The organism is Sphaerochaeta sp. (assembly GCA_022482495.1).
In the GTDB taxonomy this organism is placed as follows: Bacteria; Spirochaetota; Spirochaetia; order Sphaerochaetales; family Sphaerochaetaceae; genus RUG023.
The window spans coordinates 1-57,126 of record JAKVPA010000007.1; the positions used below are offsets into that span (position 1 = coordinate 1).

Consider the following 57,126-nt stretch of genomic DNA (forward strand, 5'->3'; position numbering starts at 1 on the left):
CAGGCTTTCCCGTCCAAGGTGTTTCCTTTCGTGATTTCGAGCGTATGTTTTCTTGCATTGGTGGTAGTCCGCATTGGAAAAGGGAGGGGCAGCCGGGGGACTACCACATCGCACCGCCCTGCCCATCCGATTTGCAATTGCTCTTTGATTCTACGTCAATCTGAAGTACTCGGCAATCTCATTTTTAGCAACACAGTGCAGAATCGGTTTTATAACTAAAAGAATATGCAAGAATAATGATTTGTACCATCAGATTGAAGGACACTTTTTTCAAGTGGAAGATCATCCAGCAACCAAAACCATTTCTTCAAAAGAGGTTTTCTTGTGATCCCGGTAAGGGGGGGAGAATGGTCAATGACGCATGCAGAAGAAACAAAAACAACACAATCAATGATGATTCTTACTTTCCCCTTCCAACAACCACTTCCACACCGGCAGCACTTCTATATGGATATCTCCGATGACCAAGGTCCCGTTCTTCTTCGTAGGTCAGGAGTACGAGCCGTTTCAGGTCTCCCAGGGATTTTGCCAATGCCACGAGATTGCGGATTTCCCGGTCATCTGTTGATCCATCAAGCGTATACGTCACTCCAATGGCCGTATGCTCGTTGGGAAGATAAAAATCCACATCAATCCCGGTCTTCTCCGACTTGAAGAAAAACAGGTCATGTGGGTATCGTCTGGACAAGGCAACAGCCACCAGATTCTCCAACAACAACGGATCCTTCTGAACCAGGAACAACGAGAGCAGGCCATTGTCTGAAAAATACCACTTGGGATTTCCCTCACGATCAGCAAAAGATGAAATATAATTCCGTAGAGGGAAAAGAAGATACGAATCTTCGGCGTAGCCGGTGTATTCGATCAAGGAATCCTTGCTGACTTCCACCCCGATCTCCCCAAGGAGATGATGGAGACGGGAAAACGAGACCACATCCTTCACCGACTCCGCACGTTTTTTCATCATCAGCTCCAACGCCTTTGGATTACGGATTCCGTTGCGTGCAAGGATGTCCCCAAGAAGAATCTTCTGGTACACACTGGAAAGATAGGCCCGTTTGTCCTGATAGGACAGAACCTCTGGAAGGCCACCCACATGAAGATAGGATGCAAACGCTTTTCTGATGGCGGCACTTCCCTTGGTTTGCAGTATCATTTGCTCTCCGAAAGGGACACCAACCGCCGTAAGGTACTCTCGGAAGGAGAACGGATACACATGCATCGAAAGAAACCTCCCTCCAAGAACGGTTTCCATTTCAGAACTCAGCATCTTGGCATTGCTTCCCGTAATGAACGTTCGTTCCTTGGAATCAGCCAATCTACGGGCAAATTTCTCCCATCCTTTGATGTTTTGGATTTCATCAAAAAAGAAATATCCCTTCTTGTCACTGAGTTCCGCTTGGACGCCCAGGATGTCATTCAAGTCAGCGGCCGTACATTCCGCGAGACGCTCATCTTCAAAATTGATACAGATGATCTGCTCCCACGAAACACCCTGGGAGACCAATGTACGAATTTGATCGTACAAGAGTGTGGACTTTCCTGCCCTTCGGAGTCCGGTGAGCACATAATTCCCCTGTGGTTCAAACGTATATTCACGAGGAATGATCTTCACCCGTTTGATCACTTCATGTTGGTCAAAGATAACCTGTTTCCAGAGCGTATGCTGCATCCTTCACCTCTTCTGAAACAAGTATACGAGTTACTCATTCATTTGTCGAGTATATTCGATAAAACATCTAATTTCTGTCGAACGTAATCGACAACATATGAACGAACAGATCATCTTTCTCCCTGTTGATGGAGTGTCCCCTTCATCTTCGGTACCGCATTTCCCCATCGATCTCCGCATAATGGGGATCACGTTTTTCAAAGCCGGAGCCTGAGATGAACCCGATCCTCACCGGCCTGAACCCAGGAATCTGTTGGATTTTCATAGCCGCTTCCGTCACAGCGGTTTCTGACATAGGATCTTTGAGATACTTCACCTCATATACCACGTATGAACCCTCTTTGGTTTTCAGCACGCAATCAAATTCGCCGTTTTCCCGCCTCTCTTTGTCATCATACCAATAGGTTCCGATATCGATGACTCCTGGCAGATTCCCTGCCTGTACCTGCCGCTTGAGATAGGAACGCGCGATGGCTTCAAACCGTTTGGAAATGAAGGTCCCCAGGGAATCCTTGATGAACGCATCAAAGAAGGCGGGAGCTGCAAGCATCTGGAGGTTGCTCTTCCATGGAAACACGTAGGTAGAATAAAACCGCAGAAGATTGTCAGAGAGCTCATGGAAACTTTTCCTCCTGTCATCACTATGGTTCAGCGGAAAGCTCTTGGTGACGATTTCCATGGAAAGAAGCCGTTTGATCTCCCGATCCAACATTCCCCGTGCATCAAAACTCAGGGACACTTCTATCTCACGAAACTTCATCCCTGAGTTTCCAATCCTCGCGATAATTTCCCAGGAAACCCCGGTAAGAAAGGTCTGTTCGATGACCTCACGAACCGGACTGTATGGCTCGAGCAGCAGATCATCGATATTCCCTTCCAGGTCTTTGTGGACATCAAGCCGTTCCAAGACAAACGGGGATCCCCAAAAACAGAGTACATCGCGATCTTCTCCCTGACGGGAAGATCCAGATAAAACAACGAAGCATCCAGATAGTCAAACGGAAGGACCTGCATGACGCCGTCAAAACGTCCGAACAGCGGATTGTCCCGTTCCAGCAATTCCGTCATCACCGTGATGGAACTTCCACAGAGGACCAACGACAGACCGACGTATCGTTTATCGATGATTCGCTGGAAACAGGAATCCACCACACCACCATCTTTGGTTTCTTTGAGGTAGGGATACTCATCCAATACCACCACGACCGGTTTCCGAGATCATCTGGAAAAGATCAAACAGGTCCCGGACGCGGGAGAGGTAGGGTTTCCCCAATGCGACAGACGCACTCTTCGCACACAACTCAATATTGTAGTCCAAACTTCCTTTGATACATTCATACCAGATGACGGTGCCAGGAAAATCCTTCAGCACTTCCCCGAGCAACGTTGTCTTCCCCACTCTCCGTGACCCATACACCAGGAGATTCCCGCTGTGGTTCCGTTGGGCAAGCGTCGATGTGATCTGTGCGATTTCTTTCTCACGTCCCTTGAACAGGATCCCTCCAACCCCGGATAAATCACCATTCTTTGATACAATCAACGGTGATTGCATCAAAGGTGATGGTAATCTATTCCATCTTCCTCAAACCGTTATTGCAAAGAATATCCTTCTGACCATCATATGGCCTGCCAACGTGCCTTATTCCAAACACACAATTGCACGAAGAAACGCATGCCTGCCCATGAAGGAAAATGGGACTATGCCCATACAATGAGGAAAGAAATAACAGCGGAAAAACCTCGTGGGAGATGGCAAGCAACGTTCATTCGTTTCAACGAAGCATCCGCACCCGTCACCACGTCTCTTCCGTCGTCTGATTCTTCAGCACGCCGGCGAAATCATCAGCCATCGACATCCAGGTGTTCCGGATGGTTGTAATGGTCCGCATATCCGTCACGTCTCCGGTCCGCACGCTGATCACCGGCGGCGTGCTGTTCGCCACGGCGAAATTCGGTCCGAAGAACGGGGGACGCTGAGGTCCCGGCCCGAACTGGGCGGAAACGGAAAGCACCGGGCCGGTAACGGTCCGCTCCTCAAAGCTTGGTTGGTCGAAGACGATCCTGGCGCGGCCTTCGCGCACCTCGACGGTCACCCAGGTGTACACCACCTTTCTCCGGTCCCCGCGGGTGATCATCTGTGCGTACTGCCCGATGATCCTCAGGTTGTCCCCATCGACCGTAGTGGTATCAGGGATCAGATTGCGCGCCGCCCACAGGCGTGACGTTGCGAACAGCGCGGACGCCGACGCTCCGTCAACGTTCACCACCTGTTCCAACGAACGGAGCTCCTGGGGAGCCGGTCCGTTGTCCGTCGTACTGCAGGAGGCAAGCAGCAGTACCACCCCCATGGTCAGAATCATCAAAGTCTGTTTCATAGCGCAACCCTCCTGCCTCATTGTACGTATATCGCACTGTCCTGTCACGCCACGGTTCATGCACACCTTCCAATCCTTCAAGATTAACAGGAGACTCCCAATTTCTTTATTTCCCAGTAGTTGATCGTTTATAAACCTTTGAATGAGATTTCTTATTTCTCCACCTTGTAGTTGGATTAGGAACAAAATAAATGTCCACGTATGATATACTATTGCTCATGAAACAACGGCTTGAAACCCAGACAACTGAATTCAAAGCAGTTCTCAATGACAAATTCGAACGAGAGGTTGTTGCATTTCTCAATTCACCGTTAGGTGGAGAAATATATATAGGGATAGAAGACAATGGATCTGTCATAGGAGTCAAAGAACCCGATAAGATTCAACGTTCAATTGCGGAGAAACTGAAAGATTCTATCGCACCTTCGACATTAGGGTTAGCTACTATTACCTGTGAAGAAATTGAAGGAAAAACAGTCATTCGTGTTGGTATCGCAAGCGGTACGGAAAAGCCCTACCACCTGACCAGGTATGGTTTAACTTCACGAGGGTGTTTCCTTCGTGTCGGCAGTACAGTCCAACCAATTCCTGAAAACAAGATTTCCGCTTTGTATGCACGACATGCACAAAGATCCATTGTAGATATCCCATCCAGAGAACAAGAACTTACGTTTACACAGCTCAAGATTTATTACGAAGGCAAACATCTTGATTTGAAAGAATCATTTCAAAAAACTTTGGGATTATTCACGAAAGAGGGAACATATAATCTGCTTGCATATCTTCTTTCTGATGACAATACCATTTCTGTAAGTGTGGCCAAATACGGAGGAAAGGACAAGTCTGACCTCATCGAACGGCAGGAATGTGGTATTTGTTCCCTTGTTAAATCCGTACACATGGTGCTTGATAAGATGCAAATTGAGAATACTATTCGGACAAGAATCACTCCAATGACACGAATTGAGGTGCCTCTTGTAGATCCCACCTGTTTACGAGAAGCCGTAATCAATGCTTTTGTCCATACAGATTGGCAATACGAGAACGCTCCCGTTTTCGAAATTTTCTCAGACAGAATATCTATAACTTCTACAGGGACACTCCCAGAAAACTTATCAAAAGACGATTTCTTTGACTGTGTCTCTGTCCCGCGAAACAGAGAGTTGATGCGTATTTTCAAGGACCTTGATATGGTGGAACAACTCGGCTCTGGACTTAGTCGAATCAAGGCTAAATATGACCTCCATATCTATACATTCATGGATGGCTTCATTCGTGTAAATTTCCCATTTTATCAAAAAGATATGGGCACCAATCAGACTGGTTCTGGCACCAATCAGACTGGTTCTGGCACCAATCAGACTGGTTCTGGCACCAATCAGACTGGTTCTGGCACCAATCAGACTGGTTCTGGCACCAATCAGGCTGGTTCTGGCACCAATCAGGCTGGTTCTGGCACTAATCGAAATGAGAAATATAAGCAGAATTTGTGTCTCATTCTTGATGTTTTAAAAAAGAACCCAGGATACTCTGTGCCACAGATATTACAGGAAACAGGAATTGCAGAACGTTCTGTGAAAAGATATCTTGCTATTTTGCGTAAACAAGGCAAAATTGGACGTACAGGAACAACCAGAAAATCTTTCTGGATTGTCTACGAAGATGAGAATCATCAGGGCTAAATGCTTTCATTGAAAAGAAAACTGATTATCCAAGTTCCCCGATAAAGCAACCGGAATTACGGGATATCATAACAGAAAAGCGGAAGACTCCATGTTCGGAATCTTCCGCTTTGACGAGAGAGACGGGACTCGAACCCGTGACCTCCGGCGTGACAGGCCAGCGCGATAAACCAGCTTCGCTACTCCCCCAGACACAAATTGCAGAAATGAAGGTATCCTATAATCGAAGACTTGTCAACAACCCTCAGGAAAAAACCTGTTTGCGCATCGTCAAAACTTTGTATCAATGAACCATGGGTCCTTATTTCCAGACCATGGTTTCGACAACCGCTGAGGTACAGTTATCCGCATGGATCGAAAAGAGAAGTACCGAGGACAGAGAGAGGATGGGAGGTGGCGCCAACGCAATCCAGGCCAGATGATACCATGGCATGTCCCGAACGCTCGATGGGCCAAAGAACGTGAAATTCGCCTTGACCCGTTTCAGAATCTTTTCCGTAGTCAAGACCAAATCCAACGTCTTGCCATGCCGATTGGTATACTCCTCGACATCCCAGATATTGTCACCTGCAAGGTACAGGTTGTATGAATCAATATCAGAAAGAGCATCCAGCATCCAATTTCCATTCCTGACCGACCCCTTGGGCGTTACCGTATAGACAAGCGTGTGTTCCAGTTTGCCATCCTTGAGGAATACATAGAAACTGTGGAACAGGAAGAGATTCTTGGCGGTTTCCGGCGAGTAAGCCCTTCGATTATAGGCCCTGACTTCCCTCCCTTCAGGATTCTCCAGCACTTCATTGAGGTACTTGATGGCCCTGGAGGTATTCTCAGGATCACCCCGCATCAGATTGTCAGGATTCGTGTTGATTTCATTTACTGCTCGCATCGAGGCACACCCAGAAAAGGATATCACCAGAAATATGATCAGCAACAAGATGGATAATGTATGACTCCACACACGATGAAAAGTTACTTTCATTCGTAAATCTTACGAAGTACGGTTTTCCGTATCAAGAGTTTTTCGATCCTTTTCAGAGCCAAATATTGAAATTTTCGCACATACAAGCGCATACACACCTTTTTACCATTCATTCCAAGCTCACTGATTGAGCAATCGGCCATGAGGCATACTCCCATTCTCCCCTGCTTTCCATTGAAACGTGGATGCAAAACTCAAAAGAATTTGGGATACCACGATCTCCTGGTCATCCCAACACTTCCTGCGAGATCACCTGATCTTGTCCTCACGGATCTCCCGTAAGGCACAACAGCCCGCAGTTCTCCCTTGGAAAACTGCACAAGAAGCTGCAGGAAAAGCAGGGAAGAAAGAAAAATGCCGTACACGGTATCGTCCGATCATCCATGGGGTACGCTCCTCAGTACAACAGGATGAACTGTTATCAAATCGAACTGCTGTCAACAGGATTTTACCAACCATTTAGCGGGCTAGGAAAGCCCGTTTCTACAGCTTCAAAAAAAACAATATCGCAGGGATACCCACGAAAGGCACCGGTTCTTTTCATCCGGATTGTATGTTCAAGCATTCTGGACGCCACCCAATCCCATAATGACGCTCCAAACGGCATCCTCCACCGGGATTCCGTGGGCCAGATTGTCCTTGCGTACGGCAAGGACCTGCTCCCCTGGATAGCGCACCGCATGCCTGGGGTCGACCAGATGGGAAAGCTTCAGATCGGAGACGATACGGTCGATGACCTCGTCATTGCCCTGCGTCGTGGAGAAACAGGTCGGCTTGATGGCGATGAACACCTGGGATATCCCATACTCGTCCGTCCCCTGTTTTCCCACATCACTGACCGTGTTGCCCCCGGAGAGCATCGCCGCCATGGCATCCAACGCGATGGACATCGCCGATCCCTTCCAGTATCCCATGGGGAGGATCCGCTGGCTTTCCTCGATGGCGGCAGGATCATCGGTGAGGTTCCCGTCTTTGTCGTACCCACCGGGAAACGGAAGCTTTTTCCCTTGCAACGCCGTCAGTTCCAGTTTTCCATAGGCGTACTGGCTCATCGCCCCATCCTCCACGATGTGTCGTCCATCCGAACGGGGGATTGCCAAGACGAACGGGTTGTTCCCGATGCGGGGATCGGTTCCGCCCCAAGCGGGCATATTGGGAAACGTGTTGGTCCAGCAGATGCCGATGCACCCGGCATCCGCCGCCTGCCAGCCATACGTGCCACCGCGCATCCAGTGGTTGGTGTTCCGCACCGCCACGCACCCGATGCCCAGCTTTCCGGCCAGCTCGATGGCACGGGCCATGGCCTTCTTCGCGACAAGATTTCCCATCCCAAGCTTCCCGTTCCACCGCTCCATCGCCCCGAAGCTTCCCTCCACGTCAGGGACCGCACCGGGGATGATCAAGCCCTTCTCCAGGTAGGAGATGACCCGGGGAAACCGGTTGACGCCATGGGAATACACGCCATCGACGCTGTTCTGCACGAAGATCGCCGCGCTCTCCTCGGCGTCAGCCGGAGAAAATCCATGCTGTATCAGAATCGTGGTGAAAACCCGCTGCATTGCATCCGCTTGAATACGTACCATCGCCATCCTCCGTCCCCATCGTAGCACAGATGCGCTTGCAAATCACCGGCAAGTCAGTGATACTGTCGCCATGAACGCACAAGTATCCATTCTGCTCTTCTTCCAAAAGATCGCCAACCCTGTTCTGGACAAGCTGGCCGTGTTCTTCACCCTGTTCGGGGAAGGGACCATCTCCATCTGTGTCATGCTCGCCATTCTGTGGTGCATCGACAAACGCAAAGGATTCGCCATCGCCGGGACGGTCTTCTACGGACTTACCGGCATGTCCATCATGAAAGCCATCGTCCGGATGCCCCGCCCATTCACCGTCATCCCGGAGCTGGCGGCAAAACGGATATCCACCGCCACCGGATACAGCTTCCCCAGCGGGCACACCACCACGGCGGCGACGCTGTACACTTCCCTTGCCATGGCGGTGAAGAAACGGTGGTTCTCCATCATCTGCGCCGCTCTGATTCTCATGGTCGGGCTAAGCCGGATGTACCTGGGCGTCCATTGGCCGCTGGATGTGGCCGGTGGTTTGATCCTCGGCATTCTGACCAGCCTGTTCTTCTACCGGATGTTTGCTTCGATGGAAGAAACAGCCCAGGCCCAGTACAGCGTGATCATCGGAACCGCTTCCCTGATCACGGGAATCATTCTGGCCGTCCTGCTGTTTGCCGGCCGCATCGACGATACGGCGTTCTCCGACATGATGAAGAACTTCGCCTTGTTCGGAGGCGCGTACCTTGGTTTCTTCTGGGACGCCAAACGGATCCACTTCTCCACCGAAGGATCACTCGTACAGAAACTGCTTCGGTTTATCCTGGGATTCGCCGTGGTGCTGGGCATCATGGCGCTGAAGCATCTGGTAAGCGATCCCCAAGGCTACTATCTGATGGCCTGTTTCCGCTACGCCCTGACCGGGCTCTGGGCAACGGCGCTGCACCCTTACATCGGGAAGAAACTCAGGTTGTTCTCGTAAGGTCCGATGACCTTCGTCTTGTACTGCTTCTCCTCAAGGTATTTGGCCAGGTCTTCCGGCTCGGCCAGGTGGGAAGCGCATTCCTTGTGCATCAACTTGCCACACATCACCGCGTCGTCCATGGCGTAGTGCTCATGGTACTGGTCGACCAGTCCCAGATACTGGACCAGGTAGGAAAGTTTGTACGTCGGAAGCTTCGGCCACACTTTCTTGGCCAGATTGAACGTGCAGAGATACGTGATGGCTCCGCTGGAGAGCTCGTAGGCCTCCAGCGTGTCCTTCAACACCCCCATGTCAAACTGGGCGAAGTGGGCCACCACCAGGTTGTGGCCGATGAACGAACGGATATCCGGCCAAAGGTCGGGGAAAGAAGGTGCGGCCAGACAGTCTTCCTTCTTCAGTTGGTGAACATTGGTCATCTCACCATCAAAGTATTCCACCTTGGGATGGATCAACGAATAGTAGTGATCCAGCACATTGCCGTCCATATCGAATCGGGCCAACCCGATGGCGCATCCGCCACCGGGATACCCGTTTGCCGTTTCAAAGTCCAATGCTACGTATTCCATCATTGCCCCGCTAGATAGGAGAGTGCATGGAAAGCGGAATTCCTGTCAAGGAGCACCTTGAGAAGCTCCATACGGTCCGTCTGCCATTGGAGCTTGGCCGTCAACGTATCCTGTTCCGAACCGTACCCGCTTTCCTGCTGCTGTTGTTTCTGCTCCCAATCCTGCTTGTCGCCATCGATGACCAGGTTCTGGTAGGCGATCTTCTGCCCGTCCAGCTGCAGCTGCAGGTACTGGGTGATCACCTGGGACCGTATCTTCTCCACCGCCTGGGAGTAGTCAACCTCTGCGCCTTCCGCTTTGGTCTGGCTCCGGGAAACGTCCCGGATCTTCTTGCCTCCGTCCCAAATGGTCGACTTGACCGCCACGGTGAAGTTCAGCGTGTAGTCATCCTGCCGGTACCAGTCCGTCTCCAGAAGCGGAAAGCGGCTTCCTCCGTACCCGATGGTGGTCTGCAGGGCGAAGTCCGGTTTCCAGTTGACGCTGGCTGACGAGATCTTTGTGGCAAGCTGGGCCACATCCTTCAGCTTGAGCAGAATGGCCAGATTGTCCACCGACGTGCTGGTGGCCTTGGCGACCAACGTATCCTGACCTTGGGAAAGCAGCGCATCAACGGCTGACTCGTCCACCGTAGCGGAAAGGTCGTCCAGCGTCAGCGTGGGGATCGCCACAGAGCGTCTGGATGGCGACCAGCTGGCTGGAGAGTTCCGTCTCCAGCTGCTGCATCCCGATGGCCGTCTGCTGTGCCTTGATGCTCGCCTTCAGCACATCCACGTCCAACGCCATCCCGTTGTCCCGGGCCGAGGTGATGATCTCCAGAAGGCGGTTTGCCGTCTCTGTCTGTTCCCCCACCAGATCCTGCATCGCTCTGAGGTAGTACACCGCATCCAGCCGTCCCAACAGTTCGCTCTTCTGCTTCCGGGACAGCGCGGTGATCTGCAGCGACCGCACCTCGGCAACCTTCTCGTACAGGGAGATCGCATTACTGATCTTCCCCCAGGTGAAGATCGGCTGGGTGATGTTCAGGGAGAACGTATACAAGGTATTCTCCATGCCATCGTAGATCTTCAGGTAGGCATCCTGGTATCCGGACAGTGCGGAGACATTCACCCCTTGGTCGGAAAGTTGCTGCAACAGATCCTGCGTACTGACGTACACAGGCCCGACGGGAGGATTGTACATGTAGGTCCCGGAAAGCGTCATGTCGATGGTAGGCCCCCGTCCCGCTTTGGCATCCTTCACATCCAACAAGGCGTTCCTCCACTCCTCTCGTGCCTTCTGCACTTCCAGGTTATTGGCTTCCATCTTCCCCACAAGCACCTCCTGCGACACGCCACTGAGTGGCATGAGGCTAAGGAGAAGCGTCATGGCAATAGGGAGGAAACGGCGGGTCATGTATACTCTTCTTCTATCGTAACCCATTTGGTGGTGTCTTCCTGGGGATTGGTCGTGACAGATACGGTGGTAGAAGCTAGCAACGAACTATTCGTGTCGTATAAGGCAATGGTATAGGTCTCTGTATAGAGTTTCGGAGAATCAGAGGAATATGCACTGATTGTTTCTTCCGGGATGGTCAGCGTGAAGTATCCCTGCATCGATGTCGTCGAGGTCCGGTCATACGGCGCGGTGGTGGTCGTGGTGATCAACGTACCGTCCGTACTATTCCCTTTGAACAGTTTCACCGTAAATCCATTGGCGGTGCCACTGGTAGGTTCATACTGCCCTTCCACCGTCCGTGCCGACAGCACCAAATGCTTCATGTATGCAGGTTCAGCAGGATTTGTGGAATTCTTCGTGGCGAGAGAAAATTGTATTGTCTGGATATCTGAACCACCCTCTTCATTACACTGCACATACTCCGCTGAATTGTTCGGTACAATGGTAACAGTTCCCGTCAAGGGGGACGTTGTGCTGGCGGAGAAGGACACCGAGGTGCCGGTCGGGGTACCTTGGTACAGGGTATTTCCCCCAGCGTCTTTCACGGTCACCGTGAAGTTGGTGGGAGAGATGGAATAGTTGGTTCCGGAGACATCATAGATTTGGGTGAGGTACAGGGTGTAGGAGTCACTCGTCCTGGTCAGGGTTTCCGTCTCCATCGTGTTGGTGCGTTCGCTGGAAAGGTAGCTGACCGTCGTTGCTGCGCTGGGTTTGCCGTCGTTGAAGTCCTTGTGATAGAAAGCCAGGTAGACGGGGATGCGGTCGGCCGTCTTGCCGAAGGTCGGGCTGGTGGTGCTCCACTCCACCGGCATGGAATAGTCACCGTTCGCGTCGGTGATGGCATGGAAGATCCGCACCGTCGTGGTGGGTTGGGTCCCCGCCGAAACGGCGGAATCCCGTTCCGACTGGGAAAGATAGGCGTACACATCCACCCCTTCCACCGCAATCTCCGTCGTTCCATCCAGCTCCTCCACCGTCCCGGTGATCGTCGAGGTGAACACCGAACTGCAGGAAGCAAGCAATGCCACTGCCAGGACTCCCGCAACCAAGAGACTATGTCGTTTCATGCCGCTTCTTCTCCTGTTTCTTCAGAACTCGTTCTTCTGTAATGTAATACATCGTCGGGATAAGGAACAGCGTGATCAACGTCGAGGTGAAGAGTCCTCCGGCGATGGCCTGCCCCAGCGGGGCGTACAGTTCCGATCCCTCTCCTTTGGCGATCGCCATCGGCACGACCCCCAGCATGGTGGTCAGCGTGGTCATGAAGATCGGGCGGAGCCGGGTGGATGCCCCTTTTGCGATCATCCGCTTCAGATGGACCCTCTCGTCCTCACCTTCCTTGATCGGATTCCACGACCGGTACTGGTTGACGTAGTCGATCAAAATGATGCCATTGTTCACCACCACGCCTCCCAGGGAGATCAAGCCGAGCAGGGAGAGCAGACTGAGGGTGGAACCGAACAACAAAAGCCCCACCACCACACCGATGACGCAGAACGGAATGGTCAGCATGATGATGAACGGCTGGCGGAACCGCTCGAACTGCAGCACCATGACGGTGTAGACAAGGAACCACGCGATGACCAGAGCACGGATCATCGACGGGATGGAATCGGCGATCAAGGCACCGATGCCGCCCCGCTGACTGGTCACCCCGTCGGCCAGTGGATGCTCGGCAAGGTACTGGTCCATCCGGGTGGTCACCGGGAGGGCATCCTCGCTCACCAACGTGGCGCTCACCGTGATGGTCTTCGCCCGATCGGTGTGGTTGATGGCGCTGACACTGTTCTGGACGGTGAACTGTCCCAGATTGGTGAAGTCGACCATCGTCCCACCCAACGATTTGACCTGCACCCCGGAGAGACGATCCAACGTCACCGGCTTGTCCATCAAGTCACTGCGCAGCTTTATCGTATACCGTGAGCCATCCGGCGTGGTGAACCGTCCCCCGTCCACCCCGCTGAACAAAATGCGGGTGGTAAGTCCCGCCTCCACGCTGGAGACTCCCAGGCTCGCCATGTAGTCCTGCACCATGGAGATGATCACACTGTACGTATCAAACGACGTATCCATCTCCGTCTCCACGACGGAAGGATCGGTGCGGAGCTGCGCCTCCACCCTGCTTGCCTCGGCGTACAGCTTGTCCATATCCTCGCTGACCAGCGTGATGCCGTATCCCCCGCCACCGGAAGCGTAGCTGAGCAGCTTATCAAACCCTCCGTTCTTCACCTTGACGGTGCAGTCCGGGATCTGGTCCTCCAGCTCTTTCTGAACGGCCAGCATGATCTGCCGCACCGTACGGTCCCGTTCCTTGACCGGCACCAGATTGATGTAGAAATAGGCTGAGTTGCTCTGGTTCCCCAGAAAACTCATCCCCTCTGATTCTCCCTGGAACGCCACCAGGTTCTTCATCTCCGGCACGGCGTTCCGGACGATCTTCTCGGCGACGGCGGTCTTCGCCTCCGTTCGATCCAAGCTGTACCCCTCGGGGAACGTCATGTCCACATAGAAGTCCCCGTTGTCCGTGGACGGAATGAACGCGATGCCCAGCTTCTGCGAGACAAAGATGGTGACGACAAGGAGCGCGATGGAGAACAGGAAGATAAACCCTTTGTTATCCATGCTCCAGGTAAGCCACTTTTGGTAATGTCCCTCCAGATGAACCATCCCCCGGTCGATGGAGTGCCCATTCGTCTGGGGACATTCCTCGCGAAGGAGTTTCTTCAAAAAGAACGGTACGAACAGTACGGCGACGAGGAACGAGCCGATCATGGCAAGGATCAAGGTTTCGGCCACTTCCCGGAGGATCATGCCGACCAGCCCCTGCAGCATGGCAACCGGGACGAACACCACGATGGTGGTCACCGTCGAGGCAAGGATCGACGAGGTGACCTCGTCGCTTCCCTTGATGATGCACTCATCCAGCGGCATCGTCCGGGTGCGGTAATGACGGTACACCTCTTCCAGCATGACGATGGACGCATCCACCACCATGCCGAGGGCGATGACCAGACCGGAGAGGCTCATCAGGTTCAACGAGATGTGCATGATCCGCATGCCGACCAGCGTGAACAGGACGGACAGCGGGATGGACAGGCCGATGATGAGGGTCATCCGGGCGTCCATCAGGAACAGCCAGATGACCAGGACAGCCATGACGACGCCGAGGATGCCGCTTTCCACCACGGTGGACAGCGATGCCTTGGTCGTCTCGCTGTAGTCGTTGATCACGGTGAACTTCACCGCCCCGCCGGTGGATGCCTCTTCTTCTTTGAGGATCCGCTTCACCGCATCACAAATCTTGACGATGTTGCCGTCGGTACGGTTGGAGACGGAAACAAGCAACAGATCCTTTCCGTTGCTGTTCACCTCGCTCTCAGGCTTGGGATAGCCAAGAGAGACATCAGCCACGTCGCTGAGTTTGATCAAATTGCCGTCATCATCCGCCCCGACGGTCAGGTTTTCCAGTTCCTTGACGCTGGAGAACGATCCTTCATAGCGCAGGTTGATCGTCCTCCCCTTGTACGTGCCGGAACCCAACGGCAACTCGGAGTTGGCCGACTGCAGCATCTGGTAGACCTGCAGCACGCTGATGCCCTTGCTGACCAGATCCTTGCTCCGCAGCGTCACCTGCGCCTCAAGATTCTTCCCGCCGTACACGGCGATGTCCGACACCCCGGAGATCTGGTTGATCTTCGGCCGGAGGGTATCGGAAATGTACTGGGTAACCCGTGCGGTATCCTCCCCACCGTCCACGGTAAACAGGATGGCAGGAATCATCGAAGCGGCGCCAACCAGCGCCTGGGGTTCCCCCTGCAGGTTGTCCGGAAGCTGGTTCTCCAGGGTAGAGATACGGTAACGAATCTCCTGCAACTGGTCGTACGGGTCGACGTCATCCTGGTAGTACACCTGGATGAAGCTTACCGAATCCTCTGAGACGGAATCCATCGACTTGTAGTTGGGAAGCGTGACGAACTGGTCTTCCAGAATCTTGGTGACGTCCCGTTCCACATCCTTGGCGGCGGCCCCGGGATAGATGGTGTACACAATGATGGACGGGAGGTTCACGTCGCTCATGAACGCGATGTTCTGGTCGTACAGGCTGTAACAGCCGAACGCCACCAGGACGATCAACAGCATGGCGACCACCACGGGGTGTTTGATGGCAAACCGAGCGCCGCTCACGTCGGTTGGACCCTCACCGTCTGTCCATCGAACACCGAGTCCTGTCCGTCAATGACGAACTGGGCGTCCTTCAATGCATCCGGAACCATGAAGTACTCGTCGTCCTCGATCTGTGGGGTGATCTCCACGTGCCGCACCGTGTTGCTCTCCGCGTCATACACGTAAACGGAACCGTCCGCCTTGCGCACCGTCTGGGGAAGAGAAGCCACCTGGTGGTGGATATCGTAGGCGATGACGGCAGTGACGTACATGCCCGGCCGGAACGCCGAGACATCCCCTTGCAAGCTGACACCGCACGCCGAACACCTTGGATTGCGGGCTCGATGTATGGGTCGACGGACAGCACCGTCGGCGGAGACGAAGCGCCTCCATCGGGACGGCTTACCGTCACCACCAGGGAGGAAGGATCGTTTTGGAACAGGTCGTACTGTTTTTCCGGTACCTTCAGATTGACGACCAGCTGGGTCAGGTCAGCAATGACGGCAAGCGGCGTCCCTTGGGCGGCGGTGCTTCCCTTGGCCGATGGCGCGGTAAGAATCGTCCCTCCCGATTTGGCCCGCACCGTCGCGTAGCTGACCTGGAGCGTTGCCAGGTCGTACTGCGCCTTGGCCGCGTCCCGCTGGGCTTTGGCCTCGTCGTACGCCTGCACCGTAACGTTCTTGGCATCATACAGGCTCTTCACCCGCTGGTAGGTCTTGTCCGCGGCAAGGAACGGCCGCCTGGGCCTGGAGCATCTGCTGCCGGTACGGCTCATCGTCGATGACGGCGATCACATCACCTTCGTTGACCTGTTTGCCCACTTCGGCGTCATATTCCACCACCGTTCCGGCGACCAAAGGGACGACCGGAATCATTGCCTTGGCCTCCACATGGCTGGAAAGCGTCACTTCCCGTGCAATATCCCGAGCCTGGGGCGTCCCCAGTTGCACCAACGGAGCGGGAGAAACGTACGTGGTGGGTTTCCGCCCGACGTACCGGTTGACCAGATACAGGGCAGCCCCCAAGGCAAGGAACAGCACCAGAAACCGGAGGAATACGAAAAACCATCTGGCGCGTTTACCCATGCTAGACTCCGGTACTCGCGCTGAACACCTGACCTTCCACCGTGATGGTGTACGGTCCGATGCCCTGAGGGATCAAATAGCATTCACCCTTGTGGAACACCTCGGTGCCCGAGGCGGACTCGAAGACCGCCTTTCCTTCGGTGACCAGCATCAGCTCGATGGCATGCGTGTCCACCCGGTGGAATCCGGTCCCAATGACGTACAAGGCGAATTCCGGCGTCGGGGTGACGACCCGTACCCGGCCTCCGTCGTCCACTTCCTTGCACGGCTCCACCGTGCCTCCCTGAATCTCCAGAATGGAGAGCAGTTCCGGCACGTCCACTTTCTTGTGGGTCAATCCGCCCCGAAGCACGTTGTCACTGGAGCTCATCAGTCTCCATGCCGTCACCCAGCACGTAGGCGTGCAGCGTATCCGGCTTGAGGAACAGCGCTTCGCCTGGTTCCAGGTGCACCACATGGAGCAGGAACGGACAGAACAGCCCGGGGTCGACGGGATAGGATTCCAGGCAGGAAAGCACGATCCCTTTGGCCTCCAGGAACCGGCCGTCCGCCGTGGCGAACGGCAAGGAGGATCGTTTCAATCCTTCCACGTATTCACCGATCAACGAGGAGAGCTCTTTCTTGTCCATCGTGTACAGGGTGGTGAACAGTTCCCGCAGTCCGGCGTCCCCCGACGGAAGGTTCTTGAACCGGGTGGCGAACGAGCGGGGCATCAACGGGGAAAGCTCAGCGACGATTTCTTCAAACGGACGGAACCCGCACATCGCCGTCACCGGCGTGAGGGCGTACAGCACTTCCGCCTTCTGGTTGGCGTCCTGGTAATCCCAATGGGTATGGTCAGGATCGGAGGCGCGAAGCGAGGCTTCTTTCGCCCAGCCACGCCGGGCTTGTTCCGTGGTGGGATGGCATTGGATGGACAGCGGTTTCTGGATGGCGAGCACCTTGAACAGGAATGGCAGGAACGGACCAAAGCGTTTGATGTGCTCCGAACCAAAACACGCTTCGGGATGCAAGGCCAGATAGGTGGAAAGCGGCGTTCCGTCTTCCAAGGTGGCGTCCCCGGAGGGATGGCTTCCCATCCAGTACTCGGCCTTGCACGTTCCGTCCGCGGGAATCCCCAGCAGGGACGGAAGGAAATCTGTCTTACCCCAGTCGTACGGCTTGATGACGCCGGAGAGCTTTTTCACCTTCATCGATGCTTCCTCTGTATTTTTTACTATACCTTGCCATGAAACCATCCGGCAACCCTTGGTTTCCAATACCTTACACTATGAAGAAAAGTGCATGGTTTTCTTAGGATGCCTTTGTCCCAAATCCCAAGGAAAAACGAATCGAACACCTGTACGATTCTCATAAAATACACGACTGAGTCCGTATTTCTTTCCTGGCCTCATCATTGAGGAAAGGTTGGTCACAGACATCCCTTCCCTATGGCCGTTCCTTCTCCACCAAGAAAGTCGCTTTGGTATGATGGTCAGCACGCCCTTCATAGCATCCACACCGGGATGATCAAGGTAGTGCGGTCGATGGCGGGGAGGTCCGGTTTCAGGCAGATCACCGCACCCATGCCCCGTTTCTGGGAGCCTTTGTCCAGCAGATGGAACACCCCGGTCAATTCGGGGCGGGGTTGTACGTCCGTTTGATCTCGATGGGATTCAGCACCCCATCCTGCTCGATCAGGAGGTCAATCTCATGGCCATCCTTGTCCCGGTAGTACCAGAAGGAACATTCCTTAGCGCTGTTCTGATAGATTTTCCGTATCTCGCTCACCACATAGTTCTCAAGGATCGCGCCATTCAGGGCACCGCTTGAGAGCGTCTGGGCGCTTTGATAGCGCGTCAGGTAGGCGACAAGCCCGGTATCCGAGAAGTACAGCTTCGGCGCCTTGATGGCCCGCTTAAGCAGATTATTGGCATACGGGACGAAGGAAGAAGATCCCTGATCCCCCCAGCACCCCGATCCATCGCTTCGCCGTATCATCACTCACCCCGACATCCTTCGCCAAGTCATGGAGGTTGAGGATGTTCCGCCCTTGATCATCCAGGTACATCAGCATGGTAGACTTGCCCACCTGTCGCATCCCGGTCACCAGAATACAGGAATATTCCTTCGTGGTTGCCAGGAACGTGCTTTCCCTATCACGGGTGATGTATGCCATCCCCCCCTCTTTCTGACTAATCTACGATACAATCGTATTTTGGCCAAACACGTTCCCATCGTTAACCGTTCACTCCCCTTTTCCCCTTACTCCATTCCGGGTATACTGGCCTCACTATGGAACGCATCATCATGGACGTGGACACCGGCTTGGATGACATGGTGGCCATCATGCTGGCGGCAGGCTCTCCGGAGCTTGCCATCCAAGGGATCATCGCCGCCGCGGGCAACCAGATCATCGACAAGACGCTGCCCAACACACTGAACGTCGTACAGTTTTTGGGCAAGGATATCCCGGTGTATGCCGGTAGCAGAGGGCCGTTGCTTCGCCCCCAGCAGACGGCGGGCAACATCCACGGAAAAGATGGGCTGGGAGACATCCCCTTCCCGCCCCGGACCAAGAAAGCCGAACCAGGCTACGGCGTCTTCTTTCTGATCGACACCATCATGCGCCACCCCGGGGCGATCACCCTGGTGCCCACCGGACCGATGACGGACATCGCCCTTGCCATGCGCATCGAGCCACGGATCATCCACGCCGTCAAAGAGATCGTCTTCATGGGAGGATCGCTCTCTGGCGGCAACATCACCGAATGGGCCGAGTTCAACATCTACGCCGACCCGGAAGCGGCAAAGATCGTCCTTTCCAGCGGAGCCCCGATGGTGATGCTCGGTCTGGACGCCACGCTTGCAGGTTCAGCTCAGCCCCGCAGCGCCTCGAATCGCTGAAGCAGATCCCCGGCAAGACGGCAAGACAGTTCGGACTGGGCATGGATTTCTACATGGCCACCTGCATGAAGGTCATCCGGGAGTGCCCGGCGATGCACGACCCCTGCGCCATCGCCTATCTTCTCAAACCGGAATTGTTCGGCGGAGAGAACCACGTATTGGATGTGGAGACCACCGACGAACAAAAACGGGGAGAGATTATCGACAAAGGAGTTGGCGGAATGGTGAAGGTCATCACCAAGGTGGATGCCGACGGCTTCTGGCCGCTTCTGGAGCAGTCTCTTCGGAATCTGGGCTGAATCAGATCACCAGCTCATCAAGCGGGGCGCGCGTCTTTGGCGTCTCCGCCACGGCGGCATAGCCGAACGGGATGACCATGGCGACGATCCAATCGGAAGGGGAAAGACCCAACAGGTGGAGCACCTGTTCCCCCACATACCCCTCCAGAGCGCAACTGTCCACTCCCAGGCACTTCGCCCCGGTCATCATGTTGGCCGCGACAAGGTAGCACTGGCTACGTGACCACTCATCCAACCGGCCATCCCGTTTGAGTTCCTGGTAAAACCCACGGAAATCCTCGATCAACGGGCGTGGGATCGCCAAAGCGCTCATAGCGCCTTCGGACGAACGGCCCGTCAGGATCATAGAACTTTCCCGTCCGTGCAAGCAGGACGATGGAGACCGGCGCCTCGGTGACCATCATCTGGTCACAGCAGGCGTGGCAGAGCGCCACACGGTCTTTTCCTTCCACCACATGGAACGCCCACCCTTCCAGACCAAACGAGGACGGGGTCAACTGACCGTAGGAGAGAATCTCTGTGACGATTTCGGAAGGAATGGGATCGGGAAGATAGGAACGGCAGGCGAACCGATGAGCCATCGCGTCAGCGAACACCACGGGCGACCTCCAATGCGACTTCGATCATCCGGCCCATGCCAGGCATCCGCTCTTCATCCTTGAACGATTCCTCGGTGACAAGGTTGTCCGTCATCGTCAGGATTGAAAGCGCCTTCTTTCCCGTCCATGCGGCATTGCAGTACAACGCGTAGGTTTCCATATCCTGGGCCAGCGCTCCCATCCGGGCCCACGCTTTCCAACTGTCCGGGAACGCGTGGTACGAAGAGAAGTACTCGCTGGAGAACACCATCCCTGCATGGATGGAATAGCCCTTCTTTCCTGCCGCATCCATGGCGCCGACAAGGAGACCATAGTCGGCACAGGGGCTGAACGTCCCGTCCAGCCGGTACTGGCCGGCGTAGCCGCCATCGGTGGAGGCGCTCATCGCGGCGATGAGATCGCCCACCTGGATGGAGTTCTGATACCCGCCACAGGTACCGATCCGGATGATGGCATTTACATCGTAGGAGGTGTACAGCTCATAACTGTAGATTCCAATGGAACCTTCCCCCATCCCGGTGGCCATCACCGAGACAGGGAATTCCTTGGAAGGTCCCGGTGTATCCGGGGATTCCCCGGACATCGGAGACCAGCCGGGCATCCTTCAGATACCGCTCGGCCACCATCGTGGCGCGGAGCGGATCCCCCGGGCAGAGGACCACCTTTGCATAGTCCCCCGCCTCTCCCTTGTTATGGGGAGTCATCAGGAAGCTCCCTTGACGTACGGCTTGCCATCCGAGGCCGGCGCGTAGTTCTTGCCGCTGAACAGCACCAGGGCGATCAAGGTGATCAAATACGGGAAGAGGTTGAACACCTCCGTCGGAATGGCCTTCAACGACGGGAAGTTGGTGGCGATGACGGTGAACGCCTGGGCGGTGCCGAACAGGAGCGACGCTCCGGTGACCCCCAGTGGCGTCCAACGGCCGAACGACACGGCCGCCAACGCGATGAAGCCCCGTCCGTTGATCGTCGCCGACGTGTACTGGATCGTCTGGGTCAGCACGACGCATCCGCCGGCCAAACCTCCCAACAGCCCACTGGTCAGTACGGCGATGTAGCGGATCTTCCGTACGTTGATGCCCACCGACTCGGCTGCGGCAGGATGTTCGCCACAAGCGCGCAGATGCATGCCGAACGGCAGTTTGTACAGGATGAACCAGGAGAGGATCACCACGACGGCAGCGATGTACACCGACGGGTACATCCCAATCTTGTCGGTATGCATCCCCAGACGGAACTCTTTGGTCCGGTCGGCGTTGAACAAAATCTGGCTGGCGAAAATCGTCACGCCGGTGGCCAGCAGGTTGATGCCGGTACCGCTGATCGTCTGGTCTGCGTTGAGGTTGATGGCCGCCACGGCGTGGATCAGGGAGAACAGGCAGCCCACCAGAGCGCCGATCACCAGGGCGGTGAAGACGGACAGGTTGTTGGACATGCCGGAAGCTTCCAGAAGCGTCTGGGCCGCAGCCGCGGCGCACCCGCCCAGGCCCATCAGGCCTTCCAAGGCGATGTTGACCACTCCGCTGCGCTCACAGATCATACCGCCGATGGCGGTGATCAGAATCGGGGCGACGATCATCAGGATCGTCGGAATGGATTGCAGGATCTGGTTCATTTGGATGTCACCTCCTTGGCAAGGCGCTTCTTCTCGATGCGCTCCTCAAGCAATTTCAGACCACTGCGAAGCGCGATGAAGACGACGATCAACCCCTGGATGATGAAGGTGATCTCCTTGGGGAATCTGTTTGGACTGCATCAGCGCCTGGGCGTTCTTCAACAGGCCGAACAGGTATCCCGCAACCAGCGTCCCTCCGCCGGTGCAGTTGCCCACCAGGGCGACGGCGATGCCGTCGAACCCGTAGTTGTCCATGCCGGAGATGATCCGTCCGTACTTGAACGAACCAAGGGCGACGATGCCGCCGGCAAGTCCGGCGAACGCGCCGGCGATCGCCATGGCGACGGAAATGCTTTTCACCACAGGAATACCGCTCGCCCGGGCCGCGTCCTTGTTGAAACCGGTGGCGCGCATCCCGTACCCCAGACGGGTCTTTTCCATGATGAACCAGAACAGGATCACCGAAGCGATCATGAAAAACCAGCCGTTATTCAGGAGCGAGCCGTTGGTCACCTTCTGGAAGAACCCGTTGGTCAAAAGCGCCGTCGTCGGGAAGTTGGCCGTCTTGTACGTCGTCGCTCCGGGAAGCTGGAAGCAGATGATCCGGGACAGATACAACGCAATGTAGTTCAACATGATTGTCGAAACCACCTCGCTGACCTCGTACTTTGCCTTCATGATGCCGACCACACCGCCCCAAATGGCACCGACGAGGATCGCCAGCACGATGCAGAGGATCCAGTGGAGTCCGGGGATCTGCGGGCCAAGGAGCGCCACCACCTGGGCGATCGTCATGCCCATGATGTACTGTCCCTTCCCCACCGATGTTGAACAGGCCGACCCGTTCGGCGAATCCCATGGAAAGGCCGCAGAGGATGTACGGCACGGAGTAGTTGATCGTCTCAAAGATGTACCGTACGTTCATCTTTCCGTTGTCCATGTTGTATCCGGTCAGCGCCTGCCAGATCGCCTTGTACATGTTGCCCGGCTTGCGCCCCACGGCGGCGACGAGGATCGTGCCGACCAAAAAGCCCAGCAGAACGACCAGGACGGATACGAACCCGTCTGATTCCAGGAGCCGTTTGCCGAAGCTGACCTTCAGGGTCTTGTTTTCTTCGTTCTCCGCCATCACGCTCCCTCCCGTTTGGAACCTGCCATCATCATGCCGATCTCCCGTTCCGTCACCTCGCCGGAATCATACGTGCCGACGATTGTTCCCTTGCTGATCGTCGCGATCCGGTCACAAAGGTTCATGATCTCATCCAATTCGAACGAGACAAGCAGAATCGCCCTGCCTTTGTCCCGTTCATCCAGAATACGCCGCCGGATGTACTCGATGGCGCCGACATCCAGACCACGGGTCGGCTGGGCCACCAGAAGCACCTTGGGCGACAGGCTGATCTCCCGGGCGACGATCACCTTCTGCTGGTTGCCGCCGGACAGGCTTCCCGCCGTCGTCGCGGCGCCTTCGCCGCATCGGATGTCAAATTCCTTGATCAGCGTCTCCGCCTTGACCTTCATCAACGGGAAGTTCAGGATTCCGTGCTTGCTGGAAAGCGGAGGAAGGTAGTAGCTCTTCACCGCGAAGTTCTCGCTGATGGTGAACTCGCTGATCAACCCATGCTTCTGCCGGTCTTCCGGGATGTGCCCCAGCCCGGCTTCAATCCGTTCCCGTATTTCCTTGTGGGTGATGTCCGCTCCATCCAGCGTGATGGTTCCTGCCTGCACGGGAAGCAGACCGGTCAGACCATAGAGCAGTTCGCTCTGTCCGTTGCCGTCCACCCCTGCGATGCCCAGGATCTCTCCTTGGTGTACGTCGAAGGACAAATCATGGACCTTGGGGTTGCCCAAGGCGTCATCGATCCGCACGTCCTTGACGGAGAGCATCACCTTGCCGGGATGGCAGGGGAGCCTTGTCCAGTTCGAACTTCACCGCCCGGCCGACCATCATCTCCGCCAGATCCTGCTCGGAGACATCGGCCACGTCCACCGTGCCGATCACCTTGCCCCGGCGAAGGACGGTGCACCGATCCCCCACCGCCTTGATCTCCTTCAGCTTGTGGGTGATCAACACGATCGTCTTGCCTTCCTGCTTCAGACGCCGGATGATCTCCATCAGCTCGTCGATCTCCTGCGGGGTGAGCACCGCCGTCGGTTCGTCAAAGATGATGATGTTGGCGTCCCGGTACAGCACCTTGAGGATTTCCACACGCTGCTGCATGCCTACGGTAATGTCCTCGATCAGCGCCTTTGGGTCGACCTTCAATCCATATAATTCGGAAAGCTTGGCCACTTTCTTCTCTGCGCTGGCCAGATCCAGAATCCCATGGCGCGTCGGTTCCATTCCCAGGACGATGTTCTGCGTGACGGTGTAGTTCTGCACCAACTTGAAGTGCTGATGCACCATCCCGATGCCCAGGTCGGTCGCCACGTTGGGGTTCTTGATATGTTCTTCCTTCCCGTGGATCTTGATGGTTCCGCTATCCGCGCTGTACGCGCCGAACAGGATGGACATCAGGGTGGACTTTCCCGCCCCGTTCTCCCCGAGGAGCGCCAGAATCTCCCCTTCCCGCACGTTCAGCGTCACATTGTCATTGGCGACAATGCCGGGGAACGTTTTGGTGATCCCCTGCATCTCAATCGCGTATTGCTCTGCCAAGGTGAGCTCCTTTCTCTTCTACTTTGGGCACGCGCTGCATGCCCAAGATAGGAGAGCGGCATGCAAACGCATGCCGTCCCCGTGAAAATCGATCAGTCGTCCTTGGCTGCAAGACCAGCAGGCACAGCACCCGCGGCCAACGCATCCTTGTACGTTCCGTAAATCTTGATCTTCCCGCTGATGATGTCAGCCTTGGAAGCATCCACAGCCGCCTGCACGTCGGCGGAGAGCTCCGGATTGGCCTTGGAATAATCCACGCCGTCTTCCTTCATGCCCATGGTGACGACGCCACCCTTGAAGGTACCGTCGGCAACCGCTTCCAACGCCATCTTGGTGGAGTTCTCCACACGCTTGACCATACTGGTCAATACGGCGGATTTCTTCCCTTCGTAGATGCCGTCTTCGTACTGGTCGGAGTCAACACCGATGGCCCACACGTTCTTGCCGGCCAAGCGGTATTCCTTCGCCTGGGCGATGGTGCCGTTTCCCGTACCACCGGCAGCGGAGAAGATGCAGTACACACCGTTGTCATACCAGTTCTTCGCCTGGGCTTTCGCCAGCTCCGGCTTGCCCCAGTCGTTGGCGTAGTAGTCAAACACCGTGGCGTTGGGGAACACCGAGCGGATGCCCTGGATGTAGCCCATCTCGAACTTGGTGATCGTCGCGCCCGGCACGCCACCGATGAATCCGAACTTCGGATCGGTGATGCCATCGGCCTTGGCCTGCAACGCAGCGACTTTTCCCACCAGGTACGAACCCTCTTCCTCTTTGTAGATGAACTGCATGATGTTGTCACCGGAGAGCCAGTTGACATCAACAATCATGAACTTCTGGTTGGGGTTCTTGTTGGCGACTTCCTGAACCGCATCGGCAAACGTGAAGCCGGTGGCGCAGATCAGGCTGTAGCCTTCATCGGCGGCCTGCTGCAGGTTCGGGATGTACATATCCTGGGACTGGGCGGTAACCACATCGTAGTACGTGCCACGGCCCTTCGGATTGGCGACGGTGTCACCATAGAAGGCGACAATGCCTCTCCACGCGGCGGCGTTGAAGCTCTTGTCATCAATACCGGTGGCGTCCGTCATCAGACGAATGGTCGGCTTGTCACTGCCCGCTGCTTGTGCGGGCGCCGCTTTTTCCTGACCACCCTGGGCGAACAACGCCGCGGCCATGACCAGGACCATTACAATCGAAGTAATTTTTTTCATGCAATCTCCTCCAATTCGTGATACAAACCGATTGTATTTTAGCACACAAACCCATTTCAGACAGTACAAAAAACGAAAAACCCTGATTCGTCGCAAAACTTTCCCAAGAACGGCAAAACTCACGGGCGCACCCAATGCTTTTTGTTCCAAATGGAACACTTTTCTCTTGCGACTTCTCCGACTTTTCTCTATGCTGTGAGCAGAGGTTCGTATGGATACGACGGTGGAAGCGATGCTTGGCGCAAATGACCTGCTCAGGGAGAGCGGCGTCACCGCCAAAGAGACACAACTGGTATCACTCTGCAGGGGACAGACCATCACCGACCAGTACGGCGGCACGCCGCAGGTATGCCTGGTCGTCAAAGGGACGATCTCCGTCTTTTCCCGTTCGGAGGACGGACACGAAGTGCTTCTGACAGTACAGAAACAGGGAGACTTGTTCGGGGTGAGCAACCTGTTCCTGAAACACTCGCTGGAGACGACGCTGCGCAGCAAGACCAACGCCACGCTCCTGCTCGTCCCCAAGGAAACGCTCCGCACCCACCTGGAGGCGGACATGCACGCCATGCTGGCCTACGCCCGCTTCTGCAACGAGAAGATCCTGTTCCTGCTGGGGCGGCTGGAAGCGCTGACCCCCCGTTCGGCTCGCAGCCGCCTGATCGCCCACATCCTTGCCACAAACAAGGACGGCGTGGCCGTCATCCCCAACAAGGACGCGCTGGCAAAGAGCCTGGGCATCGGACGCTCGTCGCTGTACCGGGAACTCGCCCATCTGGAATGCGCCCGGATGATCACGGCGAAGGACGCAAAAACCTATCTGGTGGATACCGCGGTGCTGCAAGCCGCGTTGAGTGATTTCGATTGAGGTTCGATGAAGGAGTTACCTATGAAAAAAGTAGGAATCGTTGCATTGGTGCTTTTGGCCCTGGTGCTGCCCGTCTTTGGAAACGGCACACGGGAAGAAGGAATCGCGTACGCCACCGAAACCCCGGTGAAGGTGCTGGCCCTGAAGGGCCCCACCTCGATGGGAATGGTCGGCCTGATGGACAAGAGCAAGGACGGGCCGGTGGACTACAATGACTATACGTTCACCCTTGCCGGCGCGGTGGATGAAGTGACGCCGAAAATCGTCAAGGGGAGAGGTGGACATCGCCGCTCTTCCGGCCAACCTGGCCAGTGTGATCTACAACAACACCAAGGGCAAGGTGCAGGTGGTTGCCATCAACACGCTCGGGGTGATCTACATCGTCGAGGCGGGAAACCAGATCCACTCCGTCGCCGATCTGAAAGGCAAGACGATCTTCGCAAGCGGCAAGGGAGCCACCCCGGAATACGGCCTGAACTACGTGCTCCGCGCCAACGGGCTGGAACCAGGGCAAGGACGTGACCATTGAGTGGAAGAGCGAGCACGCCGAATGCGTCGCCGCCCTGGCCACCACGGAGAACGGCATCGCCATGCTGCCCCAGCCGTTCGTCAGCACGGCGATGATGAAGAATCCGAAGATTCCGCATCGCCTTGGATCTTACCAAGGAATGGGAGTCAAAGAGCGAAGGTTCCTCGATGATCACCGGCGTGACGGTCGCCCGCACCGAATTCGTCCAGAACCATAAGGCTGCGCTGGACCGCTTCCTCACCCAGTACGCCGATTCCGTGGCGTTCGTCAACAGCGACAACGCCGCTGCCGCCAAGTTGATCGGTTCGTTCAACATCGTCCCGGAAGCGGTGGCGCTGAAGGCGCTCCCGTTCTGCAACATCGTCTACATCGACGGGGACGAGATGCAGCAGAAACTGTCCGGATATCTTGCCGAACTGTACAAGCAGAACCCCAAGGCGGTAGGCGGAGCCCTGCCGGATGATGCGTTCTACTACCACAAGTAGCAAGACGAAGAACACGCTGACCCGCATCGGGTCAGTGCTGTTCTGGCTCCTCGTCTGGGAGGTGGCCGCCCGAGCCATCGGGGAGGAGATCATCCTCGTCTCCCCGGTCCGGGTGATCACCAACCTGTCCCACATGGTGGTGACGGCCCCCTTCTGGAGCGCCGTCGGCTTTTCGTTCCTCCGGATCGCCGGTGGATTCTTCCTTGCCACCATTCTGGGCATGATCCTTGCCGCTCTGGCCTATGTGGCCACCCCGGTGAGAATCCTCCTCTCCCCTCTGATGAAGGCCATCAAAGCCATCCCGGTGGCCAGCTTCATCATTTTGGTGCTTCTCTGGGTGCCATCGCGGAACCTGTCCATCTGCATCTCGTTCTTGATGGTCTTCCCCATCATCTACACCAACGTGCTGGAAGGACTGGACGCCACCAGTGCGGAACTGATTGAGATGGCCGATCTGTTCCGTATCCCCCCGGCAAAACGCATCACCTCGATCTATCTCTCCCAAGTGATGCCGTTCTTCCGCAGCGCCTGCTCGCTGGGGTTGGGACTTGCCTGGAAGAGTGGCATCGCCGCCGAGGTGATCGGCATCCCGGTCGGCTCGATGGGAGAAAACCTGTACCAGGCCAAGGTGTTCCTGGATACCCCGGATCTGTTTTCCTGGACGTTGGTCATCGTCCTGGTCTCCGTGCTGTTTGAGCACGTGGTGCTCGCCTTGATCGACCGTGCCGTCCAGGCATTGGAGCGCGCATGACCTATTCCATCACCCTTACCAAACGCTTTGGAGAGCATGTGATCTTCCAGGACAAGCATGTGGAAATCCAACAAGCTGCCGTCACGACGATCGTCGGCCCGTCCGGTTGCGGCAAGACGACGCTCCTCAGGATGCTGATGGGCTTCGAGGATCCTGACGACAGCGACATCGCTTCGCTCTCCGGCCTCAGGCTTTCCGCAGTCTTCCAGGAAGACCGTCTGTGCGAGAACCTCTCCGCCCTTTCCAACATCCGCCTGGTCTGTCCAGACAAGGCAAAGATTCTCTCCGCCCTGGACGCCGTCGGTCTGACCGGTTCGCTGAAACAACCGGTCCGGGTTTTCTCCGGTGGCATGAAGCGGCGCGTCGCGTTGGTCCGGGCGCTCCTTGCCGACTACGACCTCTTGCTGCTTGACGAACCGTTCAAAGGGCTGGATCAGGAAACCAAGGAAGGGGTGATCGCCTTCACCCGGAAGATGACCACCGGCAAAACGGTGCTCCTCGTCACCCACGACGAGCGGGAAGCGCAATTGATGGGCTCCGTCTCGACCGTTACCCTTCCCTGAACAACAACTCTTCTGATAAGCTGGTTGCATGACAACCCGCAAACCCATACATCGTTTTGGATATGATTTTCTCCCGGAGGATGAGTATCGCTTTCGTGATACTCAGGTAACGGCTCGTCCATGGCGCCATCTCACCGCAAAGGAACAAACCATCCTCATCCAGCGTGGAAACCAGTGCCCGGATTGGAATGACTTCCTGGTCACCGACCCGTTCGACCCGGCGTGCATCACCTCCTCGACGTTCTACGGGCTGGTCCGGCTCGGCCCGATGGAACAGGCGCTCCTCCAGTACCACGACCTGGCCATCCCCGAGGGCATCACCGACTCGCTGGTCATCGCCTCGGACATCGGCGCGCACTCTGCCATCTCCCACTGCCGCTACCTCTCCCACTACATCATCGGAAACCAGGTGATCATCCACGACGTCTCGGAGATGCAGACGACCGACCACGCCAAGTTCGGCGTCGGCATCGTCAAGGAAGGGGAAGAGGAATCGGTGCGGATCACCATCAGCGTGATGAACGAGGCGGAAGGACGGGACATCCGCCCATTCGTCTCGATGACGACCTCCGACGCGTGGCTGTGGGCCAAATACCGGGACGACCTTCCGTTGATGGCGTCGTTCCAGAAGATGACGGACCGCTCTTCCGACCTTCACCGCGGCTGGTACGGCACGGTGGGCGACGGCGCGGTGATCAAAGGAACCAGGATCATCAAGGACGTTGCCATCGGCCCGTCCTGTTACATCAAAGGCGCAAACAAGCTGAAGAACCTGACCATCCTCTCCCGGGATGACGAGGCCACCCAGCTGGGGGAAGGGATCGAACTGGTCAACGGCATCATCGGCTACGGCTCCCATGTATTCTACGGGTGCAAGGCGGTGCGGTTCGTGCTGGGGGACCACTGCACGCTGAAGTACGGTGCCCGGCTGCTCAACTCGGTACTGGGGGACAACTCCACCGTCAGTTGCTGCGAGATGCTCTCCAATCTGATCTTCCCCGGCCATGAGCAGCACCACAACAACTCGTTCCTTATCGCCGCCTGCATCAAAGGCCAGTCCAACATGGCAGCCGGCGCCAACATCGGCAGCAACCACAACTCCCGGGGCGCAGACGGCGAGCTGGTGGCGGGCCGCGGCTTCTGGCCCGCCCTGTCCAGCACGCTGAAGTACGATTGCACGTTCGCCTCCTTCACGTTGATCACCAAAGGCAACTACCCCCACGAGCTGTCCATCCCGCTTCCCTTCTCTCTGCTCTCTTCGGACACCACACGGGACGAACGGCTGGTCATGCCGGCCTACTGGTGGATGTACAACCTGTACGCCCTGGAGCGCAACAGCTGGAAGTACATCGCCCGGGACAAACGGAAACACCCACGGCTGTTCTACGAAACGGAATATCTCGCCCCGGATACCGTCGGGGAGATCCAGAACGCGCTGGAACTTCTGGCCCGATGGACCGGAAAGGCATGGGGGGAACAGATGGATATTCCCGGTCCTCAATCCCACGGAAAAAGGAACCGAACTCCTCAATGATCCGGACAGCCACGTGGACCAGCTCTCCGTATACGGGGAAGGAATGGAATGCTCCTCCACCCCGGTCAGGATCATCAAAGTGCAGGAAGGATGGCGCGCCTACCGCACCATGCTGGCCTACTACGGCATGAAGACCCTCTCCGAGTACCTGGCCCCCCGGCAGGAAAGCTTTTCCGCCTATGACGCAATGACGCCATCAGAGGTGGCCGGATGGACCAATGTCGGCGGACAACTGGTTCCAAATGACAAGCTGGAGACCGCGAAAGAAGAGATCCGCAAGGGAACCATCACCACGTGGGATGATCTGCACCGCCGCTACGAGGCGTGGCACGCCTCCTATCCCGCAGACAAGGCCCGCAACGCCATCACCGTGCTCCGCACCCTCATCGGCAAGGAGCATTTGGAGACAGCGGATTGGGATCGCCTGTGCGGCCAGCTTCCCCAGTGCCGGGCGACCATCGAAGAACAGGTGTTCCTGACCAAGGACAAGGATTACCAGAACCCGTTCCGGATGGTCACCTACGCCACCACGGCGGAACGGGATGAGGTGCTTGGCTCAGTCAACGACAACCCGTTCGTCAGGGAAAGCAAGAAAATGTCCGAGCGGCTCATTTCCCAGATGGAGACGGTCCGCCAGCGTTCGTAAGCCGAGGCAGGAACACCATTGCCAGTGCAAAGACGACCAGCGTGGCGATCCACGCCACCACGTCGCTCTGCGTGATGCCGGCGAACAGAAAGCCGACGATGGCGCACACGAAGACGGTGACGGCATACGGCATCTGCGTCTTCACGTGCTCCAGATGAGGACATCCCGCACCGGTTGAGGAGAGGATCGTCGTATCGGAGATCGGAGAAGCGTGGTCGCCAAAGACGGCGCCGGAAAGCACCGCCCCGACGGCGATCAACGTGGCGTTCAGCACTCCGTTTCCATCCAGGCCTTTGGCCTGTGCCAGCCCGATGGCGATGGGCATGACGATGGGGATCATGATGGCGAACGTTCCCCAGGACGTACCGGTGGAGAAGGCGATCAACGCGGACAGTCCTACCGAAATCACCGGCACCAGCGCACTGGGGAAGCCTCCCCCGACCACCACGCCGGAGAGCCATTTGCCCAACGCAAGTCCGCCATCTTCCGGACTGCTCTTGATGATCGTCCCGATGGTCCATGCCATGGTGAGGATGATCAAGGCGGGAACCATGCTCTTGATACCCTCAATGATGGCGTCCGACGCCTCCTTCAGTGAGAACAGGCCCCGGATGAGATAGTAGATGTACGTCACGGCCAGCGTGATGACCACGGCGTAGAACAGGGCGTAGGACGCGTCCGTCCGGTTGAACGCCTCCCCCAGCGTCATCGTCGCCCGCGCTTGGGCGATGGTGAGGATCGCTACTCCGTCACGAGCCTGCATCCACGTGGTCAGCGGAAACAGCGTCACCGCCGTGATGATCAACAAAATGATGGGAAACAACATGTCAAACGAACGGGCTTTCGCCACGTTCCCATCCCCCAGGATTTCCACTTCCCCGGGAGCCGGGCCATAGGAATCGTTGTACAGCTTCCCCATCTCCTTGGCGTAGGCGACACTCTTGGCCATCGGCCCATAGTTGCGTCCGGTGAGGATGATGACCAGCACCATGATCAACGTCAACAACGCGTACAGGTTGTACGGAATGGATTTGATGAAGAACGTCAGCTCGCTGACCCCCAACTGGGAGAATCCATCGCTTCCCTTGACGATGGACATCACGGTGACCACCCAGGAGGAGACCGGAGCCAGGATACAGACCGGAGCGGCCGTACTGTCCAGGACATAGGCCAGTTCCGCCCGGGGGACCTTGTTCTTGTCGGTAATGGGACGCATCACCGTCCCCACCGCCAGACTGTTGAAGTAGTCATCGATGAAGATGACGATGCCGAACAGCCATGCCATCAACAGGGACGAGCGCTGGGTGTGCAGCCTCTTCGCCGCCCACCGGCCGAAGGCACGCGCGCTTCCCGTCCGGGACAGCATGCCCACCAATCCGCCCAGCAACGCGCAGAACAGGAAGATTCTGATGTTCCACCCATCGTTCAGGGAACAGGCAAGCAGATCGGTCAGATTGACCACTGCAGTGAATGGATTTCCCCCGGCGACGATCAACGCGCCGCTGAAAATGCCCAAAAACAACGAGACGATCACATCCTTGGTCACAAACGCCAGCGTGATCGTCAGGATCGGAGGCAACAGCCCCCAGGCTCCAAACGTTTCCATAGGTACCTCTCGTGATTTCCTCCGTTACCTTACCATAGAAAACGCCAGGCGTACAGAAAAAAACGAACAGAATTGTTACCGGAATAACAAAGAAAAAACCGGTCAGACCCGAAAGCCCGACCGGAACCAAGATCAATGCACGAAAACCTTACGTCGTGCCAAGTGAGAAGCGGACGGAAAGCGCATCAACACTCTTCGTGCTTCCCGTATACTGCTGTCTCCAGTACGACGCGTCGATGTGGAAGATCAACAGGTCGAACCCGACGCCGATGGACTGATACCCCTGGGCGATGCCGTAGCGGAGGTCAAGGAACGAAAGCACCCTTGCCTGCACCCCGGCGTACACATGATACCAGAACGGACTCGCATCAGCGTCAATGCCACCAAGATCCAGCACATCCACCGTCAACGTCGGCTGCAAGAAATTCCCCAGTCCTCCAAGAGGCGGTTTCCATGTCAGACCCGCATCAAAGGCATAACCATCGTCGTAGGTGTAGTTCTTCGCCCCTGCCGTATAGAGAACTTCTGGACTGAAATTATCAACATAAGACTGCAGGTTGTCATACACCGTATAGGTGAACTTCCCGTTGAAGTTCCGACCTACGGCACTGACCTTGAAACCAAACGGCATGTTGACATTGACCCCTGCCTTGATGGGGAACGCATAGCCTGCGACCAACGGGATGTCAGTCATGTAGTCTTTGTTCCCCATGGCAAGATCGGTAAAATCCCCTGCCTTGAGCTTCTCAGAATACATCCGGTACACGAACTGCCCGCTTGCCCCAAGATCCACGGAGAACATGTCCCCGATTGGAATCCGATATCCGAAGCCCAACGTCACCGCCGCCGTCACCTGAGCAACATAACTACCGCCGGTGTAACTGGAACCGGGAAGGTAGCCGAACAACCGTTGCTGTGCCTGGACCGCAAGTCCCATGGGACCTGCTGCGAGATTGAACCCAGCGTCGATGCGCTCCACTTCGTTCTGTCCGTTGGAGAGCGTCATCAACAAATCATTGACCACCGATGTCAAATCATTGCTGTCATTACTGGCCATGTAGGTCTGCAGGTCATCGAAGAAATCACCTTCCAACAGATTCTTCACGTTGAACATCGTGACGGTTACCGTCGGCAAGGAAAGTTTGAACTTCATCGTCCCAAGGTTCGCCGGGTTGGACAGGAAACTGTCTGAATACCCTTCCATCCCCAGCGACGCGCCACCAAGTCCGGTTGTCCTTACACTGGTTGCCGCATACGGCTCTGCGGTTAATGCGTAGGCCAACACGGAAGGTTGATAGGTATTCGCATCTCCCGCTGTAGAAGCAGCGAATGCCATACCCACCACGGAGACCAACAAGATACCAATCAATACGGTTTTTTTCATCATTTTCTTGCTCCTTCTGTGTCCCCCGTTACTCATCAGAACCGGAGGAGAACAAATCATCGATCAGATCATCAGTCAGATACTCACCGACCTGTGAGATTCCGATACCCACCGAATTCATGGAGCGAGCTACGCCCAGGGCGGCTTTGAGGCGCGTCTTGGCCTCTTCATCCACCGTCGGCAACTCCGGATAGACGATCGCATCACTTGCCGTCAACGTCCCACTTACCAACTTGGGATTGTTACTCAAGAAGGTTGTCACGGTGGTATAGGCATCATTTCCATACAACGAATTTGCTTCCGTAAACACCACTGACAGCAGATACGTCACCAACGTATTGGCGTCAATGCCCAATGTATCTTCATCAAATCCTTTGCCCTTTAACGTAGACAAACCGTAGATATCAATGGGAGCCATCCCCAACTGCATCGCCGCACGATACTGGGATTGGCGGGCGACAAAAGCATCCCACACATCTTCTGTGATAGAATAAACTCCTTCCGTCTTCTTCACTCCCATCGCGGAGAAGATCTTCGGCGCGATGGCGTTGATGGTGGAGATGTAAGAGGATGCATCCGTGAGGGAAACCGTTCCCCTGCTTCTTCCCGCAGAACGGGAAGAGGTGAATCCCGCAATCAGATCACCCAGATTGACTCCCGACATGAAATCACTGTTGGTGCTGCTCAACGCCGCCGTTGCTTTGGCCACCGTCGTCGCCTGGTCGATCAGATCCAACGCAGCCTGGATGGACGCGGAATCCGAAACATCCACACTGGTCAACGTGGAAGCAGCCTCAGCGATCAGATTGCTCATCGCTTGGGCAACCACCACATCGCCTTGGGTCATTTCGCCATCTGGAACAGTGTTCAGTGCCATGGAAGACAACAAAGAGGAAACAACTCTTTGTGTGGCTTCATCCATTCCAGAGGTAGAAAGGGAATCCTGAATTGCCGCAATGGTATCATTGACCACCAGGATCGTTCCATTTACCGCTGCTTGTGTATTCTCATCCTCTACCGCAGTACTCAGCGACGCCTTCAATGCCGCAGTAGAACTTTCATCCGCCAGCGCAGAGCTGAGGTTATTGGTCAATGTCGTGGTATCGGTTTGCGGGGCAAGGTAGGTTGTCGCGGTTGTGGTTACCGAGAGGGCAGTCGCACCTGAACCAATGGTTACCGTTGCAGAGACCGATTCACTCGCTCCAGTACTTGTTGAAGTCGCGGATGTCGCCACACTCGCCACCGCATCAACACTGGCGGTATCCACCGTGCTGGGGACCAGGCCATTTTCTTCGTAAATGTTGGTGGACATTCCTCCCATGAAAGAGGAAAGTTTGGTTCGAAAATCACTATCACAGGAAACGAACAACCCTGCGGCGCATGCAATCCCAAGAAGGGAAACCAGTATCCGTTTTCTCATAAACCACTCCTTCTATGAGACGTTTCGATGAGAGAAGGCGGACGCCCTCGTACACAATCCTATACGAGGAAGCTCGAAATGTCGAGGATTCCCCCATCATTCTTCCCCTTTTTCACATAAAAAAAGAAATTGTGAAGTTTTATTGATACAGATGTAGCTTTATCGAATCCTTCCCAACGACCCATTGGAGAGCGCCTGCTCCACTTCCCTGGCATACGGGATGGAAGGAGAAGCTCCCGGGCGTCCGATACAGACGCTACTTGCCGCCGTAGCGAAGGAGAGGCAATCCTTCACCGGCTCTTTCTTGGCGACACCGGCCAGGAAGAACCCGATGAACGTATCCCCCGCCGCCGTGGTGTCCACCACCGGCGCGTCCAGGTACGTCCCCATCTGGATCACCCCGTCCCCATCCTGGTAGAGCAGCCCCTGCTTCCCCAACGTCAGCACGATGGTGGTGCGGGGATACTTCCGTCTGAGTTCCGCGAGGATATCCGGGAACGACTGTTTCCCGCTGAGGGCGGCCCCCTCCACCTCGTTGACGAACAGCCAGTCGACCAAATCCAGCGGATAACCCTTCACTTCTTCATCCATCGGAGCGGCATTGAACGCGATCCGCATTCCCCTCTTGTGGGCAGCCTCCATGGCGTAGCCCACCAGGTTGACCTCGTTCTGCAGCAAAAGCACGTCATCCGGCCCGAAATGGGAAACGGCGGAATCAATGTATGCAGTGGTAAGCGCCTTGTTGGAACCCCCATACAAAAGGATGCAGTTCTGTCCGTTGTGGTCGACTTCGATGATGGTATGCCCGCAGGTCACCGGTGAAGTCTCCATCAACGAGACATCCACACCGCTTTCCACCAATGCGTCGCGGAGCATCTCCGACCCCTCGCCGAAGAATCCGGCATGGTACACCTCGCACCCCGCTTTGGCGGCGGCGATGCTCTGGTTCAACCCTTTTCCGCCACAGAAAACATGGAGACCCAACGAAGACTTGGTCTCCCCCGGCTTGAGGAACGCATCCACCGCATAGGTGTGATCCACATTCAACGACCCGATATTGAGGATTTTCATGCCACGAGTGTAGCACGAAAAACGGAGGGCGTGCACCCTCCGTTTCGGATTATCTTGTTCGTTGTCGTGTTATCCGCTTATTTGGAGAATACTTCCAGACGCTCGGACATCGGCAGCTTGTCCTTCGGCTCGGCCGTTTCATGCGGCTGACCAAACGGCATCTGCGCCAGCAGCTTCCAGGAGCCGGGAACCTTCCATGTCCGCTTCACCTGGTCGTCGATCAAGGGATTGTAGTGCTGCAGGGAAGCGCCCAAGCCAATGTTGGCAAGACCGATCCAGATGGCGTACTGCAACATGCCGTTGGCCTGCTGCGCCCAAACGGGGAAGTTGTCCTTGTACAGGGCGAACTGATCCATCAGATTCTGGGTGACCGCCGTATCCTCAAAGAACAACGCCGTGCCGTACCCGGCCTTGAACGCGTTGATCTTCTCTTCCGTCTGGCTGAAATGCTCCGCCGGAACAATCTTGCGAAGGGTTTCCATCACGATGTCACCCCACAGCCTGTCGTGGGCCTTCACCGAACAGCAGCACGATACGAGGGCTCTGCCCGTTGAACGCCGAAGGCACATAGGTCAAGCGCATGTTCGATGACCCCTTGGATCTCTTTCTGGGAGACAGAGATGTCTTTTCCGATCGCATAGATGGAGCGACGAGCTTCCATCGCCTGATTTAATGTATGATTAGCCATGTTATATACCTCATTCTCACCCAAGATAGCATATTTTGGGGCGAGCATCCATCAATCGGCCGTACCAGGCACGCTTCCCAGCCACATGGCCTGCCGGGCGAACAACTCGGTGAACTCCTGCACGACGTTGGAAACGGTCTGCAACGTGAACGCCGCATCGTTCTCCTTGCTCGGATTCACCTTGAGGTATTGCTGGTGGGCGTGCTCGATCATATCGAACAACGTTCCGGTGTATGGATGGATTTCCGGAGGGGTGGGATTCTGCAGAAGCAGACGGATGAAATACCACTTCAGACGCTTCTCGTAGCGCATATGCTCACGGATCGTCCCGGTGAAGGTGACGTTGTGGGGATAGGTGAACGCGTCCGTCGTGTAATGGCAGAGCTTTCCCAGATAGTAGAACGTCTTGATGTCGCTCTCCCCGGTGTACAGCAGATTGAACGTCAGATGTTGGATGGTACCGCATACATTGCGGTAGTTGTGGCCACGGAACCGTTCAACCGTCTTGAAGCCTCTCAGATAGGTGACGGGATTGTAATCAGGTTCGATGGAACCCAATTTGAAGAAGAATCGGCGCAAGGGGGATTGATCCCGCATGAACCATGATGCGAGGTACCGGCCAAGAGCCCAATGACAGAGCATTTTCATCGTCGAACCCCTCCTGCTCTTTATAGCGGAATTTCCTGTTTCATGTAAACAACAATCACGATGTTTTGTCATGTCATTTTTGCCCTTTGGTGATGAATTTCATTCATTTTTCATGAAAGGAGACGTGCACTCTTTTGTGATTTTTCCTTGCTTTCACAAAATCTTCCGTCTTCACAAACCAACGCCTTGCTGGCTATGATGACGATGGTGGGATGCATATGAAACGTGGCTTCGTCGTACTGCTCTGTGTGCTTCTCTCAGCGACTATCTTTGCGGGCAACACCACGAAGAAAGCGGAGACGCCCCAACAAGACATCCTGATCTCCATCGCCGTCCAGAACGGACCGGTGGAATTCACCGTGCCCTCCACCCAGACGACCCCACGCCAGACATCCTGCCATTTCGCCACGGTAATCCACGCGATTCTTCCCCACACTGGTCGGATCGCGCAAGAAAAATCCCGTTCCCGCCGTACCATCGCGTTGGTGACGGATCATACGCTGTACCGGCAGGAGAGCGGGTCCATACGTTCCCCTACCTCCATCGTTTCCTGACGCTCTTTTTTGGCTTGGAAGGGATACGTCTGTCCGTATCCATCATTTCGGCATAAGGAAACAATTCATGCAAACTTCAAGAGAGGCCCGGTTCTCCCGATGGCTCGTTGCGAACCATCTGGTGCCGGATACCGTGCATTGTACGGGAAAGGAACGCTTTCCCGAATGGCTCAGGGTCATCAACCACTGGGCGCACAAGATCATGCTGTACGTGGCGGAGATCGCCCTGGCCATGATGGTGGCCATCGTCTTCATGACCGTCATTCTTCGCTATTTCTTCAACACCGGCATCGGCTGGGCGGAGGAAGTACCCCGCCTGCTGGTCACCCTTTTCGCCTTCCTGGCCTGCGCCATCGGGGTGCGGGACCACATCCATATCTCGGTGAACGTCATCTACAATCTCTGCGGTCCCAAAGGCAAGTGGTGGTTCGACAAGTTCTCCGACAGCGCCATACTCTTCTGCGGGCTGTACATGCTGCTGTATGGAGGAGCGCGGATGATCAAGATGGCGGGTCTGCCAGGAACGCTTCCCATGACCGGATGGCCGGTCTGGATCCAGTACCTGCCTGTGCCCCTGGCGGGATTTCTCATCACCTTTGACTCGATCCTGTTCCTCTCCGGCGTCCTGAAGAAGGATGACCTGCTGTACAGCGAACAGGAAACGGATTACGTCGCGCTGGTCAAAGAACAGAAAAACCAGGAGGCCTCCACATGAGCATTACCGGACTTTCCGCACTGGTGTTGATGGGCGGCTTCTTCCTTCTGATGTTCCTCCACATCCCGGTGACCTTCGCCATGTTGATCGCCACCGTGGCTGCGGCAGCCCTCAGCGGACTGAACATCGCCACCCTGCTCTCCCCGATGCTGGATGGGGTGAGCAACTTCTCCCTGCTGGCCATCCCGTTCTTCATCCTGATGGGTGAGATCATGAGCGCCGGCAAAATCTCCGACCGGATCGTCGACCTGGCCAACCTGATCGTCGGCCGGTTCCGCGGAGGCCTGGCCTACGTCAACGTCCTGGATTCCACCTTCTTCGGCGGCATCTCAGGCTCGGCGGTCGCCGACGTATCCTCACTGGGGTCGGTCGTCATCCCGTTGATGGTCAAACAAGGATACAACCCGGAGTTCACCGTGGGACTGACCGTCACCACCGCCTGCCAAGGCGTGTTGATCCCTCCCAGCCACAACATGGTCATCTACGCGCTGGCAGCCGGAGGCGGCGTCTCCATCGCCCACATGTTCATGGGAGGCATTCTCCCCGGCCTCTGGCTGGGATTCTGCTTCATGGTGTACTGCTACTTCGCCGGGAAAAAATACAACTTCCCCAAGGGGGAGGTCATCGGACCGAATGATTCCGTCCGATGGGTCCGCATCCGAAAGAGTCCGGCGGGCACCAAATGGTCCAACACCCCGGATCCGGAAAGCTGGCGGATCCTTGCCAACCCGAAGTTCACCTGCACGGTAGGCAAACGGATGGGCATCGTCATCAACTCGGTGCTCCCCATGCTGATCATGGTGATCATCCTGGTAGGAGTCGGAGCCGGCATCTTCACCGCGACGGAATCAGCGGCCGTGGCGTGCGTCTACGCCTTCGTCCTTACCTACTTCATCCTCCGCTCTGACCGGATCAGCCATTTCCCTCAGGTGCTGAAGAACTCATTGAAAACATTGGCCACCGTACTCTCGTTGATCGCCACAGCCAAGGCGTTCGCCTTCATGATGACCTCGCTCCGCATCCCGGAGATGATCACCAACGGCCTGTTGACCCTGACGGACAACCGGACGCTGCTGCTGCTGATCATCAACCTGATGCTCCTGGTGCTGGGTTGCTTTATGGATATGGCCCCGCTTATCATGATCATGACGCCGATCCTCTTGCCGGTGGTCACCGGACCGATCATCCACATGAACCCGGTGCACTTCGGCATCATGTTGATCTTCAACCTGGCCATCGGGCTGTGCACGCCTCCGGTGGGCACGGCACTATTCGTCGGATGCGCCGTCGGGCACACCAGTCTGGAGAAGACCAGCAAAGCGACGTTGGGACTGTTCGGAACGATGGTGTTCGCCTTGATGGTCGTCACCTTCGTTCCCGGCTTCACCACGTGGATTCCGATGGAACTGTTCGGTTCCGTATAAGGAGGGGATATGCGATTTTTGCTTGAAGGCATCCAGGCGACGACAGGCGGGGACCTTGTCATGTACGCCGTCGGATGTATTCTGATCTTCCTGGCCATCAAGAAGAACGTCGAGCCGGCTCTGCTGCTGCCGATGGGCTTCGGGGCCATTCTGGTCAACATCCCACTCTCCGGCGCCGTCACCCAGACGATTGCCGGACTGGGCCCGGTGGAAGGAATCCTGGACTGGTTGTTCAAGGTGGGCATCCATGCGTCTGAGGCGATGCCGCTCCTTCTGTTCATCGGCATCGGCGCGATGATCGACTTCGGACCGCTTCTATCCAACCCGAAGTTGATCCTCTTCGGCGCGGCCGCCCAGTTCGGCATCTTCGCCACCATCACCTGTGCCGCACTGTGGGGCTTCTCCCTTTCCGACGCCGCGTCCATCGGCATCATCGGAGCGGCGGACGGCCCGACGGCCATTCTGGTCAGTCAGGTACTGCACAGCGCCTACGTCGGCCCGATCGCCGTGGCGGCCTACTCGTACATGGCTTTGGTGCCGATCATCCAGCCGATGGCCATCAAACTGGTGACGACGAAGAATGAACGGCGCATCCGTATGCCGTACAATCCTCAGTCCGTCTCCAAGACGGCCCGGGTTCTGTTCCCCATCATCGTCACGATGATCGCCGGCTATGTGGCCCCATCGTCCATCAGTCTGGTCGGCATGCTGATGTTCGGGAACCTGCTCAGGGAATGCGGAGTGCTTGACTCGCTCTCCGACACCGCCCAGCACGCGTTCTCCAACAGCATCACGCTGCTGTTGGGACTGACCATCGCCAGTACGATGAAAGCGGAAGCGTTCGTCAACCTGCAGACGGTGATGATCCTCGCCCTGGGCTTGCTGGCGTTCGTGTTCGACACGATGGCCGGATGCCTGTTCGCCAAGTTCCTCAACCTGTTCACCAAGAACAAGATCAACCCGATGGTCGGGGCGGCGGGAATCTCCGCCTTCCCGATGTCGGCGCGGGTCATCCAGAAAATGGGGTTGAAGGAAGATTCACAGAACCACCTGTTGATGCACGCCGTGGCGGCCAACGTAGCCGGACAGATCGGCTCGGTCGTCGCCGGAGGCGTCATCCTCTCGTTGGTTCCCCGATTCCTCTAGGAGGCACATATGGATACGGTACACGCATCCCTGATATTGATGGGAGAAGGCATGGCGGCAATCTTCGTCGTCATGCTGTTGATCCTCGCCGCCATCAAAGTGATGGGGCATCATCACAAAGACTGAACGGAACGGGCGTCCCATTGGGGCGCCCACTTTGCTTACCGAAAATACCGGTACGCCCCTCGGAACAAGGCGTCATCCGGACGATACGGCGTATTGCGGTACAGGTTGGTTCCGTACCGCTCGCTGTGCGCCATCCGGCCGAACACCCTTCCATCCGGGCTGGTGATCCCTTCGATCGCCCAGAGCGACCCATTGGGATTGTCCGGAAGATGCATCGTCGCCTCCCCGTCTTCGCTCACATACTGCGTGGCGATCTGCCCATTCTTTTGCAACTCCTCCAATACCGACCGAGGGGCGACGAACCTCCCTTCCCCATGGCTGATGGGAAGCAGATCCACCTGTCCGACCCGTTTTTCGGAAAGCCACGGGGAGAGCACCGAGCACACCCGGGTACGGACCAGCATGGACTGGTGGCGCCCGATGGGATTGAACGTCAACGTCGGACTCTTCTCCGTCACATCGCAGATTCTCCCGTAGGGCAGCAACCCCAGCTTGACCAACGCCTGGAACCCGTTGCAGATACCCCCGACCAGCCCCCCCCGTTGATCCAACAGGCGACTGACCTGTTCGGAAATCTCAGGATTGCGGAGGAACGAAGCGATGAATTTCCCCGACCCATCCGGCTCATCGCCACCAGAGAACCCTCCGGGGATGAACAGCATCTGGCTGTCCGCCAACGCCTTGGCGAAGATTTGGGCGCTTTGCTCCACCGCCCTCTTATCCAGGTTCCGGACCACCAACACCTTGGGACGGAACCCCGCCTCGGAAAGCGCCTTGAAGAGATCCATCTCGCAGTTCGTCCCGGGAAAGACAGGGATCACCACGGTGGGACGGACAGAGGCCTCAGGCGCATGGGTGCACACGCACCGCTTCGGACTGGTGATGGTCTCCACCGGTTCGGCACCCTTGTCCGCCATGCGTGGATAGATAGGTTCCAGCGCCCCTTCCCATGCCCGCTCGGCTTCCCTGAGGTCAAGGTCGATCCCCCAGCCGGTTAGCCGGTATGCGGTGGTCGTAGTCCCGATCACCGGAAACACGGAATCGACGGAAGCATCCAATTCCAACACCAACGCCCCATACCGGGGGGGGAACAAATCCGCTTCGGTAGTCACTTCCACGCCGATGGCATTGCCAAAGGCCATCACGCACAGCGCTTCGGCAAGCCCGCCCGAGCCCAACGCCCGGGCGCTGTACACCTCCCCCTGTTCCATCAACTGATGGATTTCCCGATACATCCCGGGAAGATCCTCACGCTCACAGAGGACGATCTGGTGGCCTGCCTGCTGGAAATGATCCAGCACCACATTCCGGGCGTCATGCATCGCCACGGCGAAGCTGACCACCGTCGGAGGCACGTCCATCGAACCGAACGTTCCGCTCATCGAATCCTTCCCGCCGATGGCCCCCACCCCGAAGGACAGTTGGGCGGAGAACGCTCCCAGCAGCGCCGAAGTGACCGCGCCCCATTTCTCCGGCGCATCAGGCTTTCCGAAGAACTCCTGCAGGCTGAGCCACGCGCCGGAAATATCGCACCCCGCGGCGACCAGCTTGGAAAGGCTCTGGATCACCGCCATACGGCCACCCAGGAATGGATTCCGCTTGGTCAAGGCGGGATCCCCGCCCCAGGCCATCACCGAACAGGCATTGGTCCGTCCCGACGTGGGAAGCAGGGCGCACATCACCTGGGCCGGCGTCTTCTGCCGCCGACCGCCGAACGGCATCAACACCGTACCGGCGCCGATGGTGGAATCAAACCGTTCGGACAATCCCTGTTTGGAACAGACATCCAGGCGGGAAAGAAGTTGCAGCACCGCCTGGTTGGAAGGAGAATTCACCGAAGAAGTCATTGCGTTGGGCATGGGAATCTTCACCACGGCATGCTTCACCGCACCATGGCTGTCCAGGAACGAACGGGCGATATCCACGATGACCTGTCCACCCTTATGCATCACCAGACGCTGGCTGTCGGTGACGACGGCAACAGCCGTCGCCTCCAGATTCTCCCGAGCCGCCAACGCGCGGAAGCGATGCACGTTTTGGGCATCCACCACCACAGCCATCCGTTCCTGGCTCTCGCTGATGGCCAGTTCCGTCCCGCTGAGGCCCTGGTACTTCACCGGCACCTTGTCCAGGTCGATCTCAAGCCCATCGGCAAGCTCCCCGATGGCAACGGACACCCCGCCGGCACCAAAATCGTTGCACCGCTTGATCATCCGGCTGACCTGGGGATCACGGAAAAGCCGCTGGATCTTCCGCTCCTCTGGAGCGTTGCCTTTCTGCACCTCCGCCCCGCACTGCTGCAGCGAACTGCCATCGTGCCGCTTGGATGAGCCGGTGGCCCCACCGCACCCGTCCCGTCCGGTCCTTCCTCCCACAAGAAGCACCACGTCTCCCGCCTGGGGCTCCACCCTGACCACATGGTCGGCGGGAACCGCTCCGATGACCGCACCCAGCTCCAGATGTTTGGCGCGGTAATCGGGATGGTACAGCTCATCCACCAGACCGGTGGCAAGCCCCACCTGATTGCCGTACGAACTGTAGCCCCTGGGCCGCGGTGACGGCCAGTTTGTGCTGGGGAATCCGGCCGGGAAGCGTCGCTTCCACCGGTTCCCGCGGGTCTCCGCACCCGGAGATCCGCATCGCCTGGTAGACGTATGCCCTGCCGGAGAGGGGGTCCCTGATCGCCCCGCCGATGCAGGTCGCAGCCCCGCCGAACGGCTCGATCTCCGTCGGATGGTTGTGTGTTTCATTCTTGAAGAGAAGCAGCCACGGCGCCCCGTCCACCACCACCTTCACCGTGCACGCGTTGATCTCCGGACTCTCATCCAGCGTGGTGAGCAAGCCCCGTTTCTTCAACGCTTTCGCCCCGATGGTGGCGATGTCCATCAATGTCACCGGAGACGTACGGTGAAGTTCGTTTCGGACCGTCTGGTATTCCTCCCACGCCGCCTTCGCCTGGGAATCCTCGATCTCAACCTCATCCAGATGGGTGGAGAACGTGGTGTGCCGGCAGTGGTCGGACCAGTACGTGTCGATGACCCGCATCTCCGTCGCCGTGGGATCGCGCCGGACGGAACGGAAATAGTCCCGGACGCAGGACAGGTCGGCGTCATCCATGGCAAGGCTCCATCGCTTCCGCTCGGCATCCAGGTCCTGGCTGTCCACAAACCCATGAAGGACCGGTTCGGCCGCCACGGCGTTCTGCTCCGTGGCAAGCGTTGTGGGAAGATCCATGGAGGCTTCCCTGCTGTCCACCGGGTTGATCACATACGCCTTGATGCGCGCGACATCCGCTTCGGAGAGCGTCCCGTACAGGTAGTACAGCAGGGCGCTTTTCACCACCGGCCGCTCTCCCTGGCTCATCAGCTGAATGCAGCACTCCTGCAGAGTCGGACCGTTGATCGAACTGACCGGGCAACGCCTCCACGGCAAACACCACCGCACCGGAGATGGAGGGCATCTGCTGTGACCAGAGGTCGACCTGCGGCTCGGAAAACACCTTCTGCGCAGCCTGGAGGAACATCGTCCTCATCCAACCCCTGCACATCGTACCGTTTGACCATCCGCAGCCCGGTCAGCCGAGAGACTCCCAGGAACGAAACGATGTCTTCCTGAGGGATGCCTCCGCCTGCCGGAACTCCGGCCTCTTCTCCACAAACACCCGTCGGACCATCATTCCCCCAACAGCGCCCGGCGACCAATGTCCTGGCGCAGATACCGTCCTTCGAACGAAACCTTTTCCGCGGCCCGGTAGGCCGCGGTAATGGCTTCTCTGAGCGTCGGCGCGGTTGCCGTCACATCCATCACCCGACCGCCACTGGTCAAAAGCTTTCCACCCACCTTCTTCGTCCCGGCATGGAACAACAGCGCCCCATCCGTTTCCCCGATGGTGATCTCCCTGCCCCCCTGATACGAGCCAGGATATCCGCCACTGCAGAGCACAACAGAACAGGCCGCCTGGGTGGAGAAACGCACATCTTTGCTCTTCAGTGAGCCTGAGCGTACCTTCTCCATCACGGAGAGCAGGTCACTCTCCAGCAGGGGAAGCACCACCTGCGCTTCCGGATCCCCGAAACGGCAGTTGTACTCGATGACCTTCGGACCATCGGGGGTGAGCATCAGACCAAAGTACAGGCACCCTTTGAACGGACAGCCTTCGCTTCGCATCGCTTCCACCGTGGGAAGGAAAATCGTTCTCATCGCCTGGTCGGCCACCTGTGGGGTGTACCAGGGATTGGGCGCCACCGCCCCCATCCCGCCGGTGTTCGGGCCGACATCCCCGTCCCCGACCCGTTTGTGGTCCATCGAGGAGACCATCGGCACGATGGTCTTTCCGTCGGTGAACGACAGGACGGACACCTCCGGTCCGGTAAGAAACTCTTCGATGACCAAGGTTTTCCCACTCTCTCCGAACGCCCCATCTTCCATGGCCCGTCGGACGGCTTGCTCCGCCCCTTCCCTGCTCTGGGCGATCACCACACCCTTGCCAAGCGCCAGCCCGTCCGCCTTGATGACCAAGGGAAGCGGAGCCTTTTGTACGTACGCCAGCGCTTTGGGAAGATCGGTGAAGATTTCATAGGATGCGGTGGGGATGTGGTATTTCCACATCAGATTCTTGGCGAACGCCTTGCTTGCCTCAATCCTGGCCGCCTTCCGGTCCGGACCGAAACAGGGAAAGCCTGCGTCTTCCATCACATCAACAAGACCGGAAGCCAGGGGATTGTCCGGTCCGACCACCACGAAACCGATCTGGTGGCTCCGGGCGAAATCAACCAAGGCGGGAAAATCCATCACCCCGATGGGAACGCTCTCTTCGATGCCTCCGTTCCCGGGAGCGCAGTACACCCGCCCGACATCCTTGCTACGTTTCAGCGCCCAACAAAGCGCGCTCTCCCGTCCGCCTCCACCGACCACCAGGACATCCACGGCAACCTCCTCAGTGATGGAACAACCGGATCTTGTTGCAGACCATCACGATATGATGCTCATCACACGCCTTGACCACATCCTCGTCCCGCAGCGATCCGCCCGGCTGGACGATGTAGTCCACGCCGCTCCGGGCCGCCCGGTCGATGTTGTCCCGGAATGGGAAGAACGCGTCGCTGGCAAGCGCCACGCCCCGCACATGGGACAGATACTCCACCTTCCGCTGGTGGCTCATCGGCTCGGGCAACACGGAGAAATACGCCTTCCACGCATCCCCTTCATCCAACCGAGTCTCCGGCTCATCAGCCAGGTACTGCTCCACCGCGTTGTCCTTCTCGTTACGGGAAAGGGAAGGAAGGAACGGCAGGGAAAGCACCTCTTCGCTCTGGCGCAGATGCCACAAGTCCGCCTTGACACCGGAAAGCCGGGTGCAGTGGATCCTGCTCTGCTGACCCGCCCCCACTCCGATGGTCTGGCCGTGTTTGGCGTAGCAGACCGAGTTGGACTGGGTATACTTCAGGGCGATCATGGCGACGATCAGATCGCGTTTGGACGCCTCGGGGATATCCTTGGCCATGGTGACCACCGGAGTGAGCACCGACTCGTCCAGCACCACGTCGTTGCGCTTCTGCTCGAACCAGATGCCGAACACTTGGCGGCGCTCGATGGGATCGGGCTGGTAGGCGGGATCGATGGCAAGAACGGTGTACGCCCCATTTTTCTTTTCTTTGAGCAGCGCCAACGCATCCTCGTCATACCCCGGGGCGATGACGCCATCGGACACCTCACGCTTGATGCACTTCGCCGTGGACAGGTCGCACACATCGGAAAGGGCGACAAAGTCCCCGAAGCTGGACATCCGGTCGGCCCCACGGGCACGGGTATACGCCACGGCCAGCGGGGAGAGCTCCGTCTTTGCGGGAATGAAGTACATCTTCCGTTCCTTCTCGTCCAGCCCAACGGCCACGGCAGCCCCGGCGGGACTGACATGCTTGAACGAAGTGGCTGCGGGCAGTCCGGTTGCCGCCTTCAGCTGGGAGACCAGCTGCCAACCGTTCAATGCGTCCAGCAGGTTGATGTACCCCGGCCTACCGGAGAGCACCGTCAGGGGAAGATCCCCGTTTTCCATGAAAATCCGAGCCGGGCTCTGGTTCGGGTTGCATCCATACTTCAATCCAAGGCTTTGCATCACATTCCCTCCCGTGCATTGCAGATGATCTGACGAAACGAAGAAGACGACCGGTCGATCGTCCGAACCACCAGCGAGATCCGGTTGTCCCGATCCAGCGCGTCCCACAGCCCCGTGGCGATCCCAGAAGCGTCCCCATGCACCCGGCATTCCCGGGGCTCTCCGGAGAACGACGGAAGCGGAGATCCATCATGGTCATAGGTGTGGATCAGATGGGCCACTCCCGGCTGGGGCGTATAGCTCCAGGACGGCCGGTCGCACTGATCATCCTTCTTCCTGAGGATGGAAATCTCATAGGAAAAGACCGGATCCAGATGGAGCACGGCGCTGATACGCGGCGTGTAATGGGGAGCGTCCGGCTCGTACCGCCGCGTCCGCAACGCCTCAGAAAACGACGAACCCGCCTCCAGCCCCTGGACGATGGTGTCCGTCTGATCCCCGTTGGTCACCACCACATCGTGGCCCCACCGACGCAACCGCCCGGTAGATGATCAGGCTGGGATCGGAAACCAGCGCCGGATCATACGGCCGGGTGAACAGGTCGGGACCCTCGGCCCGAAACACCCGGTTTCGGCTCTGCGCCGACCGTCCCATGATGAAATAGGCGAACAGTGGTTCGCCCTCTTCGGTTTGTCCGACCAGAATCCCCCGACCGGGATACCGGTTCCCCTGCAACAATGTTTCCAGTTCGTTCATGCCATACCCCTGCATACCTGTTCCGCCGCCCGTGGCAGCAGCACCCACTCCGCCTGTTCCATCACTCGCTTCTGTAGGATCTCCGGCGTATCCCCGTCCTGTACCTCAACCGCCTTCTGGGCGATGATCTCCCCGCCATCGGGAATCTCATTGACGAAGTGCACCGTCGCTCCGGTCACCTTGACCCCGCGGGCCAGAACCGCCTGGTGGACGATGAGCCCATAATAGCCTTTCCCGCAAAAACTGGGAATCAACGACGGATGCACGTTGATCATACGGTGAGGAAAGTGTGATACGAACGCCGGACTGAGGATGGACAGGAAGCCGGCCAGGATCACCAGGTCGGCATCCCCCACCGCTTCAAGCAACAGACGCTCGAACGTCTCCTGCCGTTTTCCTTTTCTGGCAACCACCTGGGCGGGAACGCCATGGTCCTTGGCCCTGACCAACGCAAAAGCGTCCGGGCGGTCGGCGATCACCTTGACGATCCGACCATGGGCAAGAACCCCGTGTTTCTCGGCGTCCAACAGCGCCTGCAAATTGGTGCCGCCTCCGGAGCAGAGGACGACGATCCGCTTCACCACAGCTCGACCCCCTTCTCCCCGTCGACGATCTCCCCCAGCCGATAGGATCCCGGAACGACGGAAAGCGCCGCCTCGGCATCCTGTTTGGCGACGATGACGATCATCCCCACCCCCATGTTGAACGTGTTGAACATATCCCGTTCCGAAACGTTCCCCACCCGTTGGATCAACGGGAAGATCGGTGGAATCCTCACATCCTTTTCCCGGATACGGATCCGCTTTCCCTCCGGCAGGCACCGGGGCATGTTCTCCTGGAACCCTCCACCGGTAATATGGGCGGCGGCCTTGACGGTCACCCTGAGAGGCGAGCTCCAACAGCGGCTTGACGTAGATCACCGTCGGGGTGAGCAGCACCTCCCCAAGCGTCCTGCCCCCCAGTTCCGGATACTGCTTCTTTACCGCTTCAGGATGAGCATCCAGCCCAAAGACCTTGCGCACCAGGGAGAACCCGTTGGAATGGACGCCGCTGGACGGGAAGCCGATGACCACATCCCCGGCCTGCATGGTACTCCGGTCAAACAGCTTCCCCTTCTCCACCACGCCGACGGAGAAACCCGCAAGATCATATTCATCGGGAGGATAGAAGCCCGGCATTTCCGCCGTCTCCCCGCCGACCAGTGCGCATCCGGCCTGCCGGCACCCTTCGGCCACTCCCTTGACGATCGCCTCGACCTTCAGGGGATCCAGATGTCCCAAGGCGATGTAGTCCAGAAAGAACAACGGCTTGGCGCCGCAGGTGATCACGTCGTTGACACACATGGCCACGCAGTCGATGCCCACCGTATCGTGCCTGTCCATCAGAAACGCGAGCTTCAGCTTGGTCCCCACCCCATCGGTGCCGCTTACCAGCACCGGATGCCGGATCGTTTCATCCAGCTCAAACAACCCGGAGAAATCCCCGATGCCGGACAGGCATCCGGGAATCATCGTCGACGCGGCATGCCGCTTGATCAACTCGACAGCCTGGTAGCCCCGGGTGATGTCCACCCCGCTGTCCCGATAGCTGTCACTGTGGCTTTCATTGTTCATCGCTCGCCCCCTCGGCCAACCGGTCCTTGCCCAGCGGAGTCTCCGGGGAAACCGGATAATCCCCGCTGAAACAGGCCGTACAGAATCCTCCGACATCCGGATGATCACTCAGTTTCGTCACGTTCTCCACGGAGAGGAACCCCAACGAGTCCACATCCAGCAGGCGCCGCATCTGTTCGTCGGAGTACCGGTAGGCGAACAGCTGGCTGGAGGAGTCGATGTCCGTGCCGAAATAGCACGGATGGAGGAACTTCGGCGCGGAAGAACGGAAGTGCACTTCCTTCGCCCCGGCATCCCGAAGCAGCCGGACGATCCGCCGGCTGGTCGTCCCACGGACGATGGAATCGTCGATCAACACGACCCGCTTGCCTTTGACCGTCGAGGAGACCGGGTTGAGCTTGATGCGCACCTGGTCCTCCCGGTTGCCCTGCCCCGGCTGGATGAACGTCCGGCCGATGTACTTGTTCTTGATGAATCCGATGCCGTACGGAATGCCGCTCTGTCGGCTGTATCCGATGGCCGCGTCGATGCCGCTGTCCGGCACCCCGATGACCACATCGGCCTGGGCGGGATGCTCCAGGGCCAGAAACGCACCGGCGCGGAGCCGTGCAATATGCACCGAAATGCCGTCCACCAAGGAGTCCGGACGGGCGAAGTAGATCAACTCAAACACACAGAGACGCTTCGGCTTGGTACCGCAGAACGTCCGATGCGACGAAAGCTTCCCATCCCGCACCGATACGATCTCCCCCGGCTCCACATCCCGGAGGAACGTGGCCCCCACGGCATCCAGCGCGCAGCTTTCCGACGCGAAGACGTACCCGCCTTCGGGAAGCGTGCCGATGCACAGCGGCCGGAATCCAAAGGGATCCCGGACGGCAAGCAGGGAGGAACGGGTCATGATGACCAAGGAGTACGCCCCCTTGATCACCTGCATCGTCTTTTCCATCGCTTCCTCGATCGTCGGGGTGGTGAAGCCTGCTCCGGGTGAGGATGTAGGCGATCACCTCGCTGTCGCTGGTCGTGTGGAAGATCGAGCCTTCCAGCTCCAGACTGCGCCGCAGCATGGCGTCATTGGTCAGGTTCCCGTTGTGGGCCAGTACCAGCGAGCCCTTCAGATGGTCCACCACCAGCGGCTGGACATTGCTCAGTTTCCCGCTACCCGTCGTACCGTAGCGGGCGTGGGCCACCGCCATCGAACCTTGTCCGAGCCTTTCAGAGACCTCTGGTCGAAGACATCGTGGACCAGGCCCAGGCCCTTGTGCGTCGTGATGGCCCCATCCCGGTTCACCGCGATGCCACATCCTTCCTGACCACGGTGCTGCAGGGCGTACAGGGCGTAGTACGCCTTGTCCGCCACATCCCCCTGGGCGGGAAGCCACATGCCGAATACCCCGCACTCCTCGTGGAGTTCCGCCATGATTAGGCTCCCATCAGGCGCAGAAGCACCTCGTCGTACGCTTCCTCCACGCCACCCATGTCCCTGCGGAACCGGTCTTTGTCCAGCTTCTTGCCCGTCTTTGCGTCCCAAAACCGGCAGGTGTCCGGGGAAATCTCGTCGGCCAGAATGATCGTCCCGTCGGGAAGCCGGCCAAACTCCAGCTTGAAATCGACCAGCTGGATCCCCACCCCGGCGAGATACTGGGAAAGAATCTCGTTGATCCGGAAACTGTACGTGGCGATGGTCTCCAGTTCTGCGGGAGTGGCCAGATTCATTGCGGCGATGTGGTACTGGTTGACCATCGGATCCCCCAGCTCGTCGTTCTTGTAGGAATACTCCAGCACCGTCCGGGAAAGCTTCGTCCCTTCGGCAAGCCCCAGCCGCTTGGACAGCGAGCCGGCGGCGATGTTGCGGACGATCACCTCAAGCGGCACGATGGACACCTTCTTGCACAGCGTCTCCCGATCAGAGAGCTGCTTGACCACATGGGTGGGGATCCCTTTGTCGGAGAGGAGCTCCATCAAATGGTTGCTCACCTTGTTGTTCACCACCCCTTTGCCGGCGATCGTCCCTTTCTTCAGGCCGTTGAACGCCGTCGCGTCATCCTTGTACTGGATGATCACCAGATTCGGATCGTCCGTGGCAAATACTTTCTTCGCCTTCCCTTCATACAACTGCTGGTTTTTCTGCATCACTACCCCCTCATATGCAAACAGGGTTTCCGTTACGAGCGGAAACCCTGTTCTACGGTTGCGTTTTCCTGGAGCACCGCAGCCTTCATCCGGCTGCGCTCCGTGGTGAGCTTTGCGGTAAGATCCGGCTCGCCAAGGGCCAGAATCTCAGCGGCAAGGTATGCTGCGTTCTTGGCGCCATCCACCGCTACGGTGGCCACCGGGATGCCGCTGGGCATCTGGACGGTGGAAAGCAGCGCGTCAATCCCCCCAAGGCTGGCGGAGATGGGCACGCCGATCACCGGAAGAATGGTGTTTGCGGCGATCACGCCGGCAAGGTGCGCCGCCATACCGGCACAGGCGATGATCACCCCCACACCTTTTTCAACGGCGGTGCGGGCGAACGCGATGGCCTCATCCGGTGTGCGATGGGCGCTGTATACCTGTACGGTGAACGGGATTCCCAACGAGTCCAGGACATCCGCGGCCTTCCGTGCAACGGAAAGATCACTGGCGCTCCCCATGACAATGGCGATGGTTTTCATACTTCCTCGTGGTGTGTTGATGCCACCATCCTACCGGGAAGTGCTGTTGCGTGACAAGCAGTTTTGCAACAAAAACACAGAAAACATCGTAACTTTGCAACAGCTCTGCAACAAACAAGGCAAGAGAAAAGGGCGTCCGCCGGGACGCCCCTTTCCGTTACATCCGAATCTCCTTCCGCTGAAACAGCACGTACCCCAGTGCGAAAACCAGAATCACCGACGCGAAGAACGCCGTCATCTGCGGCCAGATCAACAGGACGCTCTGTCCGAACGGCAGAGGGTTGCCCATCATCGCGCCCTGCACCTGGGAGAACAGCACCACCCCCAAAGAGCGGGTCGTCGGGCTGAGCATGGCGACGGACGCCTCCACGTACAGGTTGTACGGGCTGAAACGTCCCAACGCGACGGAAAGCTTCGCCGCCGTGTACTCATCCCCACCGCTGGCAAGAACCGCCACCACCTGGCTGATCATCGGCCAGAAGATCATGAAGAACAGCCACAGGGCGATGGAAACCAACGCCGAGACGGCGCTCTGCCGGAAGATGATGGACATCGTCATGGCGATCATGTACCACAGGAGCCCGTACAGCAGGGTGATCACATAGTACATCAACGCCCGGGCGATCTGCTCCCCTGTCGGCGGCACGCCGAGGAAGAACATGGCGCACCCGATGACCAAAAGCCACAGGGCCAAAAGCACCACACCCATGGCGACCAACGCGCCCAAGGCCTTCCCGAAGAGCAGCACATCCCGGTAGATCGGCTGGGACAGCAACCTGCCCAACGTCCGGTTCTGGTATTCGCTGTTGATGGCGTCAAACCCCAGGGCGATGCCGGTCAGCGGCACCAGAAACGAAATGAACGACATGAACGACGGGATGGGGTTCTGCGCGATGGTGAACAGGGAGAGCAGCATGTAGGAGTCCTCCCCGACATACGAGCGGAGCGTCCGCGTCGCCACGTACAGGCTGGAGCCGGCCGTCAGCAGAATCAAAATCATCAGCACGACCATTCTGACGCTGCCGGTATACTCGCCCAGCTCCTTGACGAACACCACGTCCAGTCCGGTCAACGCCGAACCTTCACGTTCCTTGCTCTTCATGGCTCACCTCCTCGAACGCATGCTGGTAGATATCCCCCAGCGAATGGTACAGCAACGACAACGACATCAGGTTCTCCCCGCTGGCGAATACCGCCTGGGAGACCTTGGCCCGAAGATCGGTGGCGCACTGCAACACCCAATGGGACGAATCCTTGCGCTCCACCTTCCCCACCCCTTGGATGGCGGAGAAGACGGGAAGCAGATCCTTGTCCCCATCCACCTGCACCTCCACCAGCTTGTCCGGACCGAAGTACCGGCGGGACAACTCGTCCAGCGAGCCGTAGCCGATCAACTTGCCTTGGGAGAACAGGCCGACACGGTCACAGACGGACTGCACCTCGTCCAGCTGGTGGCTGGAGATGAGGAACGTCATGCCCTTCTGTTCCTTCAGCGTGCGGATCATCTGCAGAAACTCGGAGGTGCTCTGCGGATCCAACCCTGGGTCGGCTCGTCCAGAATGGCGATCTTCGGCTGTTTGACCAGAATCTCGGCCAGACCCAGACGGCGCTTCATACCGTGGGAGAACGTCCGGGCCTTGTCATGCATCCGGTCGGTCAGCCGCACCGCGTCGAACGCCTCTTCGATCCGCTTCTTCCGCTCATCGGCATCCAAACCGAGGAACCGGGCGGTGTAGTCCACGTTGCCATAGGCGCTCATCGTGTCGTAGAACCCGATGTCATCCGGCATGTAGGCCACCTGCCGCTTGACGGACAGCGGCTTGCGGAACGGATCGCACCCAAGCACGCTGACCGCCCCGGAGGTCGGCTCCAACAGCCCGAGGAGCATCAAGATCGTCGTCGTCTTGCCCGAACCATTGGGTCCGAGCAGACCGAAGACCTCGCCCTCCGTCAGGCTGAACGATATGTCATCCACGGCGGAGACACCCTTGACGTACTGTTTGGTCAGGTGCTCCACCGAAAGGATTTCCTTTTTCTCCATGCTTCAGCCTCCTACCGACGGCCGAATTTCTTCACCGCGAAGACCAGAAGCACCGCAGCCGCGGCGATGATGATCACCGACACGATGCCCCACAGCGACGAGGTGCGCACCGTGATGCGGTACTGCTCGGAGATGTTGCCGGAGTTTTCCGAAGAAGCGGAAAGCGTCAGGCTGTAGTCACCGGTCAGCGCTTCAGAAGACGGACGGATCGTCGCCTTGACCGTCGTGGTGTCCCCCGCAGCCAGGCTTTCCACCGTGGATGGGTTGAACGTCACGTTCCAGTTGGACGGCGTCGACGAACTCAGCTTGATGCCCGACGCGTCCGCCGTGCCGCTGTTCTTCAGCTCCAAGTCAAACACCTTGTCCTTGCCGGCGACCGCAGTGCCGGAAAGCAACCCTCCCTTGCCGGTCAACGAAAGCCTTGCCTGTCCCTGCACTTCCAGATTCTCCGTGACGAACGCGCTGGCTTCCGAGCTCTTGGCCGTCACCGTGACGGGATAGGTTCCTTCCTTCACCCCCTGGGACGGTGTGACCGTCACCTTGATGGTCTCCGACGCGCCCGCCTTGACGGAAAGCGTATTGACGTTCCCCGTACCGTATGCCTGGCTGAACTTGGCGGAGAAGCCATCAGGAAGCTTGGCGTACAGGTCGACCAACGTCTCCGTCGCGCTGTTGTTGCGCAGTTCCACCTGGAAGACGAAATCGGAATCCGGGGAACCCTTGACGGACGGCAGTTCGGTGGACAGAGCCAGACGCTGCGGCAGTTTCTTGCCAAGCGAGACGGTCAGCGGCAGCGTGTACGAGACACCGTCCTGTCCTTTGGCCACCACGTTGAACGAGTAGGTCGAACCGGTCTTCGCCTCATCGCCGGGGATCACCCACAATTGGATGGTAGCGCTCTGCTCCGGCTCGGCGAACACCGCGTCAACCAACGCACCCCCGCCGACGAACTGGGAATCCCAGCCATCCGGCAACCCTTCCACGGAAAGGTTGACCCGCTGCGGAGCGAGATTGTAGTTGCGTACCGTAAGATTGAACGTGATCATCGACGTATCACTGACGTTCAATGAGGGGTAGGTCGTCGAAACGGACAACCCCTGGTACTCGGCGAACACGCATCCTGCGGACAAAGCCAGCAGGAGCCCCAACATCACACCAAATCGAACCTGTTTGCGAACCATACGTATTCCTCCATACGTGCTTTCACGTCAAAAGAAATACACAGGCTTGGTCAAATCGTCAACTTTGTGATAACCGACAGTTGTAGTGTGTTTGTCTGGGAAAAGAGAGAAACACCATCAAAAACGTCACGACATCATGGCATCTGTTGACAGTCGTCACAGATTCCACCGTTTCTTCACATTCACCTTTGACGCTTCATATGAACATCGTGCAACTTCAGGCGCTTGTACGTTTTGACGATTCCTTCCAGACGCCGCTTGCACAGATGGAACGCCGGAACCAGGAAGCAGTCGGCCAGAATCCACGCCACGGGAGAGGCAAAGCAGACGGCGGGGAAGCCCCAGACGGGGACGAACACCAAGGCAACGACGCTCCGGGCGATCATCTCGAACACCCCGGAGAGGATGGCGAACGTCCCGAACCCCATCCCCTGGATCATGAACCGGTAGATGTTCACCCAGGCAAGGGGGAAGTAGAACAGGCTGTTGATAATCAAGAACAGGTGGGATTCGTCTCGGATCTGGTCCTGTCCTGCGCTGAGGAACAGCATGCTGAGATCGCCGCCCCAGAAATACATCACAGCGAACGCCGCTGCCGAATACAGCGCCGCAACCAGCGAGCAGTCCAGAATACCGGTCCTCAGTCGGTCAAACTTCCCCGCACCGGTGTTCTGGCCTCCGAAGGTGGCCATCGTTGTCCCCATGGCGTCAAACGGCGTGCAGAAGAACAGGCTGATGCGCGAGCCGGCTGTCACGGCGGCGACGGCGGAGGAGCCCAATGAGTTGACGGACGCCTGGAGAATGACGCTCCCGATGGCCGTGATGGAATACTGCAGCCCCATCGGCACGCCGTTGGCGCAGAGCGGTTTCCACAATGCCGTCCGCACTTTCT

The 57,126-nt window shown here is 57.4% G+C and carries 57 protein-coding genes, 1 tRNA gene and 7 pseudogenes (1 of these 65 only partly in view); 15 read left to right on the top strand and 50 right to left on the bottom strand.

Going from position 1 to position 57,126, the window contains the following annotated elements; translation table 11 throughout:
* Positions 1–400: 400 nt before the first annotated feature.
* From LKE28_08305 to LKE28_08325, 5 genes are all read right to left on the bottom strand, one after another.
* On the bottom strand, positions 401–1,672 hold the full coding sequence (locus LKE28_08305; GenBank protein ID MCH3908227.1) for an ATP-binding protein: 1,272 nt from the start codon (positions 1,670–1,672) through the stop codon (positions 401–403).
* A 142-nt stretch (positions 1,673–1,814) separates the two neighbouring features.
* Positions 1,815–2,432, bottom strand: coding sequence for a DUF234 domain-containing protein (locus LKE28_08310; GenBank protein MCH3908228.1), 618 nt, complete (start codon positions 2,430–2,432; stop codon positions 1,815–1,817).
* A complete protein-coding gene (locus LKE28_08315; GenBank protein ID MCH3908229.1) occupies positions 2,429–2,875 on the bottom strand; it encodes an ATP-binding protein in 447 nt (148 codons plus the stop codon). The genes LKE28_08310 and LKE28_08315 overlap by 4 nt, the downstream gene beginning before the upstream one ends.
* The gene (locus LKE28_08320) at positions 2,859–3,224 is read right to left on the bottom strand and encodes an ATP-binding protein (GenBank protein MCH3908230.1); all 366 of its coding nucleotides are present in this window, start codon (positions 3,222–3,224) and stop codon (positions 2,859–2,861) included. The genes LKE28_08315 and LKE28_08320 overlap by 17 nt, the downstream gene beginning before the upstream one ends.
* 241 nt (positions 3,225–3,465) lie before the next feature.
* Positions 3,466–4,047 (bottom strand): hypothetical protein, encoded by a 582-nt coding sequence (locus LKE28_08325; protein ID MCH3908231.1) that lies wholly within the window; start codon positions 4,045–4,047, stop codon positions 3,466–3,468.
* A gap of 218 nt (positions 4,048–4,265) precedes the next feature.
* Here LKE28_08325 and LKE28_08330 point away from each other — a divergent pair, with 218 nt between their 5' ends.
* The gene (locus tag LKE28_08330; protein MCH3908232.1) at positions 4,266–5,729 is read left to right on the top strand and encodes a putative DNA binding domain-containing protein; all 1,464 of its coding nucleotides are present in this window, start codon (positions 4,266–4,268) and stop codon (positions 5,727–5,729) included.
* A 114-nt stretch (positions 5,730–5,843) separates the two neighbouring features.
* Here LKE28_08330 and LKE28_08335 read toward each other — a convergent pair.
* The 3 genes from LKE28_08335 to yiaK all read right to left on the bottom strand — a co-directional run bounded on the left by LKE28_08335 (position 5,844) and on the right by yiaK (position 8,300).
* Positions 5,844–5,918 (bottom strand) — tRNA-Asp (locus tag LKE28_08335).
* Between the two features lie 112 nt (positions 5,919–6,030).
* Positions 6,031–6,618 (bottom strand): hypothetical protein, encoded by a 588-nt coding sequence (locus tag LKE28_08340; GenBank protein MCH3908233.1) that lies wholly within the window; start codon positions 6,616–6,618, stop codon positions 6,031–6,033.
* A gap of 650 nt (positions 6,619–7,268) precedes the next feature.
* Positions 7,269–8,300 carry a 3-dehydro-L-gulonate 2-dehydrogenase gene (gene yiaK / locus LKE28_08345; protein MCH3908234.1) on the bottom strand — a complete coding sequence of 344 codons (1,032 nt, stop codon included), beginning with the start codon at positions 8,298–8,300 and terminating at the stop codon, positions 7,269–7,271.
* 64 nt (positions 8,301–8,364) lie between these two features.
* Here yiaK and LKE28_08350 point away from each other — a divergent pair, with 64 nt between their 5' ends.
* Positions 8,365–9,258 carry a phosphatase PAP2 family protein gene (locus LKE28_08350; protein ID MCH3908235.1) on the top strand — a complete coding sequence of 298 codons (894 nt, stop codon included), beginning with the start codon at positions 8,365–8,367 and terminating at the stop codon, positions 9,256–9,258.
* Here LKE28_08350 and LKE28_08355 read toward each other — a convergent pair.
* The 6 genes from LKE28_08355 to LKE28_08380 form a co-directional block, all read right to left on the bottom strand.
* The gene (locus tag LKE28_08355; protein ID MCH3908236.1) at positions 9,225–9,830 is read right to left on the bottom strand and encodes a 3'-5' exoribonuclease; all 606 of its coding nucleotides are present in this window, start codon (positions 9,828–9,830) and stop codon (positions 9,225–9,227) included. The genes LKE28_08350 and LKE28_08355 overlap by 34 nt on opposite strands.
* Positions 9,827–10,495, bottom strand: coding sequence for a TolC family protein (locus LKE28_08360; protein MCH3908237.1), 669 nt, complete (start codon positions 10,493–10,495; stop codon positions 9,827–9,829). The genes LKE28_08355 and LKE28_08360 overlap by 4 nt, the downstream gene beginning before the upstream one ends.
* A complete protein-coding gene (locus LKE28_08365) occupies positions 10,434–11,129 on the bottom strand; it encodes a TolC family protein (protein MCH3908238.1) in 696 nt (231 codons plus the stop codon). Before LKE28_08365 ends, LKE28_08360 begins: the two co-directional genes overlap by 62 nt.
* Before the next feature lie 86 nt (positions 11,130–11,215).
* Entirely contained in the window at positions 11,216–12,328 is a 1,113-nt protein-coding gene (locus LKE28_08370) for a hypothetical protein (protein ID MCH3908239.1), read from the bottom strand.
* Positions 12,315–15,446 carry an efflux RND transporter permease subunit gene (locus LKE28_08375; protein ID MCH3908240.1) on the bottom strand — a complete coding sequence of 1,044 codons (3,132 nt, stop codon included), beginning with the start codon at positions 15,444–15,446 and terminating at the stop codon, positions 12,315–12,317. Before LKE28_08375 ends, LKE28_08370 begins: the two co-directional genes overlap by 14 nt.
* Positions 15,443–15,730 (bottom strand): hypothetical protein, encoded by a 288-nt coding sequence (locus LKE28_08380; GenBank protein ID MCH3908241.1) that lies wholly within the window; start codon positions 15,728–15,730, stop codon positions 15,443–15,445. The genes LKE28_08375 and LKE28_08380 overlap by 4 nt, the downstream gene beginning before the upstream one ends.
* A 39-nt stretch (positions 15,731–15,769) precedes the next feature.
* Between LKE28_08380 and LKE28_08385 the strand changes: the two genes are divergently transcribed.
* The gene (locus LKE28_08385; GenBank protein ID MCH3908242.1) at positions 15,770–16,018 is read left to right on the top strand and encodes a hypothetical protein; all 249 of its coding nucleotides are present in this window, start codon (positions 15,770–15,772) and stop codon (positions 16,016–16,018) included.
* Positions 16,019–16,111: 93 nt separating this feature from the next.
* Here LKE28_08385 and LKE28_08390 read toward each other — a convergent pair whose 3' ends face one another.
* The 5 genes from LKE28_08390 to LKE28_08410 form a co-directional block, all read right to left on the bottom strand.
* A complete protein-coding gene (locus LKE28_08390; protein MCH3908243.1) occupies positions 16,112–16,510 on the bottom strand; it encodes a biotin/lipoyl-binding protein in 399 nt (132 codons plus the stop codon).
* A 1-nt stretch (position 16,511) separates the two neighbouring features.
* On the bottom strand, positions 16,512–16,880 hold the full coding sequence (locus LKE28_08395; protein MCH3908244.1) for a hypothetical protein: 369 nt from the start codon (positions 16,878–16,880) through the stop codon (positions 16,512–16,514).
* Positions 16,867–17,703: a mannose-6-phosphate isomerase, class I gene (manA, locus tag LKE28_08400; GenBank protein ID MCH3908245.1), complete on the bottom strand. Its 837-nt coding sequence runs from the start codon at positions 17,701–17,703 to the stop codon at positions 16,867–16,869. The genes LKE28_08395 and manA overlap by 14 nt, the downstream gene beginning before the upstream one ends.
* A gap of 418 nt (positions 17,704–18,121) precedes the next feature.
* Positions 18,122–18,490 (bottom strand): DUF4143 domain-containing protein, encoded by a 369-nt coding sequence (locus LKE28_08405; protein ID MCH3908246.1) that lies wholly within the window; start codon positions 18,488–18,490, stop codon positions 18,122–18,124.
* Complete coding sequence (locus tag LKE28_08410; protein ID MCH3908247.1) at positions 18,417–18,668, bottom strand: hypothetical protein; 252 nt, start codon at positions 18,666–18,668, stop codon at positions 18,417–18,419. The genes LKE28_08405 and LKE28_08410 overlap by 74 nt, the downstream gene beginning before the upstream one ends.
* A 170-nt stretch (positions 18,669–18,838) precedes the next feature.
* On the opposite strand from LKE28_08410, the pseudogene LKE28_08415 reads away from it, so the two are divergent.
* Positions 18,839–19,695 (top strand): annotated as a pseudogene (locus LKE28_08415) (nucleoside hydrolase).
* A gap of 1 nt (position 19,696) precedes the next feature.
* Here LKE28_08415 and LKE28_08420 read toward each other — a convergent pair.
* The 7 genes and pseudogenes from LKE28_08420 to LKE28_08450 all read right to left on the bottom strand — a co-directional run bounded on the left by LKE28_08420 (position 19,697) and on the right by LKE28_08450 (position 25,776).
* A pseudogene (locus LKE28_08420) lies at positions 19,697–20,276 on the bottom strand (nitroreductase family protein).
* Positions 20,277–20,280: 4 nt separating this feature from the next.
* Entirely contained in the window at positions 20,281–20,820 is a 540-nt protein-coding gene (locus LKE28_08425) for a purine-nucleoside phosphorylase (protein MCH3908248.1), read from the bottom strand.
* On the bottom strand, positions 20,774–20,998 hold the full coding sequence (locus LKE28_08430) for a hypothetical protein (protein ID MCH3908249.1): 225 nt from the start codon (positions 20,996–20,998) through the stop codon (positions 20,774–20,776). Before LKE28_08430 ends, LKE28_08425 begins: the two co-directional genes overlap by 47 nt.
* Positions 20,998–21,909, bottom strand: a complete 912-nt coding sequence (locus LKE28_08435; GenBank protein MCH3908250.1) for an ABC transporter permease — start codon at positions 21,907–21,909, stop codon at positions 20,998–21,000. The genes LKE28_08430 and LKE28_08435 overlap by 1 nt, the downstream gene beginning before the upstream one ends.
* A pseudogene (locus LKE28_08440) lies at positions 21,906–23,038 on the bottom strand (ABC transporter permease). The gene LKE28_08435 and the pseudogene LKE28_08440 overlap by 4 nt, the downstream one beginning before the upstream one ends.
* Positions 23,038–24,544, bottom strand: a pseudogene (locus LKE28_08445) (ABC transporter ATP-binding protein). Before LKE28_08445 ends, LKE28_08440 begins: the two co-directional pseudogenes overlap by 1 nt.
* A gap of 116 nt (positions 24,545–24,660) precedes the next feature.
* Positions 24,661–25,776, bottom strand: a complete 1,116-nt coding sequence (locus LKE28_08450) for a BMP family protein (GenBank protein ID MCH3908251.1) — start codon at positions 25,774–25,776, stop codon at positions 24,661–24,663.
* A 211-nt stretch (positions 25,777–25,987) separates the two neighbouring features.
* Between LKE28_08450 and LKE28_08455 the strand changes: the two genes are divergently transcribed.
* The 7 genes and pseudogenes from LKE28_08455 to LKE28_08485 all read left to right on the top strand — a co-directional run bounded on the left by LKE28_08455 (position 25,988) and on the right by LKE28_08485 (position 31,149).
* Complete coding sequence (locus tag LKE28_08455; protein ID MCH3908252.1) at positions 25,988–26,641, top strand: Crp/Fnr family transcriptional regulator; 654 nt, start codon at positions 25,988–25,990, stop codon at positions 26,639–26,641.
* 277 nt (positions 26,642–26,918) lie between these two features.
* The gene (locus LKE28_08460) at positions 26,919–27,170 is read left to right on the top strand and encodes an ABC transporter substrate-binding protein (GenBank protein ID MCH3908253.1); all 252 of its coding nucleotides are present in this window, start codon (positions 26,919–26,921) and stop codon (positions 27,168–27,170) included.
* A complete protein-coding gene (locus LKE28_08465; GenBank protein MCH3908254.1) occupies positions 27,160–27,387 on the top strand; it encodes a hypothetical protein in 228 nt (75 codons plus the stop codon). The genes LKE28_08460 and LKE28_08465 overlap by 11 nt, the downstream gene beginning before the upstream one ends.
* Positions 27,338–27,655: a hypothetical protein gene (locus LKE28_08470; GenBank protein MCH3908255.1), complete on the top strand. Its 318-nt coding sequence runs from the start codon at positions 27,338–27,340 to the stop codon at positions 27,653–27,655. Before LKE28_08465 ends, LKE28_08470 begins: the two co-directional genes overlap by 50 nt.
* Complete coding sequence (locus LKE28_08475; protein ID MCH3908256.1) at positions 27,630–28,406, top strand: ABC transporter permease subunit; 777 nt, start codon at positions 27,630–27,632, stop codon at positions 28,404–28,406. Before LKE28_08470 ends, LKE28_08475 begins: the two co-directional genes overlap by 26 nt.
* Positions 28,403–28,969: an ATP-binding cassette domain-containing protein gene (locus LKE28_08480; GenBank protein ID MCH3908257.1), complete on the top strand. Its 567-nt coding sequence runs from the start codon at positions 28,403–28,405 to the stop codon at positions 28,967–28,969. The genes LKE28_08475 and LKE28_08480 overlap by 4 nt, the downstream gene beginning before the upstream one ends.
* 28 nt (positions 28,970–28,997) lie before the next feature.
* Positions 28,998–31,149 (top strand): annotated as a pseudogene (locus tag LKE28_08485) (DUF4954 family protein).
* On the opposite strand, the gene LKE28_08490 reads toward LKE28_08485, so the two are convergent.
* From LKE28_08490 to LKE28_08515, 6 genes are all read right to left on the bottom strand, one after another.
* Complete coding sequence (locus LKE28_08490) at positions 31,112–32,755, bottom strand: Na+/H+ antiporter NhaC family protein (GenBank protein MCH3908258.1); 1,644 nt, start codon at positions 32,753–32,755, stop codon at positions 31,112–31,114. The pseudogene LKE28_08485 and the gene LKE28_08490 sit on opposite strands and share 38 nt — an antisense overlap.
* A gap of 148 nt (positions 32,756–32,903) precedes the next feature.
* Positions 32,904–34,142 carry a hypothetical protein gene (locus tag LKE28_08495; protein ID MCH3908259.1) on the bottom strand — a complete coding sequence of 413 codons (1,239 nt, stop codon included), beginning with the start codon at positions 34,140–34,142 and terminating at the stop codon, positions 32,904–32,906.
* A 25-nt stretch (positions 34,143–34,167) separates the two neighbouring features.
* On the bottom strand, positions 34,168–35,451 hold the full coding sequence (locus LKE28_08500; protein MCH3908260.1) for a hypothetical protein: 1,284 nt from the start codon (positions 35,449–35,451) through the stop codon (positions 34,168–34,170).
* 267 nt (positions 35,452–35,718) lie between these two features.
* Positions 35,719–36,630 carry a ribokinase gene (locus LKE28_08505; protein MCH3908261.1) on the bottom strand — a complete coding sequence of 304 codons (912 nt, stop codon included), beginning with the start codon at positions 36,628–36,630 and terminating at the stop codon, positions 35,719–35,721.
* A gap of 77 nt (positions 36,631–36,707) precedes the next feature.
* A complete protein-coding gene (locus tag LKE28_08510) occupies positions 36,708–37,112 on the bottom strand; it encodes a nitroreductase family protein (protein MCH3908262.1) in 405 nt (134 codons plus the stop codon).
* A gap of 257 nt (positions 37,113–37,369) precedes the next feature.
* Positions 37,370–37,966, bottom strand: coding sequence for a zinc dependent phospholipase C family protein (locus LKE28_08515; protein MCH3908263.1), 597 nt, complete (start codon positions 37,964–37,966; stop codon positions 37,370–37,372).
* A 218-nt stretch (positions 37,967–38,184) separates the two neighbouring features.
* On the opposite strand from LKE28_08515, the gene LKE28_08520 reads away from it, so the two are divergent.
* From LKE28_08520 to LKE28_08535, 4 genes are all read left to right on the top strand, one after another.
* Complete coding sequence (locus tag LKE28_08520; protein ID MCH3908264.1) at positions 38,185–38,520, top strand: hypothetical protein; 336 nt, start codon at positions 38,185–38,187, stop codon at positions 38,518–38,520.
* A 67-nt stretch (positions 38,521–38,587) separates the two neighbouring features.
* Complete coding sequence (locus LKE28_08525; protein ID MCH3908265.1) at positions 38,588–39,235, top strand: TRAP transporter small permease; 648 nt, start codon at positions 38,588–38,590, stop codon at positions 39,233–39,235.
* Complete coding sequence (locus tag LKE28_08530; GenBank protein ID MCH3908266.1) at positions 39,232–40,659, top strand: TRAP transporter large permease; 1,428 nt, start codon at positions 39,232–39,234, stop codon at positions 40,657–40,659. The genes LKE28_08525 and LKE28_08530 overlap by 4 nt, the downstream gene beginning before the upstream one ends.
* Positions 40,660–40,668: 9 nt before the next feature.
* Positions 40,669–41,805 carry a sodium ion-translocating decarboxylase subunit beta gene (locus LKE28_08535; GenBank protein MCH3908267.1) on the top strand — a complete coding sequence of 379 codons (1,137 nt, stop codon included), beginning with the start codon at positions 40,669–40,671 and terminating at the stop codon, positions 41,803–41,805.
* Positions 41,806–41,966: 161 nt separating this feature from the next.
* Here the strand turns inward: LKE28_08535 and LKE28_08540 are convergent, their stop codons facing one another.
* The 18 genes and pseudogenes from LKE28_08540 to LKE28_08625 all read right to left on the bottom strand — a co-directional run.
* Entirely contained in the window at positions 41,967–44,450 is a 2,484-nt protein-coding gene (locus LKE28_08540) for a phosphoribosylformylglycinamidine synthase (protein ID MCH3908268.1), read from the bottom strand.
* Positions 44,422–45,294 (bottom strand): hypothetical protein, encoded by an 873-nt coding sequence (locus LKE28_08545; protein MCH3908269.1) that lies wholly within the window; start codon positions 45,292–45,294, stop codon positions 44,422–44,424. The genes LKE28_08540 and LKE28_08545 overlap by 29 nt, the downstream gene beginning before the upstream one ends.
* A gap of 309 nt (positions 45,295–45,603) precedes the next feature.
* Positions 45,604–46,857: a phosphoribosylamine--glycine ligase gene (purD, locus tag LKE28_08550; GenBank protein MCH3908270.1), complete on the bottom strand. Its 1,254-nt coding sequence runs from the start codon at positions 46,855–46,857 to the stop codon at positions 45,604–45,606.
* Between the two features lie 10 nt (positions 46,858–46,867).
* Positions 46,868–48,046 (bottom strand): phosphoribosylaminoimidazolecarboxamide formyltransferase, encoded by a 1,179-nt coding sequence (locus LKE28_08555; GenBank protein MCH3908271.1) that lies wholly within the window; start codon positions 48,044–48,046, stop codon positions 46,868–46,870.
* A complete protein-coding gene (locus LKE28_08560; protein MCH3908272.1) occupies positions 48,046–48,495 on the bottom strand; it encodes an IMP cyclohydrolase in 450 nt (149 codons plus the stop codon). Before LKE28_08560 ends, LKE28_08555 begins: the two co-directional genes overlap by 1 nt.
* Entirely contained in the window at positions 48,431–48,742 is a 312-nt protein-coding gene (locus LKE28_08565) for an IMP cyclohydrolase (GenBank protein ID MCH3908273.1), read from the bottom strand. The genes LKE28_08560 and LKE28_08565 overlap by 65 nt, the downstream gene beginning before the upstream one ends.
* A complete protein-coding gene (gene purN, locus LKE28_08570) occupies positions 48,739–49,326 on the bottom strand; it encodes a phosphoribosylglycinamide formyltransferase (GenBank protein MCH3908274.1) in 588 nt (195 codons plus the stop codon). The genes LKE28_08565 and purN overlap by 4 nt, the downstream gene beginning before the upstream one ends.
* Positions 49,320–50,355, bottom strand: a pseudogene (purM, locus tag LKE28_08575) (phosphoribosylformylglycinamidine cyclo-ligase). The gene purN and the pseudogene purM overlap by 7 nt, the downstream one beginning before the upstream one ends.
* The gene (locus tag LKE28_08580; protein MCH3908275.1) at positions 50,345–51,304 is read right to left on the bottom strand and encodes an amidophosphoribosyltransferase; all 960 of its coding nucleotides are present in this window, start codon (positions 51,302–51,304) and stop codon (positions 50,345–50,347) included. Before LKE28_08580 ends, purM begins: the two are co-directional and overlap by 11 nt.
* Positions 51,305–51,398: 94 nt before the next feature.
* Positions 51,399–51,551 (bottom strand): annotated as a pseudogene (locus tag LKE28_08585) (class II glutamine amidotransferase).
* Positions 51,503–51,775, bottom strand: coding sequence for a hypothetical protein (locus tag LKE28_08590; GenBank protein ID MCH3908276.1), 273 nt, complete (start codon positions 51,773–51,775; stop codon positions 51,503–51,505). Before LKE28_08590 ends, LKE28_08585 begins: the two are co-directional and overlap by 49 nt.
* A gap of 2 nt (positions 51,776–51,777) precedes the next feature.
* Complete coding sequence (locus tag LKE28_08595; protein ID MCH3908277.1) at positions 51,778–52,488, bottom strand: phosphoribosylaminoimidazolesuccinocarboxamide synthase; 711 nt, start codon at positions 52,486–52,488, stop codon at positions 51,778–51,780.
* A 32-nt stretch (positions 52,489–52,520) separates the two neighbouring features.
* Entirely contained in the window at positions 52,521–53,012 is a 492-nt protein-coding gene (gene purE, locus LKE28_08600; GenBank protein ID MCH3908278.1) for a 5-(carboxyamino)imidazole ribonucleotide mutase, read from the bottom strand.
* A gap of 157 nt (positions 53,013–53,169) precedes the next feature.
* On the bottom strand, positions 53,170–54,114 hold the full coding sequence (locus LKE28_08605) for an ABC transporter permease (GenBank protein MCH3908279.1): 945 nt from the start codon (positions 54,112–54,114) through the stop codon (positions 53,170–53,172).
* A complete protein-coding gene (locus LKE28_08610) occupies positions 54,095–54,517 on the bottom strand; it encodes a hypothetical protein (protein ID MCH3908280.1) in 423 nt (140 codons plus the stop codon). The genes LKE28_08605 and LKE28_08610 overlap by 20 nt, the downstream gene beginning before the upstream one ends.
* Positions 54,514–55,053, bottom strand: a complete 540-nt coding sequence (locus tag LKE28_08615) for an ABC transporter ATP-binding protein (GenBank protein MCH3908281.1) — start codon at positions 55,051–55,053, stop codon at positions 54,514–54,516. Before LKE28_08615 ends, LKE28_08610 begins: the two co-directional genes overlap by 4 nt.
* An 11-nt stretch (positions 55,054–55,064) precedes the next feature.
* The gene (locus LKE28_08620) at positions 55,065–56,234 is read right to left on the bottom strand and encodes an NEW3 domain-containing protein (protein ID MCH3908282.1); all 1,170 of its coding nucleotides are present in this window, start codon (positions 56,232–56,234) and stop codon (positions 55,065–55,067) included.
* A 182-nt stretch (positions 56,235–56,416) separates the two neighbouring features.
* On the bottom strand, positions 56,417–57,126 hold the 3' portion of the coding sequence (locus LKE28_08625) for an MATE family efflux transporter (GenBank protein MCH3908283.1). It continues 676 nt past the right edge of the window; the window shows 710 of its 1,386 coding nt (coding positions 677–1,386); its start codon lies beyond the right edge, outside the window; the stop codon is at positions 56,417–56,419.

Bases quoted from the DNA above. Each gene is read 5' to 3' on its own strand.
- LKE28_08595 (MCH3908277.1), bottom strand. From the start codon at position 52,488: ATGCAGAAAAACCAGCAGTTGTATGAAGGGAAGGCGAAGAAAGTATTT.
- LKE28_08590 (MCH3908276.1), bottom strand. From the start codon at position 51,775: ATGGCGGAACTCCACGAGGAGTGCGGGGTATTCGGCATGTGGCTTCCC.
- LKE28_08395 (MCH3908244.1), bottom strand. From the start codon at position 16,880: ATGAGCTCCAGTGACAACGTGCTTCGGGGCGGATTGACCCACAAGAAA.
- LKE28_08350 (MCH3908235.1), top strand. From the start codon at position 8,365: ATGAACGCACAAGTATCCATTCTGCTCTTCTTCCAAAAGATCGCCAAC.
- LKE28_08385 (MCH3908242.1), top strand. From the start codon at position 15,770: ATGTATGGGTCGACGGACAGCACCGTCGGCGGAGACGAAGCGCCTCCA.
- LKE28_08480 (MCH3908257.1), top strand. From the start codon at position 28,403: ATGACCTATTCCATCACCCTTACCAAACGCTTTGGAGAGCATGTGATC.
- LKE28_08505 (MCH3908261.1), bottom strand. From the start codon at position 36,630: ATGAAAATCCTCAATATCGGGTCGTTGAATGTGGATCACACCTATGCG.
- LKE28_08610 (MCH3908280.1), bottom strand. From the start codon at position 54,517: ATGATCCGCACGCTGAAGGAACAGAAGGGCATGACGTTCCTCATCTCC.
- LKE28_08410 (MCH3908247.1), bottom strand. From the start codon at position 18,668: ATGGCATACATCACCCGTGATAGGGAAAGCACGTTCCTGGCAACCACG.
- LKE28_08535 (MCH3908267.1), top strand. From the start codon at position 40,669: ATGCGATTTTTGCTTGAAGGCATCCAGGCGACGACAGGCGGGGACCTT.
- LKE28_08390 (MCH3908243.1), bottom strand. From the start codon at position 16,510: ATGGGTAAACGCGCCAGATGGTTTTTCGTATTCCTCCGGTTTCTGGTG.
- LKE28_08615 (MCH3908281.1), bottom strand. From the start codon at position 55,053: ATGGAGAAAAAGGAAATCCTTTCGGTGGAGCACCTGACCAAACAGTAC.
- LKE28_08525 (MCH3908265.1), top strand. From the start codon at position 38,588: ATGCAAACTTCAAGAGAGGCCCGGTTCTCCCGATGGCTCGTTGCGAAC.
- LKE28_08555 (MCH3908271.1), bottom strand. From the start codon at position 48,046: ATGCAAAGCCTTGGATTGAAGTATGGATGCAACCCGAACCAGAGCCCG.
- LKE28_08530 (MCH3908266.1), top strand. From the start codon at position 39,232: ATGAGCATTACCGGACTTTCCGCACTGGTGTTGATGGGCGGCTTCTTC.
- LKE28_08565 (MCH3908273.1), bottom strand. From the start codon at position 48,742: ATGAACGAACTGGAAACATTGTTGCAGGGGAACCGGTATCCCGGTCGG.
- LKE28_08435 (MCH3908250.1), bottom strand. From the start codon at position 21,909: ATGAACCAGATCCTGCAATCCATTCCGACGATCCTGATGATCGTCGCC.
- LKE28_08370 (MCH3908239.1), bottom strand. From the start codon at position 12,328: ATGAAACGACATAGTCTCTTGGTTGCGGGAGTCCTGGCAGTGGCATTG.
- LKE28_08545 (MCH3908269.1), bottom strand. From the start codon at position 45,294: ATGAGCCAGGGAGAGCGGCCGGTGGTGAAAAGCGCCCTGCTGTACTAC.
- purE (MCH3908278.1), bottom strand. From the start codon at position 53,012: ATGAAAACCATCGCCATTGTCATGGGGAGCGCCAGTGATCTTTCCGTT.
- LKE28_08510 (MCH3908262.1), bottom strand. From the start codon at position 37,112: ATGGAAACCCTTCGCAAGATTGTTCCGGCGGAGCATTTCAGCCAGACG.
- LKE28_08365 (MCH3908238.1), bottom strand. From the start codon at position 11,129: ATGGAAGCCAATAACCTGGAAGTGCAGAAGGCACGAGAGGAGTGGAGG.
- LKE28_08515 (MCH3908263.1), bottom strand. From the start codon at position 37,966: ATGAAAATGCTCTGTCATTGGGCTCTTGGCCGGTACCTCGCATCATGG.
- LKE28_08310 (MCH3908228.1), bottom strand. From the start codon at position 2,432: ATGAAGTTTCGTGAGATAGAAGTGTCCCTGAGTTTTGATGCACGGGGA.
- LKE28_08455 (MCH3908252.1), top strand. From the start codon at position 25,988: ATGGATACGACGGTGGAAGCGATGCTTGGCGCAAATGACCTGCTCAGG.
- LKE28_08495 (MCH3908259.1), bottom strand. From the start codon at position 34,142: ATGATGAAAAAAACCGTATTGATTGGTATCTTGTTGGTCTCCGTGGTG.
- LKE28_08340 (MCH3908233.1), bottom strand. From the start codon at position 6,618: ATGCGAGCAGTAAATGAAATCAACACGAATCCTGACAATCTGATGCGG.
- LKE28_08620 (MCH3908282.1), bottom strand. From the start codon at position 56,234: ATGGTTCGCAAACAGGTTCGATTTGGTGTGATGTTGGGGCTCCTGCTG.
- LKE28_08405 (MCH3908246.1), bottom strand. From the start codon at position 18,490: ATGATACGGCGAAGCGATGGATCGGGGTGCTGGGGGGATCAGGGATCT.
- LKE28_08355 (MCH3908236.1), bottom strand. From the start codon at position 9,830: ATGATGGAATACGTAGCATTGGACTTTGAAACGGCAAACGGGTATCCC.
- LKE28_08305 (MCH3908227.1), bottom strand. From the start codon at position 1,672: ATGCAGCATACGCTCTGGAAACAGGTTATCTTTGACCAACATGAAGTG.
- LKE28_08520 (MCH3908264.1), top strand. From the start codon at position 38,185: ATGAAACGTGGCTTCGTCGTACTGCTCTGTGTGCTTCTCTCAGCGACT.
- LKE28_08430 (MCH3908249.1), bottom strand. From the start codon at position 20,998: ATGACTCCCCATAACAAGGGAGAGGCGGGGGACTATGCAAAGGTGGTC.
- LKE28_08450 (MCH3908251.1), bottom strand. From the start codon at position 25,776: ATGAAAAAAATTACTTCGATTGTAATGGTCCTGGTCATGGCCGCGGCG.
- LKE28_08605 (MCH3908279.1), bottom strand. From the start codon at position 54,114: ATGAAGAGCAAGGAACGTGAAGGTTCGGCGTTGACCGGACTGGACGTG.
- LKE28_08330 (MCH3908232.1), top strand. From the start codon at position 4,266: ATGAAACAACGGCTTGAAACCCAGACAACTGAATTCAAAGCAGTTCTC.
- LKE28_08325 (MCH3908231.1), bottom strand. From the start codon at position 4,047: ATGAAACAGACTTTGATGATTCTGACCATGGGGGTGGTACTGCTGCTT.
- manA (MCH3908245.1), bottom strand. From the start codon at position 17,703: ATGAAGGTGAAAAAGCTCTCCGGCGTCATCAAGCCGTACGACTGGGGT.
- LKE28_08470 (MCH3908255.1), top strand. From the start codon at position 27,338: ATGATCACCGGCGTGACGGTCGCCCGCACCGAATTCGTCCAGAACCAT.
- LKE28_08490 (MCH3908258.1), bottom strand. From the start codon at position 32,755: ATGGAAACGTTTGGAGCCTGGGGGCTGTTGCCTCCGATCCTGACGATC.
- LKE28_08425 (MCH3908248.1), bottom strand. From the start codon at position 20,820: ATGGCCACCGGGATGGGGGAAGGTTCCATTGGAATCTACAGTTATGAG.
- LKE28_08475 (MCH3908256.1), top strand. From the start codon at position 27,630: ATGATGCGTTCTACTACCACAAGTAGCAAGACGAAGAACACGCTGACC.
- LKE28_08500 (MCH3908260.1), bottom strand. From the start codon at position 35,451: ATGTCCACCAACATTTACGAAGAAAATGGCCTGGTCCCCAGCACGGTG.
- LKE28_08320 (MCH3908230.1), bottom strand. From the start codon at position 3,224: ATGCAATCACCGTTGATTGTATCAAAGAATGGTGATTTATCCGGGGTT.
- LKE28_08580 (MCH3908275.1), bottom strand. From the start codon at position 51,304: ATGGAAAAGACGATGCAGGTGATCAAGGGGGCGTACTCCTTGGTCATC.
- yiaK (MCH3908234.1), bottom strand. From the start codon at position 8,300: ATGGCGATGGTACGTATTCAAGCGGATGCAATGCAGCGGGTTTTCACC.